Source organism: Nostoc sp. ChiVER01 (assembly GCF_034531155.1).
In the GTDB taxonomy this organism is placed as follows: Bacteria; Cyanobacteriota; Cyanobacteriia; order Cyanobacteriales; family Nostocaceae; genus Nostoc.
Genome location: NZ_JAVRBS010000002.1, coordinates 337,653 through 395,323, shown reverse-complemented (window position 1 = coordinate 395,323; position 57,671 = coordinate 337,653). Strand labels below are relative to the sequence as shown.

General features: G+C 41.7%; 51 protein-coding genes (1 of these 51 only partly in view). 43 read left to right on the top strand and 8 right to left on the bottom strand.

Going from position 1 to position 57,671, the window contains the following annotated elements; all coding sequences use genetic code 11:
• Window positions 1–153 carry the 3' end of a peptidoglycan recognition family protein gene (locus RMY00_RS04165; protein ID WP_322646337.1) on the top strand. 726 nt of this gene lie to the left of the window's left edge, so the window shows 153 of its 879 coding nt (coding positions 727–879); the start codon falls outside the window, past its left edge; its stop codon occupies window positions 151–153.
• Between the two features lie 60 nt (window positions 154–213).
• Here RMY00_RS04165 and ribBA read toward each other — a convergent pair whose 3' ends face one another.
• Entirely contained in the window at window positions 214–1,887 is a 1,674-nt protein-coding gene (gene ribBA / locus RMY00_RS04160; RefSeq protein WP_322646336.1) for a bifunctional 3,4-dihydroxy-2-butanone-4-phosphate synthase/GTP cyclohydrolase II, read from the bottom strand.
• 341 nt (window positions 1,888–2,228) lie between these two features.
• On the opposite strand from ribBA, the gene argC reads away from it, so the two are divergent.
• Window positions 2,229–3,287 (top strand): N-acetyl-gamma-glutamyl-phosphate reductase, encoded by a 1,059-nt coding sequence (argC, locus tag RMY00_RS04155; protein ID WP_322646335.1) that lies wholly within the window; start codon window positions 2,229–2,231, stop codon window positions 3,285–3,287.
• 88 nt (window positions 3,288–3,375) lie between these two features.
• Here the strand turns inward: argC and eno are convergent, their stop codons facing one another.
• A complete protein-coding gene (eno, locus tag RMY00_RS04150; RefSeq protein ID WP_322646334.1) occupies window positions 3,376–4,665 on the bottom strand; it encodes a phosphopyruvate hydratase in 1,290 nt (429 codons plus the stop codon).
• Window positions 4,666–4,923: 258 nt separating this feature from the next.
• Here eno and gloA point away from each other — a divergent pair, with 258 nt between their 5' ends.
• From gloA to RMY00_RS04050, 20 genes are all read left to right on the top strand, one after another.
• A complete protein-coding gene (gene gloA / locus RMY00_RS04145) occupies window positions 4,924–5,358 on the top strand; it encodes a lactoylglutathione lyase (protein ID WP_322646333.1) in 435 nt (144 codons plus the stop codon).
• Window positions 5,359–6,435: 1,077 nt separating this feature from the next.
• A complete protein-coding gene (gene clpB, locus RMY00_RS04140) occupies window positions 6,436–9,105 on the top strand; it encodes an ATP-dependent chaperone ClpB (protein ID WP_322646332.1) in 2,670 nt (889 codons plus the stop codon).
• 265 nt (window positions 9,106–9,370) lie between these two features.
• Window positions 9,371–10,765, top strand: coding sequence for a glycosyltransferase (locus tag RMY00_RS04135; RefSeq protein ID WP_322646331.1), 1,395 nt, complete (start codon window positions 9,371–9,373; stop codon window positions 10,763–10,765).
• A gap of 104 nt (window positions 10,766–10,869) precedes the next feature.
• The gene (locus RMY00_RS04130) at window positions 10,870–11,691 is read left to right on the top strand and encodes a PIG-L family deacetylase (RefSeq protein ID WP_322646330.1); all 822 of its coding nucleotides are present in this window, start codon (window positions 10,870–10,872) and stop codon (window positions 11,689–11,691) included.
• A gap of 586 nt (window positions 11,692–12,277) precedes the next feature.
• Window positions 12,278–16,870, top strand: coding sequence for a hormogonium polysaccharide biosynthesis protein HpsA (gene hpsA, locus RMY00_RS04125; protein WP_322646329.1), 4,593 nt, complete (start codon window positions 12,278–12,280; stop codon window positions 16,868–16,870).
• Between the two features lie 104 nt (window positions 16,871–16,974).
• The gene (hpsB, locus tag RMY00_RS04120) at window positions 16,975–17,691 is read left to right on the top strand and encodes a hormogonium polysaccharide secretion pseudopilin HpsB (protein ID WP_322646328.1); all 717 of its coding nucleotides are present in this window, start codon (window positions 16,975–16,977) and stop codon (window positions 17,689–17,691) included.
• 67 nt (window positions 17,692–17,758) lie between these two features.
• Entirely contained in the window at window positions 17,759–18,739 is a 981-nt protein-coding gene (hpsC, locus tag RMY00_RS04115) for a hormogonium polysaccharide secretion pseudopilin HpsC (protein WP_322646327.1), read from the top strand.
• A 35-nt stretch (window positions 18,740–18,774) separates the two neighbouring features.
• Window positions 18,775–19,488: a type II secretion system protein gene (locus RMY00_RS04110; RefSeq protein WP_322646326.1), complete on the top strand. Its 714-nt coding sequence runs from the start codon at window positions 18,775–18,777 to the stop codon at window positions 19,486–19,488.
• Between the two features lie 186 nt (window positions 19,489–19,674).
• A complete protein-coding gene (gene hpsE / locus RMY00_RS04105; protein WP_322646325.1) occupies window positions 19,675–20,634 on the top strand; it encodes a hormogonium polysaccharide biosynthesis glycosyltransferase HpsE in 960 nt (319 codons plus the stop codon).
• Between the two features lie 17 nt (window positions 20,635–20,651).
• Window positions 20,652–21,653, top strand: a complete 1,002-nt coding sequence (gene hpsE, locus RMY00_RS04100; RefSeq protein ID WP_322646324.1) for a hormogonium polysaccharide biosynthesis glycosyltransferase HpsE — start codon at window positions 20,652–20,654, stop codon at window positions 21,651–21,653.
• The gene (locus RMY00_RS04095) at window positions 21,646–22,728 is read left to right on the top strand and encodes a glycosyltransferase (protein WP_322646323.1); all 1,083 of its coding nucleotides are present in this window, start codon (window positions 21,646–21,648) and stop codon (window positions 22,726–22,728) included. The genes hpsE (RMY00_RS04100) and RMY00_RS04095 overlap by 8 nt, the downstream gene beginning before the upstream one ends.
• Window positions 22,694–23,260: a prepilin-type N-terminal cleavage/methylation domain-containing protein gene (locus tag RMY00_RS04090; protein ID WP_322646322.1), complete on the top strand. Its 567-nt coding sequence runs from the start codon at window positions 22,694–22,696 to the stop codon at window positions 23,258–23,260. The genes RMY00_RS04095 and RMY00_RS04090 overlap by 35 nt, the downstream gene beginning before the upstream one ends.
• Before the next feature lie 31 nt (window positions 23,261–23,291).
• Window positions 23,292–23,939 carry a TIGR04282 family arsenosugar biosynthesis glycosyltransferase gene (locus RMY00_RS04085; protein ID WP_322646321.1) on the top strand — a complete coding sequence of 216 codons (648 nt, stop codon included), beginning with the start codon at window positions 23,292–23,294 and terminating at the stop codon, window positions 23,937–23,939.
• 571 nt (window positions 23,940–24,510) lie between these two features.
• Window positions 24,511–25,353, top strand: a complete 843-nt coding sequence (locus tag RMY00_RS04080; protein WP_322646320.1) for an HpsJ family protein — start codon at window positions 24,511–24,513, stop codon at window positions 25,351–25,353.
• A 114-nt stretch (window positions 25,354–25,467) separates the two neighbouring features.
• The gene (locus tag RMY00_RS04075) at window positions 25,468–26,376 is read left to right on the top strand and encodes a glycosyltransferase family 2 protein (protein ID WP_322646319.1); all 909 of its coding nucleotides are present in this window, start codon (window positions 25,468–25,470) and stop codon (window positions 26,374–26,376) included.
• Window positions 26,377–26,871: 495 nt separating this feature from the next.
• The gene (locus tag RMY00_RS04070; RefSeq protein ID WP_322646318.1) at window positions 26,872–27,636 is read left to right on the top strand and encodes a DUF502 domain-containing protein; all 765 of its coding nucleotides are present in this window, start codon (window positions 26,872–26,874) and stop codon (window positions 27,634–27,636) included.
• A gap of 195 nt (window positions 27,637–27,831) precedes the next feature.
• Window positions 27,832–28,473, top strand: coding sequence for a transcription antitermination factor NusB (gene nusB / locus RMY00_RS04065; protein WP_322646317.1), 642 nt, complete (start codon window positions 27,832–27,834; stop codon window positions 28,471–28,473).
• Window positions 28,474–28,651: 178 nt separating this feature from the next.
• A complete protein-coding gene (gene ftsY, locus RMY00_RS04060) occupies window positions 28,652–30,316 on the top strand; it encodes a signal recognition particle-docking protein FtsY (protein WP_322646316.1) in 1,665 nt (554 codons plus the stop codon).
• 1,048 nt (window positions 30,317–31,364) lie between these two features.
• Window positions 31,365–32,756 carry a PP2C family protein-serine/threonine phosphatase gene (locus RMY00_RS04055; RefSeq protein WP_322646315.1) on the top strand — a complete coding sequence of 464 codons (1,392 nt, stop codon included), beginning with the start codon at window positions 31,365–31,367 and terminating at the stop codon, window positions 32,754–32,756.
• A 347-nt stretch (window positions 32,757–33,103) separates the two neighbouring features.
• Window positions 33,104–33,283 (top strand): hypothetical protein, encoded by a 180-nt coding sequence (locus RMY00_RS04050; protein WP_322646314.1) that lies wholly within the window; start codon window positions 33,104–33,106, stop codon window positions 33,281–33,283.
• Between the two features lie 8 nt (window positions 33,284–33,291).
• On the opposite strand, the gene RMY00_RS04045 is transcribed toward RMY00_RS04050, so the two are convergent.
• A complete protein-coding gene (locus RMY00_RS04045) occupies window positions 33,292–34,092 on the bottom strand; it encodes a PhzF family phenazine biosynthesis protein (protein WP_322646313.1) in 801 nt (266 codons plus the stop codon).
• A gap of 178 nt (window positions 34,093–34,270) precedes the next feature.
• On the opposite strand from RMY00_RS04045, the gene RMY00_RS04040 reads away from it, so the two are divergent.
• The 8 genes from RMY00_RS04040 (at window position 34,271) to RMY00_RS04005 (ending at window position 41,071) form a co-directional block, all read left to right on the top strand.
• Complete coding sequence (locus RMY00_RS04040) at window positions 34,271–34,504, top strand: hypothetical protein (protein ID WP_322646312.1); 234 nt, start codon at window positions 34,271–34,273, stop codon at window positions 34,502–34,504.
• A 47-nt stretch (window positions 34,505–34,551) separates the two neighbouring features.
• Window positions 34,552–35,934, top strand: coding sequence for an aminopeptidase P family protein (locus RMY00_RS04035; RefSeq protein WP_322646311.1), 1,383 nt, complete (start codon window positions 34,552–34,554; stop codon window positions 35,932–35,934).
• Between the two features lie 36 nt (window positions 35,935–35,970).
• Window positions 35,971–36,456 carry a hypothetical protein gene (locus tag RMY00_RS04030; protein ID WP_322646310.1) on the top strand — a complete coding sequence of 162 codons (486 nt, stop codon included), beginning with the start codon at window positions 35,971–35,973 and terminating at the stop codon, window positions 36,454–36,456.
• A 484-nt stretch (window positions 36,457–36,940) separates the two neighbouring features.
• A complete protein-coding gene (gene ffh, locus RMY00_RS04025; protein WP_322646309.1) occupies window positions 36,941–38,407 on the top strand; it encodes a signal recognition particle protein in 1,467 nt (488 codons plus the stop codon).
• A gap of 140 nt (window positions 38,408–38,547) precedes the next feature.
• The gene (gene rpsP / locus RMY00_RS04020) at window positions 38,548–38,814 is read left to right on the top strand and encodes a 30S ribosomal protein S16 (protein ID WP_322646308.1); all 267 of its coding nucleotides are present in this window, start codon (window positions 38,548–38,550) and stop codon (window positions 38,812–38,814) included.
• Entirely contained in the window at window positions 38,771–39,211 is a 441-nt protein-coding gene (locus RMY00_RS04015) for a KH domain-containing protein (RefSeq protein ID WP_322646307.1), read from the top strand. Before rpsP ends, RMY00_RS04015 begins: the two co-directional genes overlap by 44 nt.
• Before the next feature lie 459 nt (window positions 39,212–39,670).
• The gene (locus RMY00_RS04010; RefSeq protein ID WP_322646306.1) at window positions 39,671–40,624 is read left to right on the top strand and encodes a PhoH family protein; all 954 of its coding nucleotides are present in this window, start codon (window positions 39,671–39,673) and stop codon (window positions 40,622–40,624) included.
• A gap of 42 nt (window positions 40,625–40,666) precedes the next feature.
• Entirely contained in the window at window positions 40,667–41,071 is a 405-nt protein-coding gene (locus tag RMY00_RS04005; RefSeq protein WP_322646305.1) for a ChuX/HutX family heme-like substrate-binding protein, read from the top strand.
• Between the two features lie 2 nt (window positions 41,072–41,073).
• On the opposite strand, the gene RMY00_RS04000 is transcribed toward RMY00_RS04005, so the two are convergent.
• The gene (locus RMY00_RS04000; RefSeq protein WP_322646304.1) at window positions 41,074–41,412 is read right to left on the bottom strand and encodes a carbon dioxide-concentrating mechanism protein CcmK; all 339 of its coding nucleotides are present in this window, start codon (window positions 41,410–41,412) and stop codon (window positions 41,074–41,076) included.
• Window positions 41,413–41,530: 118 nt separating this feature from the next.
• Here RMY00_RS04000 and RMY00_RS03995 point away from each other — a divergent pair, with 118 nt between their 5' ends.
• Both RMY00_RS03995 and RMY00_RS03990 read left to right on the top strand, forming a co-directional pair.
• Entirely contained in the window at window positions 41,531–42,331 is an 801-nt protein-coding gene (locus RMY00_RS03995) for a DUF6816 family protein (protein WP_322646303.1), read from the top strand.
• Between the two features lie 88 nt (window positions 42,332–42,419).
• On the top strand, window positions 42,420–44,240 hold the full coding sequence (locus RMY00_RS03990) for an ABC transporter ATP-binding protein (protein ID WP_322646302.1): 1,821 nt from the start codon (window positions 42,420–42,422) through the stop codon (window positions 44,238–44,240).
• Between the two features lie 241 nt (window positions 44,241–44,481).
• Here the strand turns inward: RMY00_RS03990 and RMY00_RS03985 are convergent, their stop codons facing one another.
• Window positions 44,482–45,438, bottom strand: coding sequence for a hypothetical protein (locus RMY00_RS03985; RefSeq protein WP_322646301.1), 957 nt, complete (start codon window positions 45,436–45,438; stop codon window positions 44,482–44,484).
• Window positions 45,439–45,746: 308 nt separating this feature from the next.
• On the opposite strand from RMY00_RS03985, the gene RMY00_RS03980 reads away from it, so the two are divergent.
• The 3 genes from RMY00_RS03980 (at window position 45,747) to RMY00_RS03970 (ending at window position 49,703) form a co-directional block, all read left to right on the top strand.
• Window positions 45,747–45,926 (top strand): hypothetical protein, encoded by a 180-nt coding sequence (locus RMY00_RS03980; RefSeq protein ID WP_322646300.1) that lies wholly within the window; start codon window positions 45,747–45,749, stop codon window positions 45,924–45,926.
• 47 nt (window positions 45,927–45,973) lie between these two features.
• Window positions 45,974–48,085, top strand: coding sequence for a M3 family metallopeptidase (locus RMY00_RS03975; protein WP_322646299.1), 2,112 nt, complete (start codon window positions 45,974–45,976; stop codon window positions 48,083–48,085).
• A 355-nt stretch (window positions 48,086–48,440) separates the two neighbouring features.
• A complete protein-coding gene (locus tag RMY00_RS03970; protein ID WP_322646298.1) occupies window positions 48,441–49,703 on the top strand; it encodes a flavin monoamine oxidase family protein in 1,263 nt (420 codons plus the stop codon).
• Window positions 49,704–49,924: 221 nt separating this feature from the next.
• Here RMY00_RS03970 and RMY00_RS03965 read toward each other — a convergent pair whose 3' ends face one another.
• Window positions 49,925–50,197 (bottom strand): GlsB/YeaQ/YmgE family stress response membrane protein, encoded by a 273-nt coding sequence (locus tag RMY00_RS03965; protein ID WP_322646297.1) that lies wholly within the window; start codon window positions 50,195–50,197, stop codon window positions 49,925–49,927.
• Between the two features lie 593 nt (window positions 50,198–50,790).
• Here RMY00_RS03965 and RMY00_RS03960 point away from each other — a divergent pair.
• The gene (locus RMY00_RS03960) at window positions 50,791–50,970 is read left to right on the top strand and encodes a hypothetical protein (RefSeq protein ID WP_322646296.1); all 180 of its coding nucleotides are present in this window, start codon (window positions 50,791–50,793) and stop codon (window positions 50,968–50,970) included.
• Here RMY00_RS03960 and RMY00_RS03955 read toward each other — a convergent pair.
• Entirely contained in the window at window positions 50,967–51,284 is a 318-nt protein-coding gene (locus RMY00_RS03955; protein ID WP_322646295.1) for a hypothetical protein, read from the bottom strand. The genes RMY00_RS03960 and RMY00_RS03955 overlap by 4 nt on opposite strands.
• 220 nt (window positions 51,285–51,504) lie before the next feature.
• On the opposite strand from RMY00_RS03955, the gene RMY00_RS03950 reads away from it, so the two are divergent.
• The 7 genes from RMY00_RS03950 to RMY00_RS03920 all read left to right on the top strand — a co-directional run bounded on the left by RMY00_RS03950 (window position 51,505) and on the right by RMY00_RS03920 (window position 55,902).
• Window positions 51,505–52,137: a bifunctional 4-hydroxy-2-oxoglutarate aldolase/2-dehydro-3-deoxy-phosphogluconate aldolase gene (locus RMY00_RS03950; RefSeq protein ID WP_322646294.1), complete on the top strand. Its 633-nt coding sequence runs from the start codon at window positions 51,505–51,507 to the stop codon at window positions 52,135–52,137.
• Window positions 52,138–52,249: 112 nt separating this feature from the next.
• Complete coding sequence (locus RMY00_RS03945; RefSeq protein ID WP_322646293.1) at window positions 52,250–52,765, top strand: L,D-transpeptidase; 516 nt, start codon at window positions 52,250–52,252, stop codon at window positions 52,763–52,765.
• Window positions 52,766–53,263: 498 nt separating this feature from the next.
• Window positions 53,264–53,803, top strand: a complete 540-nt coding sequence (locus RMY00_RS03940) for a L,D-transpeptidase (protein WP_322646292.1) — start codon at window positions 53,264–53,266, stop codon at window positions 53,801–53,803.
• Between the two features lie 118 nt (window positions 53,804–53,921).
• Window positions 53,922–54,488, top strand: a complete 567-nt coding sequence (locus tag RMY00_RS03935; RefSeq protein ID WP_322646291.1) for a Uma2 family endonuclease — start codon at window positions 53,922–53,924, stop codon at window positions 54,486–54,488.
• 81 nt (window positions 54,489–54,569) lie between these two features.
• Entirely contained in the window at window positions 54,570–55,133 is a 564-nt protein-coding gene (locus tag RMY00_RS03930) for a Uma2 family endonuclease (RefSeq protein ID WP_322646290.1), read from the top strand.
• Between the two features lie 99 nt (window positions 55,134–55,232).
• The gene (locus RMY00_RS03925) at window positions 55,233–55,523 is read left to right on the top strand and encodes a type II toxin-antitoxin system prevent-host-death family antitoxin (protein ID WP_322646289.1); all 291 of its coding nucleotides are present in this window, start codon (window positions 55,233–55,235) and stop codon (window positions 55,521–55,523) included.
• Window positions 55,498–55,902: a type II toxin-antitoxin system VapC family toxin gene (locus RMY00_RS03920; protein ID WP_322646288.1), complete on the top strand. Its 405-nt coding sequence runs from the start codon at window positions 55,498–55,500 to the stop codon at window positions 55,900–55,902. The genes RMY00_RS03925 and RMY00_RS03920 overlap by 26 nt, the downstream gene beginning before the upstream one ends.
• Here RMY00_RS03920 and RMY00_RS03915 read toward each other — a convergent pair whose 3' ends face one another.
• The gene (locus tag RMY00_RS03915; RefSeq protein WP_322646287.1) at window positions 55,903–57,501 is read right to left on the bottom strand and encodes an Hsp70 family protein; all 1,599 of its coding nucleotides are present in this window, start codon (window positions 57,499–57,501) and stop codon (window positions 55,903–55,905) included. It lies immediately after the preceding gene.
• Window positions 57,502–57,671 lie beyond the last annotated feature (170 nt).

The following is a 57,671-nucleotide window of genomic DNA, read 5'->3' as shown; positions in this document are numbered from 1 at the left end:
CAAAGTCAAGTCCTAGACGATCGCATCACTACGCACCATCTAGTAGATCGTTCTGGTAAAAAAGTTGACCCGATAAATTTTGATGGTAATAAGTTTCTCAACTTACTTAATACTTATCGTCAGGTCAGACCAATATATAGAGTGAGTAGATAAAAAATGGTGCGTTACGCTTTTGCGATAACACACCCAACAAAATTTATTCAACCAAGCTATTTATTTGCTAAAGCTATAAATTTGCTGCGTCTCCAGGCGATCGCTAATCGATGAAGGCAGTGTACCATCTGAAAATGTCTGTCTATCTAGTTGGACTTGTAAATTACTCAAGGGATCGCAACCAGAAGATATCAAAAATTCTAGTTTTTGGATGTAAGGCAAGGTTGCTAAGTTGTCTAGAATTTGGAAGATAGCCTGTATATAAGGATGACCACTTTGTTGATACCAATCACAGCTAGCGACTTTTGGCTGATCAAAACCCAAGTGTACTGTCAAAGATGGCTCGTCAAATATAGCGATCGCTAAAGGACGCGCTTCTTCCTGCAACAATAAATCATTACTTTTCGCTAAGTGTCGCAGTTTTTCTAAGCGTTCATAACGTTCTGTCACAGCTTCCGGGTCATCTTGCCAATGAATTGCTACTGTTACCAAATAAGTCTGTAACAGCATGTGACCCAATTTTTTCGCCTTTGTCGCCAGGTAATAGGAATTGTAGTCATTGGCCTCAATTAACAATGGAACGCGATCAACTACTTCCATTCCATAGCCCTTAACTCCAGCAATTTTACGGGGATTATTTGTAATCAAACGTATCTTTTTGATGCCCAAATCCATGAGCATTTGTGCCCCCATGCCGTAATCTCGCAAGTCAGCCGGAAATCCTAAACGCTCATTTGCCTCGACTGTATCCAGTCCCATATCCTGTAATGAGTAGGCTTTCAGCTTATTAATCAAGCCGATTCCCCGTCCTTCTTGACGCAGGTATACAACTACACCTTGACCCGCAGACTCAATCATTTTTAGTGCAGCGTTTAACTGCATCCGGCAATCGCAGCGCAAAGAACCCAAAGCGTCACCAGTTAAGCATTCTGAGTGCATCCGCACCATTACTGGCTCATCCTTGAAGTTAGCTGGATCGCCCTTGACAATTGCAACGTGTTCTGTATTATCCAGGGTGTGGCGATAGGCGTAAATTTCAAACTGACCAAATTCACTAGGCAGTTTGGTAACAACCTCTCGATACACTAAGCGATCGTGCTGTAGGCGATAACTGATTAAATCAGCAATACTAATGATTTTTAAATTGTGGCGTTCTGCATATTCGACTAACTGCTGCAACCGCGCCATTGAACCATCGGAGTTTTGAATTTCACAAATTACTCCTGCTGGGTAAAGTCCTGCTAGTCGAGCTAAGTCCACAGCCGCTTCTGTATGTCCTGCGCGTTTGAGTACGCCTCCAGCTTTAGCCCGAATCGGGAAAATGTGACCAGGACGACGTAAATCGGTTGGTTTTGTCGCTGGGTTGAGAGTAACCTGGATAGTGCGGGCGCGGTCTTCTGCTGAAATGCCTGTGGTTACACCCAATTCTGGGCCAGCATCAATGCTAACAGTGAAGGCAGTTTGGTTAGTATCTGTAATGTTGCTTACCATCAAGGGTAAGTCTAGCTCGTCTAAGCGATCGCCTGTCATCGCTAAACAAATCAGCCCTCTAGCTTCCACCGCCATAAAATTAATCATGTCGGGTGTGGCAAATTGGGCGGCACAAATTAAGTCGCCTTCATTTTCTCTATTTTCATCATCTACCACTACAATGACGCGACCAGCTTTTAGGTCTGCTAAGGCGGCATCAATCGAATCAAATTTAAAAGCTTGGTTAGTATTAGGCTGTGACACAGAAAGATTTCCAGCTACCAACGTAAATTTTTTTAACAATTTCTTCTTTTAGATTGTAGCTCCTTTATAAGGCAGAGGAGTAGACTAGCAATGATTTGATAAGCTAGCAAAAATCTCTGCCCCTAAAATCGGGGTTTATAAAGCAACGACAATCAAGGATGAACATGACAAGGGAGACAAGAGAGACAAATACAATATTTGACAATTTTGCCGCGTTACTACTTCCCGGCATCTGAAAAAAGTAGAGGGGTTTGAGCTGTTTTGTACGCTGTGCATCTAGTCGCTGATATTGTTGATAGCTGATAACGAATTCACCATTCATGGGATAAGGATTTCAGATCATGGGCAAATTTAGACGCGTACCCGTTGGGATTGTTGGCGCGTCGGGCTATGGCGGAGTACAGTTAGTACGACTACTGATGGATCATCCAGAAGTCGAATTGGTTTATTTAGGCGATGAAAGCAGTATTGGGAAATCCTTTGGGGATCTCTACCCGCATCTGGCTCATGCAACTACGCTGCGAATAGAAGCAGTAGAACCAGAAATAATTGCTCATCGCTGTGAAGTAGTTTTCCTGTCTTTACCAAATGGTCTAGCTTACCAAATCGCGCCCAAATTGTTGGAAAAAGCATGTAAAGTACTAGATTTGAGTGCGGACTATCGGTTTAGAAATTTGACAACTTATACAAATTGGTATGGCATTGAGAGAAGCGATCGCACAATTGCAGCTACAGCAGTTTATGGATTACCAGAACTTTATCGCGATCGCATTGCCGAAGCTCAACTCATTGGCTGTCCTGGTTCCTATCCCACCGCTAGCCTCCTTGCACTTTCGCCACTTTTAAAGCAAGGTTTAATCGTGCCAGAAACAGCTATTATTGATGCCAAGTCTGGTACATCTAGCAGTGGACGGCAACCTCAAACCAATTTATTACTAGCTGAAGCAGACAACTCCATAGCAGCTTACAATATTGGCCGTCACCGTCATACCCCAGAAATTGAGCAAATTTGCAGTGACTTAGCTGGTCACGAACTGATGATCCAATTTACACCCCACCTTATCCCAATGGTGCGCGGTATTTTGGCAACGGTATATGCCACAATGCGCGATCCCGGTTTAGTGCGAGATGATTTAATTACAATTTTCTCAGCCTTCTACCGCAACTCTCCTTGGGTGAAAATCTGCGGTAGCGGCGTTTATCCCCAAACCAAATGGGCTAACGGCAGCAATCTTTGTTATATCGGTGTAGAAGTTGACCCGCGCACAGGTCGCGTTATTGTCATGTCAGCAATTGACAATCTAGTTAAAGGACAGGCGGGCCAAGCAATTCAGTGTTTAAACCTAATGATGGGCTGGGATGAAACTTTGGGGTTGCCCAAGTTGGGGTTTTATCCTTGATTGGGGATTGGGGATTGGGTATTGGGAAAAATTCTTGCCCCAGTCCCTAGTCCCCAGTCCCTAGTCCCTAGTCCCTAGTCCCTAGTCCTTACTTCGGCCCTAACCCCACAGCACCAGCATAAACGGCGCGATCGCCTAGTTCATCTTCAATTCGCAGCAAGCGATTATATTTTGCTACGCGTTCGCTGCGACATAAAGAACCTGTCTTAATTTGACCGGCACGGGTTGCTACGGCTAAATCAGCGATCGTTGTGTCTTCTGTTTCACCAGAACGATGGCTAATTACTGAACGGATACTGTTGCGAGTTGCCAAATCAATTGTTTCTAAGGTTTCGGTGAGAGAACCAATTTGATTGAGTTTAATCAAAATGGCATTAGCGGCTTTTTCCTGGATGCCTCTTTGCAAGCGAGTAGCGTTAGTTACAAACAAGTCATCCCCTACCAATTGCACCTGCGAACCTAACTTCTGGGTGAGCAATTGCCAACTTTGCCAATCTTCTTCATGCAAGCCATCCTCAATTGACACAATTGGGTATTGGTCAACGAGTTGTCCTAAATAATCAATAAACTCAGCCGGGGCGTGAGGTTTACCATCGTAAACATACTGACCATTCTTGTAAAACTCACTAGCCGCCACATCCAAAGCCAAAGCTACTTCTTCCCCTGGCTTATAACCAGCTTTCTTAATGGCAGCAACCAGCAATTCCAAAGCCACCTGATTAGACTCTAGGTTAGGGGCAAAACCGCCTTCATCACCTACACCAGTCAGCAACCCTTTCTCATCTAACACCTGACTAAGGGTGGCAAACACTTCTGCACCCCAGCGCAACGCTTCCCGAAAGGAAGTTGCGCCAATTGGGACAATCATAAACTCTTGGAAATCCACGTTATTTGATGCGTGTGCGCCACCGTTAATTACGTTCATTAACGGCACTGGTAGTAAATTCGCTAAAGGGCCACCCAAATAACGGTATAGAGGAATTTCTAAAGACTCAGCACTAGCTTTAGCTGCTGCTAGGGAAACCCCCAAAATCGCATTCGCCCCCAAATTGGATTTGTTAGCAGAACCATCTAAAGCGATCATTGTCCGATCTAGCAATTCTTGGTTGAGGGCATCCAAGCCTAATAATTTTGGCGCAAGTGCTTCTCTGACGTTTTTTACCGCCTTGAGTACGCCTTTGCCCCCATAACGGCTTTTATCGCCATCACGCAGTTCGTGAGCCTCAAAAGTGCCAGTAGAAGCGCCACTGGGAACTTGTGCCAGTCCGACAACACCGTTGGCTAAATGCACTTCGGCTTCAATTGTCGGTCTACCGCGTGAATCAAGAATTTCACGGGCTGCGATCGCAACAATTGCAGTATCTAGAAATTTACTCATCTGTACTTTATCCTTTATTCGAGTGTGTTACGCATACAGTCCAACTGCCTAACCCAATCGCTAGCTTATGCTGTTAAGAGACTTTATTGGCTGAGATTAAAGAAGATTTCCATTATATGGATAGGGATCAACGCCAAAAATGGGTAAGAGAATGTTTATCCTGTCTTTTTCTTTGCTTGCATTTCTACCTTCAGACTTTGAGCTAGGTAAAATATTGGCAGAGAATAACACTAAATCAATTACAGAGAAAAGGTCAATATGCGATTACTACATACCATGGTACGGGTGGGCAACCTTGAAGAATCCTTAAAGTTTTACTGTGAACTTCTAGGTATGAAATTACTACGCCGAAAAGATTATCCAGGCGGAGAATTTACCCTGGCTTTTGTTGGCTATGGTGACGAAAGCGACAACTCGGTGATAGAACTAACCTACAACTGGGGAGTAGAAAAGTACGAATTGGGTAATGCTTACGGTCACATCGCCCTTGGTGTTGATGATATTTACGCTACGTGTGAGGAAATCCGTAATCAGGGTGGTAAAGTCGTGCGCGAACCAGGGCCGATGAAACATGGTTCGACAGTAATTGCTTTTGTGGAAGATCCAGATGGGTATAAAATTGAACTGATTCAACTTACAAATCAAGGGTCAGCAGTCAAACAGGAATCCCAAGAGCAACTTGTGAGTCAATAATTCTTATAATTAAGAATATAAGCCAATACGCTTGAGTTCAGGCTTGATCCTCCTTAAAAAGGCTTGCTATTACCCACATTTTTGTAACAGTTAAGATGTCGCATTGACCGACATCGCGCCCGGAACTTGAGTTCTGCGGCTCATAGCTGAAGTCCACTTAAGTGGACTGAAATTTTCCGTGAAGAAGGCAGAGGACAGAGGGCAGAGGGTTTGCTCTTGTAGTGTAGGCTTCTCCCAAGGGGAGACGCTCCGCGAATAGACCTACACTGATTGCAAGACACCTGTGGCAGAGATTTTGGATTGTTGCTCTCAACCTTTACGGACTTCGGTCGTGGCAGAGGGCAGGAAGACGCTCGATGACTCGCTACCGCTACGCTATCAGAATTCCCTTCTGCCTTCTGCCTCCTGCCCTCTGCCTTTCTTGCTAACCCAAAGAGCTTAACCATCGACATCGCTTAAAATCTTATATTTAGTCCTCTTGAGAGGACTTTAGCTATTCGCCTGGGAACAAATTCCCAGGCGAGTTAATAACGAAGCGGAAGATTTCTTTGATGCTGGTAATGATAAGCCTTAAAAAGGAGCAAATTAAGCCACCCAGTAAAACCCTATCAAAGCCAATAAAGCTGTAGGAAAATCTACACCGATGTCTTAAAAAGTTGAGCTATATCTGGGGAGATTAATTCTTGTTACACACTGTCATTTTATGCAGGTAAAGCCAGAGGCGTAAGACTTTTGGCTTTTTGCCTCACTATTTTAGGCGGGTTGGGGTATCTTGTCTGCGTAAATCCTATTAGTATTACCCGCATACTGTCGTTAATGAGCAACACTAATAGCTATTGTTCCAATATTACCATTTGGTAAAGTCCGTTCAGAACAGTGTTTTCGTTTTAAATTAGAAATATGGGTAATCGATTATAACGATCGCCAATTACCAATCCAAAATTGCCACTGGAGATACACGCGGACATCCGCTAAGAATGTTTGGATAATTAGGGACTAGGGAAGAGTATTCTAATACCCAGTCCCAATCCCACTACCAATCCCTAAACTAAAAATCAAAATTCCGAAATTTTAAAGATGCAACCTACAGATCCAAATAAATTTACTGATAAAGCCTGGGAAGGAATTGTTAAATCTCAGGATATAGTTCGTGCTTATCAACAACAGCAACTAGATGTTGAACATTTAATTATCGCCCTGTTAGAAGAACCCACTAGTCTAGCCATACGTATCCTGGCTCGATCTGAGGTCGATCCAATCCGCTTGCAACAGCAGCTAGAAGCCTTTACCCAACGTCAGCCTAAAGTTGGTAAAAGCGATCAGCTTTACCTCAGCCGCAATTTAGATATTTTACTAGACCGAGCCGAGGAAGCTAGAGCCAGGATGAAAGATTCCTACATTTCCGTAGAACACATACTTTTGGCCTTTGCTGAAGACGATCGCGTTGGCAGAAAGATACTCAAAGGCTTTGGTGCAGATGCAGCTAAACTAGAGGCTGCTATCAAAACCATTCGCGGTAGCCAAAAGGTAACAGATCAAAGCCCAGAATCGCGTTATGAAGCCTTACAAAAATTTGGTCGAGATTTGACAGAACAGGCAAAATCTGGAAAACTCGACCCGGTGATTGGGCGCGATGACGAAATTCGGCGGGTAATTCAAGTATTATCTCGTCGTAGCAAAAATAACCCTGTATTGATTGGTGAACCTGGGGTAGGAAAAACTGCGATCGCCGAAGCTTTAGCGCAGCGAATGGTAAACGGTGACGTTCCCGAATCTTTAAAAAACCGCCAGCTCATCTCTTTAGATATGGGTAGTTTGATTGCTGGGGCAAAATACAGGGGTGAATTTGAAGACCGTCTAAAATCTGTTCTCCGGGAAGTTACGGAATCTAATGGTCAAATTGTCCTGTTTATTGACGAATTACATACCGTAGTCGGCACAGGTTCCAATCAACAAGGGGCAATGGATGCCGGAAATCTGCTCAAACCAATGCTGGCAAGGGGAGAACTGCGTTGTATTGGTGCTACTACCCTCGACGAATTCCGCAAACATATTGAGAAAGACGCTGCCCTAGAACGCCGCTTTCAGCAAGTATTTGTCGATCAGCCAAGTGTGGAAAATACTATTTCCATTCTGCGGGGATTGAAAGAACGCTATGAAGTACATCACAACGTCAAAATTTCTGATTCGGCGTTGGTAGCAGCAGCAACACTGTCAGCGCGTTATATTAGCGATCGCTTCCTACCAGATAAAGCCATTGATTTGGTGGATGAAGCAGCAGCACAGTTGAAAATGGAAATTACCTCCAAACCAGCAGAATTGGAAACCATTGATCGCCGCCTCATGCAGTTAGAAATGGAAAAGCTCTCATTAGCTGGCGAAGAAAAAGGTATTCCCCAAACTAAAGAACGTTTGCAGCGCATTGAGCAAGAAATTGCTGATTTAACCCAAAAGCAGCAAATATTTAATGAGCAATGGCAAGGTGAAAAGCAGATATTGGAGGCGATAAGCGCCTTAAAGAAAGAAGAAGATGCGCTGCGAGTGCAAATTGAACAGGCGGAACGCGCTTATGACCTAAATAAAGCTGCCCAACTGAAGTATGGCAAATTGGAGGGAGTGCAGCACGAGCGCGAAGCCAAAGAAGCTAGCCTTTTAGAAATTCAGAACCAAGGTTCCACCTTACTGCGAGAACAAGTCACCGAAGCCGATATTGCCGAAATCGTCGCCAAATGGACAGGAATTCCCGTAAATCGCCTATTGGAATCAGAACGGCAAAAGTTGCTCCAACTAGAAAGTCATTTACATCAACGAGTCATTGGGCAAGAAGAGGCTGTAGAAGCGGTAGCCGCCGCAATTCGCCGCGCTCGTGCAGGGATGAAAGATCCCTCTCGTCCCATTGGTTCATTTTTGTTCATGGGCCCTACAGGCGTTGGTAAAACTGAACTCGCCCGTGCTTTAGCTCAGTTTCTCTTCGATTCTGATGATGCTTTGGTACGCTTAGATATGTCTGAGTATATGGAAAAACACTCAGTTTCTCGGTTAGTGGGAGCGCCTCCAGGATACGTAGGCTATGAAGAAGGCGGCCAGCTTTCCGAAGCGGTTCGCCGCCGTCCTTACTCAGTGGTGCTATTGGATGAAGTCGAAAAGGCGCACCCCGATGTGTTCAATATTTTATTGCAAGTGTTAGATGATGGAAGAATTACTGACTCTCAGGGAAGAACGGTAGATTTTCGTAACAGCGTTATTGTCATGACCAGTAACATTGGTAGCGAACATATCTTGGATATATCTGGTGATGATTCCAAGTATGAAACGATGCGGAAGCGGGTAATGGATGCTTTGCGATCGCATTTCCGCCCTGAATTTCTCAACCGCGTCGATGACATTATTCTCTTCCATACCTTAAATCGCACGGAAATGCGGCAAATCATCCGTATTCAACTCAAACGGGTCGAAAATCTCCTGCGCGAGCAAAAAATCTTCTTTGAAATATCCCAAGCAGCCTGTGATTACCTTGTAGAAGCAGGCTACGACCCAGTTTATGGCGCTCGTCCACTCAAACGGGCAATTCAGCGAGAAGTAGAAAACCCCCTCGCTACCAAATTATTGGAGAATACTTTTATCTCTGGAGACACGATTATCATTGATAAAAACGAAAACGGTCTATCTTTTAGCAAAAAAGTGCTGGTAAAAATATCAGTGCCACAAACTACCGTCAAGCTGGTTGAGTCAGCACCAGAATCGTAAAACTTAATCCACCGTCAATAAGATTTAATTGAAGAAGGCAGCTATGCTGGAGGCAGTGTTTCGACTACGCTCAACAACCGGGCAGTATTCCTTCTGCCTTCTACCCTCTACCTTTCTTTGATAAAACTAGATCGTCCTATTTTTCTGATTCGTCAGGTAAGAATGGGCGATCTAGTTTGTATTGGAGTACAGATATTACTGGGTAATTTACAATACAGCGAATAAAATAGCAAAAGCAGATTTCCTGTCTTGGAGATTCCTCCCAATGAAAGTAATTCAAGCTCTTGCTCGCTATTTTCCAGATAAATGTGGTGGTATTCAAGTAAACCTCAACGATTTACTGCCAGAATTGCGTAGTTTACAGCCGCAGGCATCGCTCTTAGCACTGGCGGAACCTACACATGAAATTGACATCCAGATAGCAGCAGCTAGTAACGGTTCCCAAAAAGAAGAGACTTATAAATATAACGGCGTAGAAGTTTATCGATATCCTGTATTTCCTACGCCCAAAACAGAACCGAATCATGGACAATTCCCGCATGGGAAATTTGAATATTTCGCTAATTGGTTAACCAACCAAAAAGCAGACATATATCATCAGCACCATTGGGAAGTATCTTGTGGCTTACCTCATTTGCGATTAGCTAAAGAATTAGGCATGGCAACAGTGTTGACAGTACACTATGCTCTACCCGTTTGCCAGCGAATTACTTTGATGTTCAATGGACAGAAAGTTTGCGATGGCAAAATTGATGTGGTGCGCTGTTCTCAGTGTGCTGATACTTTGAGCAAAAAGTTACCTGCTGAAATGGTCAAGAGTTTGAGCCATTTGCCCCAAGCTATCCTCGGTCGCGTACCAATGCCTGTCAGTGCATATCTTCCAGCCTCAGTAGACGATGGCAATCTGGGAAGATTTGTACGTCCTTTTGTCGTGCCTAGCTATGTTGCTGCACGCCAAAAAAGTTTGCTCAAAATGGCAAAATATGCCGACCGCATTGTGACAGTGTGTGATTGGCTTTATAAAGCTCTACTCATCAACGGCATACCTGAAGAAAAACTCATTCTCTCTCGACATGGAATTTCTTATACTGAACAAAAAAAATTACCACAGACAAAACAGGAATCAGACCCTTTAAAAGTAATCTTTTTAGGACGCTGGGATATATATAAAGGTATCGAGATTTTAGTACAGGCAGTTAAAGATTTACCCCCTTTTATCAAGATTGAGTTGGCCATTTATGGAATAACACAGGATGAACGATATCGCCAAAAAATCTTTAATTTGATAGCAAACGATCCTCGGATTCGTGTGAATAAACAACTAACTAGAGTTGAACTCCCTCAAACTTTAGCTAACTATGACTTACTGGCTGTACCTTCCCAATGTCTAGAAACTGGGCCTTTGGTTGTATTAGAAGCCCACTCTCTATCTGTACCTGTCATCGGCTCTAACTTGGGGGGTATTGCTGAACTTGTTAGACATGGCATTGATGGTTGGTTAGTGACTGCTAACGATACTAAGGCTTGGACTCAAGCTTTCGAGCGATTAGCAACAGATACTAATTTACTTAATAAATTACGCCAAGGTATTAAACCTGTTCGTACAGTAAGTATGCAGGCGGCAGAAATAGCCGCCATATATAAAAATCTACAACGATAGTTTCCCTTTCTGGGTAGATAAATCCGAATAAAATATAACTCACCAGTCAAAATTGTAGAGATGATGAAACCGATATTCAGAGATGAGCTATAGGACTGAAAAAAATGCTGAACGTCAAACACTTTCTTCATCGAGTACAAAACAAAATTTGGCGACTATACAATTATAAATTGCCAGAATTTCTAAGTAGCGTGCAGTTTCTTTGGCTATTGCATATTGGTAGTAAGCCAATGAAAGTTAATCAGAAATCTGCGATGATAATTGCACCGCACCAGGATGATGAAGTTTTGGGGTGTGGTGGTTTAATTAGACTCAAGCGGGAACAGAATGTGCCAGTCCAGATTGTTTTTGTCACAGATGGAGCAGCAAGTCATGGCAAACATCCCAAGTTTCAATCTGGTGAAATAGTTCCAATTCGTAAGCAGGAAGCGCTTTGTGCTTTAAGCATCTTAGGCATAGACAAGAGCCAAATTTATTTTCTTGACAAACCAGATAGTCAGCTTCAATATCTAGATGCAAGCAAGCGCCAACAAACAATTGAACAACTTGCTCAACTCTTAAAATCCTTCCAGCCTGGGGAGGTTTATGTGACTCACCGCCAAGACCGTATTAAAGACCACGAAGTAACTTACGAATTACTGCTAGCGGCAATTCAATACTCTGAAATTGAGGTTGACGTTTTACAGTACCCTATTTGGATTCTCTGGAAATCTTTACTCTTCCGTGACTTAAAACTAGGTGAATTAGCATCTGCTCACCGTATATCTATCCATTCTGTTCAAAGTAAGAAGATAGAGGCGCTTGAAGCCTACCGCTCCCAGTGCCTACCTATTGATACTGAAACTTCTGCTGTACTAAAGCCTGGTTTCCTACGGCGATTTCTCGTACCGTATGAAATTTTTTTCAAGCCAAATTCTATGTTGTAAAATCAATATTCTAATAGATGATCTGTACAAACGACAGTGTAATTCAGCTATTGACTATTAAACTTAATTACTGCGTATTTGCTTGAGATTAAGAATATTTCTTCTGCCGTCTCCCCACTAGAGAGAGATTTTAAAATTTTTTATATTATTTTGCCTAGAACTGATGTTTTTACTTTAACAGGTGGGTACTATAACTTTAGTATGCTGGCAACATCTTCATAAAGCTAGCTTTGGATGAAATAGATTTCTACAAAGTTAGTTTAAATCATAATATTACTCTATTAAAGAGAGCTGAAGTAGTCTAGTAATGCAGGTCTTTCTGTTACATAAGTATTTTATATAAAGATAAATTAAAAGATTTTTAAAAATTCAGTATTTTTCGGTATTAACCAACAAATGAACCCATGATATAAATTTAATAAATCACATCTGTTAATTTACTACTGCATTTTTAACAATGTTTGAAAAGGCTAATTTTCATAAAAATCAAAAGTCTCACATTTAATTAAAATCTACAAAATAGGCTGATTCACCTATAAAATCAATATCTTCAAATCTGTAAAAAACATTTGACAGGGAAGCTTATATGTCTATAAGACGCAAACTTATCAAGGTAGGAATACTTTGTTTTAAAAAACTTATTAGCCAGTTTTTATCTACAATAAAAAAGCAAATAGTTTGGTTACTAAGAACCCTTTTTACCACAAATAGAAGACGTGGAGCGGGAAATGCTGGGTTTGTATTGCCAACGGTAGCGATGGTATCTTTAGTTGTTGTCCTATTAACAACTGCAATTTTATTTCGCTCTTTTGAGCGTTCCAAAAATGCTAGTAATGTTCGAGTAAATGAGGCTGCACTCAATGCTGCAACTCCGGCAATTGATCGAGCTAGAGCTAAAATAAATAAGCTATTTCAAGATGGACGTTTGCCACGAGCTACACCAACAGATAACGCCCTATACGATACTCTGGTAACCAATCTCAACGAATATACCTTTGGCGATGAAACTCAACTGAAGCTAACTAAAAATTCACAATATACAGGTGAACGAACCGAACTTAAAACTGCATGGTCGTACCCTGTCGATACCGACAATAATGGCAAGTTTGATAGCTATACTCTTTATGGAATTTACTTTACAAATCCTCCGACAAGTAGTGGTGCATATACTCATGCGAGAAATTCTCTAGAGGCAAGAACTCTACCAATGACTGCTGGTAATGTCAGTGGAGATTGTGGAGATACACTAGGCACAAGCGCTAGCTTAGTAGGTAATACTGGCTGGTTTAAGGTGGGTAATAAGTTGAAAAAAGCCTTTTTTGTCTATACAGCAACTGTTCCTATTACTACTACACCAGCTTCTAATACTAAGTACGAACTTTACAAAGGTAACAAAAGCTTTTCTGCTTTAGAGTATCAACAAGAGCGTGTCCAAATTCCTGTAGTTAATAATGCTGTTCTTTATGAAGATGATATAGATATTAGCCCAGGCCCCATCTTCAGATTAAATGGACGAATTTTTACCAATAGTAATTTGCTCACTGGTTCAGACGGAAATAATGTCAGGCTATATCAAGTTAGCAGTAAGGACTCGTGCTTCTATGATGATGACAATGCCAAAATAGTAATTGGTGGAAATTTGGGTGCTGGTGGCTCCACAGATACAAGTGACTCATCCAAGATCACCCAAGTGGATTTATTTAGAAAAGGAGAAGCTACTGATCCTGTTGTAGTCGATTTTGCAAAATCAACTACTCCAGTATCAAACGAAGCGAATTTGATGGCTTATAACAGTCTTGCCTACACACAGCGCATCACTCGCCTAGTTAGCGCCCAAATAGCTACCACAGATCCTGATCCTACAGAAGTTACCAAAGGTATTCAACAACAAAAGGATAAGCTTGGTTTAGCAAGTTATACCACAGCAGAAAACGACGCACTACGCAAACAACAACTACAGATATACTTTAAAAAGCGCACCCGTCGCGTACCTTACAAAGAAGTTGCTGCTGGAAGCAGTGAATTAGTTGCATTAGGCACATACGCCATAACTACTCCGCTTCAAGGCAGTGGCGATACCCTACGCCCTGTAAATGCTTGGATGTATCCTACCGATCCGACCGATGGTAAAACGGGTACTGGTTACACTAGTTTGACACTAAGTATAAGCAGTGGCAAACTGACCCCTGCTGCAACAGAACCTACTAAACTACAAAAAGACTATAACGGAACAGAACGATCCTTAGGTGACAGAGTTGTAATTGGTAACAATCTACCTCAAATGTGGTGGGACAGCAATCAAAGCCTATTTGTCGGCCCAAATCCCCAAGATACCCAAAATATTAGTGATATTAACTGGGATCTACCAACCACACCTTCCATACCTCGCACTCGCCGCTCTCGCGTACAAATACTAGCTGATTTAGGCTCTACAGACCGAGATAAAGATTGGGAACTAGCAGCAGCTCAAGTGCCGACTAGCATACAAGACCCTGTTGGTGGTTTACGAGTGGTAACTGGTGCTGGGATTTATTTGCCTAATGGTTACACAGCTGCAAGTACTACTTTCACTTCAGTTGCCAAAGAAATTTGGTCTGATCTGATGCCAGTGCCTCAGTCTCCAGCACCCACACAAAAGATTATTAAGCCATATTGGATGTATGATTACTCTGCTGTAGGCGCAACTAATTACTCTTCAATACAGTATAAATGGCCCGAAATTGCCGATCCAACTAAGACACCATATCTGCGGATGCGAGCTACGGCTGTTTATCACTACAAAGCTAGTAGTTACAACCAGCAAAGTCCACAGCCGATAGCTTGTGTAAGCAGCTTTTACGTCCCTACTAATAGCACTACTGCTAAAAATCAAACAGGACTTCCAGCTTGGGCTTCAGATGCTAATAGTTCAAATACTAATGGTCTATCTAACAACGGCATAGTTTATGGGCCTCCAACGAAGGCAGTCAGTGATTATCAGGCCTTACTGACTTATCAATCTCAATTAAAATATCCAAAAGGAGATTTAAAACTTCCAATAACTGATACAGCTAATGCAAATTATTTAGCTGGACGTTCTATAGATGATGGACTGCTGGCACAAGCTTTAGCAAAAACAGCAGCAAATCGTACTCTTTCGGAACAATCTACAATTCATGCTGCAATTTGCGCCCTACAAATTTTAGACGGCAGTATTTCTCCAGTAACTACTACACCTCCTATTCCTCACGGTGCAATTCGAGAAACTGCCTTTTTAGATGCAAGACAGGTTAAGGCAAATCAAACAACCACTATAAGTACTGATTACGATCTTCCAATAAAAGACAGACAACCTCTAGAAATTCGCGCCACAGTATTAGACATCAACTCGCTTCGCACTACTACGTATGGTGCAGCAACTCCAGCGCAAGAATACTTACTGCCAAATAGCGGCATTATCTATGCTACACGCGATGATGGACTGCTAGATTTGAGTTCAACAAAGACAGATTCAGAGGCGCGAAAACTTGAAAGCCCAGTGGATTATACGCTTGACCCAACGCGCCGTCCTAATGCCATTATGCTCATTAACGGTTCAAAAATCGGTCGCGGCACAAGTAATGACTATCGAGACGTAGAGAAAGGGTTGATTTTAGCTACCAATTTGCCTGTTTATGTTAAGGGGAACTTTAATCTTCACACCCAAGAAGAGTTCACAACGGCATTGGCAGATGATTGGAGCAATTTCTATACTCGTGCCAAAGCACAGCGCAATCCGAATTTCGCTTGTCGTCCAAATGATACAAGGCTACCAAACTGTACAACTGGGGATGAATGGCGTCCTGCATCTATGTTGGCAGATGCTGTTACTTTACTTTCTAATAACTTTAGATTGGGCTACCGCGATGAGGGAGATTATGACTGGAGTAATAGCTATAATGCTCCATTCCCAATACCATCTGGTTTCTCACAATACAATAGCTTTGTCCCCGTAGCTCAATGGCGTGACACCACTACGAAAATACCCAAAGACCTTGTTTTAGATGTTGCTAGTGACTCAACTACAACAGGGTTCCAAGGTACTTCCTACCTCAACAACTTTGTGACACCAATTGCGCTACAAATACCACCAGGAACGTATTTGACCGAAGTTTGTACTGCAACAGATCCAGCAGCCTGTAGTGATCCTACACAATGGATTGTTACAACATCGTGTGGAAACGGAGGTGGAAATAATACATGGGACGGTAACATTATTGGTAAAAATGGAAACCCTGACAATAGTCGATTAAAAACAGGATACATTTTTAACGATCCAAAGGATGGCGATCTGCCATGCTTTAGTGGAAATCCTCCTCGGAGAATTGCTTTTGTACGTGATACCATTACTCATCAATTAGTTACTCCTCTTAAAATCTTAGGGGTTGATACATCTCGTAATGTACAAGAATTTCCTCTAGGGTCAACAAATTCCAGTGCGGGGACAACACTATTATCGCCCTCATTGCTCTCGCCGCCACAAAAAGATGTGTTCATGCCCTGGCTGAAGCCAGTTATAGTTGGTAGTGTTGTTACTGGCTTTCAACCAGTTCTACAAATTAACCAACCCTTTGCTACCCCTCAAGACCCAGATAACAATAATAAGATTGTCTCTGGAACCCACAATAATTGGTTGCAAACAGCTACTGAAACTACCTTTAATTTAATTGCTGTGGCTGGAGATACCCCAGCGCGTCCTACAGAAGATAACGGTGGTTTACACAACTTTGTGCGCTTTTTAGAGAACTGGAACCCAACTGGTACACAAACAACCGATGCTATTAAAGCTAGGATTAGTGGCACTTTCGTCCAAACTAAACGAAGTGCTTATGCGACTGCATCATTCAGCACATCCATATCAACTCAATCTGATGATTTTAAATATAAGATTCAAGGTAATGACAGCAGAACTCCTTTCTATCTGGCTCCTACACGGCAATGGGGTTATGATGTAGCACTGCTATCTCAGTCGCCTGACTTATTAGCCCAAAAACTGGCAACCATACCAGATGATTTGCCAGATGAGTACTTCCGGGAAGTTGGTCGAGATGATGCATGGGTGCAAAGTTTGTTGTGTGCGAAAAAACCCGATACTAGTACTCCTCCTGTATATACTCCTGCAATAGATTCCGATCAACGTCCTAGTAACTGCCCATCTTAAAGTTTCATACTACTCTCCTAAACTGTAACTTTCACTTTAGGGGAGTAAGATTTTTCAATTACGTTTTTGAATGCAAATTGGTATCAGAAGCTGGTGATAAGTTAATGATTAAGCACAAATTACAGCAACAAATCATCCCTGCTGATGAGTCTGGTTTTACGATTATTGAGTCATTGGTAGCAATAGTTGTGGTTGCTATTTTATTAGCAGCGATCGCACCTGTGATCGTCATCTCAACAGCAACCCGCGTCCAGTCTCGGCGTGTGGAACTTGCAACTCAAGCAACAAAAGCATTCATTGATGGCATCAGAACTGGAGCTATTACTACAGTGCCAAGTACAGTAGTTACACTTGCAACTCCAACTGCGGCTGCACCCAGAAGAGTTTCAGATGTAGCAGGTACACCATCTATAACAGGTAGACCACAAGATTATTTAATTAACAATATTACAGATATGCCTGCTCCCACATCGGCAACTGGTCTATATTGTTTCAATAAGAATGGGACTATTAGTAATCCAGATTGTTCAAGTAATACAAACAATCTGTTTTACATTCAAGCTGGTCGAATTGTCCAAAGTACTGGGATAAACGATGGCTATCGTCTGGGAATTCGGATTTATCGGGTAGATGTTGACTTTAGCCAAACTCTTAAAGCCAGCACAGATACTACTAAGAATAGACAAAAAACTTTCACCGGTGGATTAGGCGATCGCCAAGCACCATTAATCGAAATGACAACTGATATTGGCAATAGTAACACGACTTTTCAGGCTTTGTGCCGACGACTGGGTACTGCAACAAATCAAACTTGCCAGTAAAAAACTAGGCAGTTTCACATTATTGCGATGCTCACTGTGCATTTATCACTAAAAAAAATACCACAATATGGTGAGTACACTAAAATTTTTACTCAAAAGCCAGCTAAAACGCTCTAGGCTAGTTCAGCAAGTTAACGGTTTTACCATGATTGAATTGTTGATTGCCATGATCATGGCATTCCTAATCATTACTCCGTTGCTAGGATTCATGGTTAACATTATGGACACCGACCGGAAGGAGCAAGCAAAGGCAAATTCTGAGCAAGAAATTCAAACTGCGCTAGATTATATTGCCCGTGATTTACAACAGGCAATTTATCTTTATGATGCTGACGGAATTGAAGCTATCAAAAATCAATTACCTAATTCGAGCGCAACAGATAGAGTCCCTGTTCTTGTCTTTTGGAAGCGAGAATTAGTTAACCAAGCGCTTACAATTACAGGAACCGAAAAAGATGATACGTTTGTATACTCATTGGTTGCTTACTATTTAATTAAAGACGCTACTTCTAGTTCTACTTGGTCTAATGCTGCTCGTATTGCGAGATGGCAAATTAAAGATGGTGTACCAGCTAGTACTGGTGTTGATTGTACTGGCTATACTGGCAAATATATTAGTGGTAATTGTCCCAGTCCAGGTTTTACTCTATTTAAACTTGATGGAGTAGGCACTCTCAAAGACAAGATGAATGCTTGGGTAAAAGCCACACCAGATTATACTGCCGATACTACAGTGCTTGTTGACTTTATTGATCAAACCAAAACTGATGATACAACACCAGCACCTGCGGCAACATGTCCTACTGATAACAACACATGGCAGAAAGTATCACCAGATACTGCTAGCTTTAATACACGTAATACAGGCAAAATGACTGGTTTCTATGCGTGTATCGATAGAGTTAACACAACAGCCCAGGTCTTTTTACGAGGCAATGCACTTGCACGTTTACAAAGCAATAACTTTAATTACATAGATACCAACAAAACTTATTTTCCAAGTGCAAGTATACGGGTGCAAGGACGCGGATACTTATTTACTAAATAAGTGCTGAAAATTTAAGGAATTAATGGCAGCAAATTATGGAAAAGTTAAGTTTGAAGTTATTTAATCTAAACAGTAGAAATGAAACCAGTAAACAGCGATTTTTAATTAATAGACTACGCTATGCTTCTAGAAACACCCAACAAGATGCTGGCTTTACCTTGCTGGAATTAATCGTGGTGATGGTAATAATAGGAATTTTATCTGCGATCGCAGCTCCTAGTTGGGTTGCCTTTGTAAATCGACAGAAGGTAAATAAGGCTAACAATGCCGTTTTAGCTGCACTTCAAGAAGCACAGCGCGAAGCTAAAAACAAAAAACTTAGCTACAGTGTAAGTTTTCAGAAAAATACTACAACCCAAAATATAGAGGTTGCTGTTTATAGTACAAGTGCTGGAAGCCCTACATGGAAACCTTTAGGGGCGGATGTAGGCGTTAGCTCTGATAAATTACTGCTAGGTGCAAATCTCAGTGGCGAAAACGCTGCCAATTCTACTACTAATTCTCCTGTATCCTACCCTCCTTCAAGTACACCAACAAAAATTACCTTTGACTATATGGGGGCTTTACCAACTTTACCAACTCCCAACTTTGGAACAGTAGCAGCAGGTACAGAGCCACCTGGGTTAAAAATAGTGGTAGCTGTACCAAGTTCTGCAAACTCTACATCGCCTAGTAGCGTAAAGCGATGCGTTATTGTAAAAACTCTCTTAGGCTCAATGCTCACAGCAAAAGATAATCAATGCAACTAAATAATTTATGTAGTAATTTTTTTTAAAAATACGTGATAATACTGTATATAAAACGGCACATTGATTGCAAAATTAAAACATCAGGTGCAGTTTTAATGTTTGATAGATTTATTTAAGAGTCGCTGATAAATTAGCTATTGGCTGAACACATAAAAAGCGTCCTAATCAAAATATTCCTTTTGTCAAATGACTGAAAACCTTGACTTTACTGTAGCTATCCCAACTTACAACGGTGAAAGTCGTTTGCCTGAACTACTAGAACGGCTAAAAAACCAACTTCACACCGAAAATTTATCTTGGGAAATTATAGTTGTAGACAACAACAGCACTGATAACACAGCTAAAGTTGTTCAAGCCTATCAACAAAATTGGCAGTGTCCTTATCCTTTGCAGTATTGCTTTGAAGCACTACAAGGAGCAGCTTATGCTCGAAAAAGGGCAGTTACAGAAGCTAAAGGTAAATTCATAGGTTTTCTAGATGATGACAATTACCCAGTATCAAATTGGGTATCCGCAGCTTATGCTTTTGGTGAAAAATATCCGAAGGCGGGAGCTTATGGGAGCCAGATTCATCCTGATTGGGAAATAGAACCACCAGAAAACTTTCAGCGCATTGCTCCATTCTTGGCAATTACAGAACGAGGTAATTTACCGCTATTATATGAAGCAAGTAAAAAATTATTACCCCCATCTGCCGGACTTGTTGTCCGTAAACAAGCTTGGGTTAAAAGTGTACCAGATAAGTCTATTTTAACTGGCAGAGTTAAAGGCAATATGCTTACCAGTGAAGACTTAGAAATGTTGTCTTATATCCAAAAAACAGGATGGGAGATTTGGTATAACCCGGAAATGGAAGTTTTTCATAAAATACCAAGCTTCCGGTTGCAAAAAGACTATTTAATTCCATTTTTTCGAGGTATTGGACTTAGCCGATATGTAACTAGAATGGTAAATATAAAACATGTATATAGACCAGTTGCTCTTTTAGTTTATATGATAAATGACTTGCGTAAAATCATTTTACATTTACTCAAATATCGATTTAAGCTAAAGCAAGATTTGGTAGTTGCTTGCGAAATGGAACTTTTTTTAAGTAGTTTTATTAGCCCTTTTTATCTTTGGAAAAATGGATATTTTAAAGAGTAAATTAAGTATTAAATATTATGAATGAATTAACAGTTGAAAGTTTAGACATTAGTGTAGCTATTCCTGCATATAATGGAGCAACTCGCTTACCTAAAATTTTAGATAAACTATTAAGCCAGACAGGAGTAGAACAACTTAACTGGGAAATTATTGTTGTAGATAACAATAGTTCTGATAACACATCTGAAATCATCCAGAATTACCAAAAAATATTTAATGGAAGCTGTAATTTAAGATATTTTTTAGAAACCGAACAGGGAGCGGCTTTTGCACGACTACGAGCAGTACGTGAAGCCAGAGGGAAGCTAATCGCATTTCTAGATGATGATAACTTACCTGCACCTGATTGGTTATCAGAAGCATATAGCTTTGGATTGGAACATCCTCAAGCAGGTGCTTGGAGTGGACAAATTCATGGTGATTTTGAAGTCAAGCCGCCAGAAAATTTTGAAAGAATTCGAGCTTTTTTAGCTATTAGAGAACATGGCTCAAATGCACATTTATTTGATGCAGACAATTTAAGGCTTCCTCCTGGTGCAGCGCTTGTTGTTAGAAAAAAAGTATGGCTTGAAAATGTACCACAACGACCTAATTTAAGTGGTAAGTTACCTGGTATTTTAGTCCAGGGTGATGACTATGAACCATTACTTTATATCCATTATGGAGGCTGGCAAATTTGGTATAACCCTACCATGCATACTTATCATCAAATACCACATTGGCGACTTGAAAGAGATTACCTTTTAAGTTTGGCACGCGGCTGTGGATTGTGTATTTTCCAGCTACGCTTAATAAATACTAAAAAGTGGCAAAAACCGATAGTCTTTGTTAAAACTGTTTTAGGGAATTTACGCCGAGTATTACAACATCTAATTCAGTATAAAGGGCAATTTAAAAATAATCTAATTCCAAGTTTTGAAATGGAATTTTATTTGTCTAGTATGATGAGTCCTTTTTATTACTTTAAATGTAATTTAGGCAGAGTATTAAAAAATAAATATCTTTATAAAAATGATTAAATCTACTAGCAGAAAATTGCCAAAAGTTTCTGTAATTATCCCTGCTTACAATTCTGAAAAGACTATTAAGTATACAATTCAATCAGTTTTAAATCAAACTTTTTCTGATCTAGAATTAATTATAATTAATGATGGTTCGCAAGACTCAACAATAGAAGTTATTGCAGAAATTGAAGATTCACGAATAAAAGTATTTTCTTACCCCAATGCTGGTGGAAACGTCAGCCGTAACCGAGGGCTAAACCTTGCAGTTGGGGAATTTGTTAGTTTTTTAGATGCAGATGATCTTTGGACACCTGATAAACTTTATTCTCAGGTAAAGGCTCTAGAAGAACACATTACCGCGAAAGTTGCTTACAGTTGGACTGATTATATTGATGAAAATGGTGAATTTATACTTTCAGGTAAGCGTGTTAATTTAAATGGAAATGTTTATGAAAGTTTATTATTAAATAACTTTCTAGAGAATGGTTCTAATCCTTTAATTTGTAGAAAATCTTTAATTCAATTAGGTAGCTTTGACGAATCTCTAAGCGCGGCTCAGGATTGGGATATGTGGCTCCGATTAGCTTCTCAGTTTGATTTTGTATGTGTGCCATCTGTACAAATCTTATATCGCATAAGTGCTAATTCAGTTTCTTCTAATCTTGTCAGACAGGAAAAAGCCTGCCTACAAGTGCTTGAAAGAGCGTACAAGGAAAGCTCCTATCTACGAAAAGCTTCTGCGGGTTCGACACTAAAGCATAATTGGAATACAAGCCTAGCAAATTTATACAAATACTTAACTTGTAAAGCGCTACAAAAGCCCTTTAACAAAAAAAAAGGTCTAGCAGCTGCTATGTTTTTGTGGAAGTATTTTCTTCATGACTCGTCAAGACTTCAGAATATAAATTTTACCTTAAAACTATTACTGAAAATATTCATAATCCTTATAATACCTAGCTTACTAAACAATATTACTAACCAGCGCGAAGTAAGAAGGCAAGAAGCTGAAACATTGCTCAAGGTCTGGGTAGTTGAAAAACGAGCAGAAGACAAAAATGGATATGCGGGTGCAGTTACTGTTTCTAGTTAATTCTAAAAAGTTCTTGAATAAGGACTCTAGTAGTGGTTTTACACTATTAGAAACTTTAGTAGTTGTTTTATTAATTGGTATATTAGCCACTATGGCAATACCCAACTGGCTAGGTTTTGTGCAGACTCGGTACCTCAATACTGCTCAAAGCGAGGTTTATTATGCTATGCGCCAAGCCCAAAGCCAAGCTAGTAAAGAAAAATTGACTTGGAAAGCCAGCTTTCGTGAACAAAACGGCATTATTCAATGGGCAATTCATCCTGCTACAGTAAACCCATCTAACGCTAACTGGAATAATCTAAATTCCAATGTGCGCTTAGATGCGGAAACAACTTTACAAGAGTCAAATGGTATTAGACAAATCCAATTTGATTACAGAGGTAATGTCAGTCAACCACCACTAGGACGGATAACACTATCAAGCAAGTATGGTGGTAAAGTTAAGCGTTGTGTTGTTGTTTCTACGATTTTAGGAGCAATGCGAATGGAAAAAGAACATACCACAGCCGAAAACGATAAGTATTGCTATTAAGATATTTTTAGTTTATTAAATAAGGTATTGTGTGCTGAACTTACCAGCAATCTCAAAACAGCACCTGATTATTTTCACTCGCTATCCAGAACCAGGGAAGACTAAAACCAGACTGATACCTGCTTTAGGAACTGTTGGTGCTGCCAATCTTCAACGGGAAATGACTGAACATACAATATTTCAGGTTCAAGAATTGCAAAAAGCCATTGCCATATCTGTAGAAGTGAGATTTGCAGGTGGGGATTCGCAACTTATGCAAGATTGGCTGGGGTTGGATTTGATTTACCAGTCTCAAGGTGAAGGGGATTTAGGTTCGCGGATGGCGCGATCGCTTTTCGAGGCTTTTGAATCTAATGCCACAAAAATAATTATCATCGGTACAGATTGCCCTGGAGTCAATGCTCAGATTTTAGAGACAGCCTTTGAGAAGTTACACACCTTTGACTTAGTACTTGGCCCTGCGATCGATGGTGGATATTACTTAATTGGGTTGCGCCAACCGACCCCGGAGTTATTCGTTAACATCGAGTGGGGAACTGCTCAAGTATTCCAGAAAACCGTGGAAATTGCTCAGAAACTTAATTTATCATACGTGAACTTGCCGCCTTTAGCTGATGTTGACCGACCGGAGGATCTGCCAATTTGGGAACAAGCCCTTGCAAGGGAGATGGAAAAATAAGGGAAATATTGCGATTTTTATATTGATGCAAAACTCACTAGGGGCGCACATTTGTCATTGGTATCAACTGAAGCTAGAAATAGCTTAACTGCTGGCTTCCTCACCCGCCTGGGAATAAATTCCAAGGCTAATAGCTAAAGTCTACTCAAGTAGACTAAAGATTTTTGGGTATATTTTAGTTATTAAGAGATGACTTTTGCTATTAGCAAAGAAGGTCGGTTCTATGCAGAATGTAATTTTTACGTTAAGTTGACAAAAATGCACATGTATATGTCCCTACAAAATACTTATATTATGACCGATTGAGAACTGTAATAAGGGAAATTGGGTAATTAATGAGTCTTTTCTTACAGCCCCGCATCATGTTCGTATCTTAAAACACTAAGATTTTCCTGAAGACACTGGACATAACAAATGTTACTCTGGCCTAGTTGAAAACCAAGAGGCAGATAGCCTTTACCAAATATTGAATCTGCTTTGTGTTTCTATACAATAGTCACGGTCATAGGCACAATATTCAAGTAGCTTGAAATATGAAAATCACTCGTATTCACCGCCAGTTCAAAAAACTATGGTTAACCGTTTTACTTCCGTGAGTACTGCCCTCACACTTAAGGTAGTTGGAATAATTTGCATTTTGTCTTTTTTTGTTGACTTTTTGATTCTGTTGTTACCCTTTCAACCGACTGATCGAGTATGGCAAATTAACTTGGCAACAGCGTTAGTTGATCGGGGAATTGTGCCTCTAGTTGGTTTGGGGCTGCTGTTTGCTGCCTATTGGATTGATAGTGCTGATGCAGCAAGCGATCGCCCTCAAGGTATCGATTTAAGATTTCCTGCTGTGATCCTTTCAAGTATTTTAGGGTTAATGTTCTTGCTGATTTTTCCCCTGCACCTCAATAACGTCAATCAAGCTAAAGCTCAAACACTTAACCGTATCGCCCAAGAAGGAGATCAGGCAGAAACTCAACTGAACAATCGGTTCTCGCAATTGCAAGCACAACTGAATACTGAGCAAGGAAAAGCTCAACTAGATCAACTGCGAACCCAAACCAAAGCTCAGTTTAGTGAAATCCTCAAAGATGACCAAAAATATAAGCAAGCGCTTGAAAGCCCTCAAATTCCTGCAAATATTAAAGAGTTACTAACGAAGGCTAAAACAAATCCCCAAATACTTGATAAAGCTATTGAACAACAAACAGATATTCAGACGTTGCGAACTCAACAATTAAGCCAAGTTCGCCAGCGCAGAGACGAAGCAGAGAAACAAGCTAAAGATACTGCTTGGAAGTCTGGACTACGGATTGGAATTAGCAGTTTGCTGTTGTCCATTGGTTACATTATCATCGGCTGGACAGGCTTAAAAGGTAGCGGTGCTTTACAAGGTGGTAAACCTAGAGCAGCTGCACGCTAATCTATTATCGGTATGGCAGTAGGACGTTTAACGGCTGATACTGCCATACGCCTAATATCTAATAACAATAAAAAGACAATTATCACTCAGTAAAATCGCTATAAAACTTGGGTAATGTTCTCAATTTACATACTGACATATAACGAAGAGTTAGATATTGCTGCTTGTATCGAATCGGCGATGCTATCGGATGACATTATTGTTGTGGATTCATGCAGTAGCGATCGCACTGTAGAAATCGCTAGTCGCTATCCCATCCGCGTCATTCAACACGCTTTTGAAAGCCACGGCCGCCAACGCACCTGGATGTTAGAGTCTATCCCTCCGAAGCACGAATGGGTTTACATTCTTGAAGCTGACGAGCGCATGACACCAGAACTATTCGCTGAATGCGAAAAGGCAAGTAAGAGTCTTGACTATATCGGTTACTACGTGGCTGAACGTGTCATGTTCATGAATCGTTGGATTCGCTACAGCACACAGTATCCCCGTTACCAAATGCGCCTCTTTTGCCACGGTAGGGTCTGGTTTACAGATTATGGTCATACTGAACGGGAAGTTTGTGAGGGTGCAACTAGCTTTTTAAAAGAGACATACCCACATTACACTTGTAGTAAAGGCTTGAGTCGCTGGATTGACAAGCATAACCGTTATTCTACAGACGAAGCTCAAGAAACGCTATATCAACTAGAACAGGGAAAGGTCAACTGGCAAGATTTATTCTTTGGCAAATCGGAAGTCGAAAAACGCCGCGCCTTGAAAGATTTATCTTTGCGTTTACCCGCTAGACCGTTGCTACGCTTTGTATATATGTATTTTATCTTAGGCGGCTGTTTAGATGGACGCGCCGGATTTGCTTGGTGTACATTGCAGGCATTCTACGAATATCTGATTTTGCTCAAAGTCTGGGAAATGAAGTATTTACCAAAACCTAATTTAGACTCAACAGCAATTCAGGTACAGGAGAATACACAACAGTTACAGTGCGTAGATTCTGAAACGACACAGGCTGATGTAGCGTAAAATTTGAAGCAGCGATCGCCAACGACGGACGGGTACGCGATCGCAATATTCAAAATTTCAAAAGCAGGTTAGCACAGCTGTGCTACCTACACCGTGTTATATCTAAATAAAAACTTCCATAATAAATTAATATTACCAATACATTTTCATAAAAGCGCTCTCCTGCTCAACTGACCAGATCAAATAATTCCTTTGTTTACCCGCTTGTACTTTCACAATCATGAGCAGCTTTTGATTGAGCGCGGTAGATTAGTAATACCTAAGGACTTGCAACAATCGTTTACAAGTCTTACAAAGAAAAGTAACATCCTTTTAAAATAACCAGTCGGCATCAGATTGGTTAATGTCTATGTGTATGCTTGTAGGAAAATAGCTGATTTCCAGCAACAAGTACATGTTTTTGCGTCAGCAGCCAAGCTGCTAGCGTTTTGGACAGTTACTTGCGGTAGAAAGTGCCTAAAGTTAAAGTCTTCGGAATTTGACAAATCTGCTGGTATGAATACCAATAACAAAAGTTCCTCTAGCTTAAAACAGGAGAATCGGGGCTTGGTAATCGATCGCCTAAAACAGGACTTAAAAAACGACCTGATCGCTGGTTTGTTGGTAGTAATTCCCCTAGCAACTACTATCTGGCTAACTATTACCATTGCTACTTGGGTAATTAACTTCCTCACCCAAATTCCCAAACAACTGAATCCTTTTGATGGATTAAACCCCATTTTAGTAAATTTACTGAATTTATTAGTAGGGTTGGCTGTACCACTACTAAGTATTCTATTAATGGGCTTAATGGCTCGCAATATTGCTGGCAGGTGGTTGTTAGATTTTGGCGAACGATTATTACAGGCAATTCCTTTAGCAGGACAGGTATACAAAACACTTAAGCAGCTTTTAGAAACAATATTAAAAGATTCTAATGGCAAGTTTCGCCGGGTAATTTTGGTAGAGTATCCCCGCCGAGGAATTTGGGCGATCGCCTTTGTGACTGGTGTAATCAGCAGTGATATCCAAGCCCAGATGCCTCGCCCTGTGCTAAGTGTTTTTATACCTACCACCCCCAATCCAACTACCGGATGGTACGCAGTAGTTCCTGAAGATGAGGTGGTAAACCTCTCCATGTCCATTGAAGACGCTTTTAAAATAGTTGTATCAGGTGGCATTGTCGCCCCCAATACGCCCTTGGTTTTCCCCAAAGAGTCCACGCTGGAAGTGAAACACGACGAAATCAAACAGCAGGTTATTCCCGTTGAAGAAAGTTAAATTGGGGATTAGGGACTGGGGAAGATGAGTATGTGGATTCATACCCTAAGCAAATCTTAAAATAATTTCTTTCCTAGTACCCAGTATTCAGTACCTTCTTAGCGTAATTTTGTTGTTTAACTGTACCAAAGTTGATATAATTGTGAGTTTGCCTCGTCTAGTTAATCAGTTCTTACTTAATCACCCCTCAGTTTTATGCAACCTCGTAAACCCCAGCAAATTGCTCGTGAATTGGCGCTTTTAAGCCTTAGCCAATTGCCAGTCAACCCAAAGAAATTAGAGAAATTAGAAGACGATCAACTAGTATCCAAGTTGGTGCTAGGAGCAGTACGTACTTTGACCTCAGAAGTGCAAGATACCCTTGATAATGCCGCAGGTGAACTGCAACGCAGTAATGATCGCCTTTTAAGTAGCCAAACTCGGGCCTCCGACCTCAATAGTGCTAGAACAATGCTTCAAGAAGCGATCGCCTGCACCCAGACAGCAATCAATCAGTTGGGTACGGCAGTTGATTTCCCAGTATTGATTCAGTTAGCTAATCAGGATAAGGGAGTCCGTAATTACGCTAAAGAGCTTGTAATTACCGTCAACGAAAATCGACAAATTATAGATGAACTCCTTTCTACTGCCTTAGTAGATTGGCAAGTAACTCGCCTCGCCCAAATTGACCGCGATATCTTGCAAATCGCTGTGGCTGAAATGAAATTCTTAGGAGTTCCAGACAGTATCGCCATCAACGAAGCTGTGGAGCTAGCCAAACGTTACAGTGGAGACGATGGTCATCGGTTTATTAACGGTGTTTTGCGCCGAGTCATTGAGCAGAAAAAGACAGCATAGCCTTTTTTATTCGCCAAAGTGAGGGAGCAGGGGAAGAAATCAATTAAAAATTAAAAATTAAAAATTAAAGAACTTTTGCGTCCTGCCTCCTGTTTCCCAATGCCCGATGCCCAATGCTCCAAGTTAAATTAAACTCATAACTTATAACTATTAAACTCATATAACCAATACTGCTGCAATGGTTTTTAATTGGTTCCGTCGTAAATATAACGATTCCTCTGACACTCCCTCTGATAAAAAACAGGAAGAAACTCCTCCTGCACAAGAACCTCAGCCAGAGCCAGCCGAAACATTAACACCAACTGCTGAAACTGCTCCAGACACAACAACAGACTTGTTAGCGTTTGCTAAAGCTGCTTACAAAAATATTCAGCAAAAACAACAAGTTGAGGTAGTAGAAACCCCGGCTGATTCAATAGAAGCCTCATCAGCATCAGCACAACCTGAAACCGCAGAAACGGCAATTGCGGAAATTACCGAACCAGAAGCAATTGAGGAACCTGTTAGTACAGCTGTAGAAACAGCACAGCCAGAAGTTAGCCAAGCTGCTACTGAAGAAGAAATTACAGAAAATTCCTCAGTAGCAGCAATTGACAAAGAGCCAGATGTCTCCAGCCCAGAACTGACGGCAAATGAGGCTGAACCAACGCCCACCGAACCAGTATCTACACAAGAGGCAACACAGCCAACGACACTATCTTTCTTAGAACGGGCGGCGGCAGAACGGCAAGCCAAGCTAGAACAACTAATGGCCACCGCTATCGAAGTTCCAGAACCAGAGTTAGTACAGCCAGTAGCTGCAACTTCAGAGACAGGAAAGGAAATTCCTGGGCTGGTATTTGATGATGGGTTTGTCTGGTCGGCAAAAGTTTTGGCAGCTCAAGGTAGAAGTCCAGAAGACGTTTCTATTGAAGAAATTACCTGGCTGAAAAAGCTCCGGCAAGGGTTAGATAAAACTCGTCGTAGCATTCTTAACCAACTCAAGGCGATCGTTGGTCAAGGGCCACTTAACCAAGCTGCTGTAACAGAAATTGAGGCATTGCTCCTGCAAGCTGATGTGGGTGTAGAAGCGACAGACTTTATTATCAATGCCCTACAGACAAAACTTCGAGAAGAAGTTACCGCACCTGAAGAAGCGATCGCTTACCTGAAAAAAATTCTCCGGGATATGCTGGATGCGCCAAGCATTGCATCCCACAAAACTATCTTTACTCCAGAAAAAGAAACCTTGAATATTTGGTTAATCACTGGGGTAAATGGTGCCGGTAAAACTACTACCATCGGTAAAATTGCCCATCTGGGACAAAAATCTGGTTATAAATGCTTAATTGGGGCAGCAGACACCTTCCGCGCCGCAGCCGTGGAACAGGTGAAGGTTTGGGGTAGTAGAAGCGGTGTAGAAGTAATTTCCAATCCGGGAAAGAATACAGATCCGGCAGCAGTTGTGTTTGATGCGATCGCAGCCGCCCAAGCACGTCAAACCGAATTACTTCTAGTTGATACAGCTGGGCGACTGCAAAACAAGAAAAATTTAATGGACGAACTTAGCAAAATTCGGCGAATTATCGACAAAAAAGCTCCAAATGCCAAAGTAGAATCTCTTTTAGTTCTAGATGCCACTTTAGGGCAAAATGGACTGCGGCAAGCTGAAGTTTTCTCCCAAGCTGCCCAATTAAGTGGCGTTGTCTTAACTAAGCTTGATGGCACTGCCAAAGGCGGCGTTGCCCTTGCTGTTGTGCAACAGCTAGGTTTGCCCATTCGCTTTATTGGTGCTGGCGAAGGAATTGAAGACTTGCGCCCCTTTTCTAGCTATGAGTTTGTCGAAGCTCTCTTGAGCGGCTAACTGAAAAATTAGGAGTTAAATATTTTTCTTGACAACTGATAAATTTAGGGATTACTGATCTGGTATTATCACTTGAACTCATTAGAAACAGATCAATTCTTGTAAATCATAAGTTTGTCGCAATAAATGGATAACTTTTGCTAAAATCTCAAGCTAGTGCCTTTTTTCACTCTCTGAATGGGCATTTAGACGCAACACACAAAACCTCGGAAGCTCCCATCTTGCAGCAATTTAAAGGGCAAGCAAGACGCTCACCCCTGCAAATACAACATTGCAAGATGGACAGCAGTCTGAGTAGTGAGCAGTGCGTTGGGGAGCCAGTCCAGATCAGTTCAGCACTGTAGAAGGGTTTGCCTTTCTAGGTAACTGGTATTGGCTATGGCGACTTGCATTCTTAGTATCGAAGGAACTGCCTTAACAAATTGGCAGAACTGCATACTACACGTAACTTACTTAAGAGTGGAGTAAGAGCGTCATCTGTTTGCCCAGCGCCAGTCAACATCAGGAAAACTACGGCTTCCGGCTATCAGAACTTCGCAAAACCGTCTACTATGGACTCAAAAAGCGAATTGCTGTAAGTAAGCTGATTCAACACTTCCAGGTGTATTCTCATCTCTTACTTGCGAAAGTATCTACAAATATTTTCTCTAGTAATCCGAGTTTTCACTCAAAAAAATTCTCCTTTCCTAGTTGCCTCTGCCCAAACAATTACTCTGAAAGCGTTATGAATTATTCTTTGAATAAAGTATTTTTATGACTTTAGAGATATGCTTTGGTAATTAAGTTATGAAAAAATGAAAAGCTTTCTTAACTCTCAATGAAACTAGTAATTTTTACGGATTGGTTTTTGGCTAAAAATACATGATTTGAAATCACAAATATTCCATCAGAAATACAATAAGCAAATAAAATACTGATAAAAGTTGCTTGTTACGTCTTTATACTCTTGCTAAAGTGACAAGTCTTATCTAAATATGGTTTAGCAATGCCAAAGCCAAAAGATTTATAAATAATCTAAAATCTGCCAATATAAAGTGCAATAGTACCTGTGCCTGTGTCTCAACTGCCCTCTCAACCCATTGACAACAATAGTAGTGCCGCGACAGATGTCACACCAGTCGTAGCACTAAAAGAACTCGTGGCAAGGTTGCACCGGGAACAGAACAAAATTCAAGATTTGCTCAGTTCTTTAGGATTTGCCCTAAGAAGTTTCAATAATTTAAATCAGTTTTTGGAACTGATCCCTCTGATGGCAACTAGAGTGACAGATGCAGACGGCAGCGCCCTGTTTCTCTACAAACCTAATGGTCAAGTAAGATTAGAGCAGTTACATTGGCAAGATAGTGGCCAGCGAAAAAATATCCGCAAAGCGCTAGAAATAGCCAGCAGTCAAATCACGCTTCTGCCCAATGCTGCGCCTTTAGCCAATGCCACGGGGATTTTAGATGATCAGATGCATCGCTATCTGGGGCCAGATGTGCAAATCTTTGGTACGGCGATTCTGGTAAAGCATACAGAACGGGGATGGCTCTATGTCTTGAGCCGCGACCCAGAATATAGTTGGACAGAAACCAGGCAAAAGTTAGTTAGGTTAGTAGCAGACCAAACAGCTGTTGCGATCGAAAACGATGAACTAGCTGTAGAACTAAGAAAAAAAGAACGCCTAGACCAAGAATTAGAAATTGGCGCAGAAATTCAACGGCGACTTTTGCCACGTCAATGTCCCACAATTCCTGGTGCAGTCCTGGCGGCACGTTGTAAACCTGCCAATCGCGTCGGCGGGGACTACTATGACTTTATTGCTACCAATCACAATAAAATTCAGCTCAAAACCAAAAGCAGCACAGAAAATAGTCGCTGGGGTTTGGTTATTGGAGATGTCATGGGCAAAGGTGTTCCGGCTGGGCTGATTATGACGATGATGCGGGGAATGTTACGAGGAGAAGTGCTACACGGTAACTCCCCAGCCGGAATTCTACAAAACTTAAATAGAGTTATGTATGCGGATTTGGAAAATTCCCACCGCTTTATAACGCTATTTTATTCAGAATATAATCCCCACAGCCGAATTTTGTCTTATAGCAATGCAGCACACAATCCTCCCTTGTGGTGGCACGCAGCCACGAAAACTGTCAGCCGTTTAGATACTCTAGGAATGTTAATCGGTTTGGATGCTAACAGCCAATATGAAGATGCCCAAGCACAGTTAGAGCCTGGGGATACAATTATTTACTATACAGATGGCTTGACCGATGCTGCTGGTGCTAGTGGCGATCGCTTCGATGAAGATAACTTCGTTGCTGGCTTCAATACGGCTTGTAAGTACTGCAATGGCCCAGAGGAGATTGTTGATTACCTATTTGACCAAGTTGAGCAATTCATTGGTGCTGATAAGCAAAACACTGATGATATGACACTAGTTGTTCTACAAATTTTATAGTTATTAGCCATTTTTGCTCGATCAAGTCATGATTAAAGCGATAGTGACTGGGGATTCACTAGAGTAATTCTACTAAATTTAATTTTTTATTTATTTTTTCTTGGAATTTTCGTCGCGATCGCCTAAATGGTCGCACATCAACCTTTTTTGGTGAATTGTTTGTATTTAGCCTTTAAGATAATACATCAAAAATGATCCTTAGAATACTTTTCTGTTGAAGTAAAAACTATATATTTTGCACATCTAGCACAGTAGGAAACGCCGAGGGAGAGACTAGGTAAAATGTACAAGGTAAAAAGTAAAAGGTAAATTTACTTCTTCATTTTTGCTTTCTTTCTATCCTTGTGATGCAAGCATTTGGCCTGCTCGCTCTTAGCGTTTTAATTTTTCCTTTCTCCGCCGTAGCAAGTTCACAACAGCTACGACGGAGTTTTGCTTTACTAATAAATACGTTTCCAGTGGAGTTTCCTTATTCGATTACCCTAATTCTTGATGCTGAGTTTTTACCAGATGCTATTGATTTGTAATATTAGGTTTATGCGGTAATTAACTCGCCTCGCATAACAGTTACCGCTTGTCCGCTTAAAAAGACGCGATCGCCTCCGTCATAATACACTTTTACCACGCCACCGCGACTTGATGCTTGATAAGCCAATAACTCATCTTTGTGCAAGCGATCGCGCCAGAAGGGAGCGAGACAACAATGAGCCGCCCCAGTTACAGGGTCTTCATCAATCCCTAAACCCGGCGCAAAGAAGCGAGAGACGAAATCATATTCAGAATCAGAGTCGGTAAGGCTGGTGACAATAATCTCAGAATTAGGCAATGTTTTCAGTATTTGGAAATTTGGCTGTATTTGCCGTACCAAATCTTCAGATTCTAATTCTACTAAATAGCCCAAAGAATTCAAGAAAACAGATTTGTATGGGACACCCAAAGCAGCCTTGAGTTCTTGCGGGGCAATTGTTTCTTGTGAATGATTCACAGGAAAATCTAACTCAATCCACTCACCTTGCAACTTCGCAATCAGCACTCCGCTTTTGGTGTAAAAACGCGCAACTTCATTAGGTGATAAATGCTCCTCTGACCAAAGTACATGGGCGCTAGCTAAAGTTGCATGACCACAAAGCGGCACTTCCACTGTGGGCGTAAACCAACGCAGATTGAAGCCATCATCCTGTCTAACTAAAAAAGCCGTCTCAGATAAATTCATCTCCTGCGCCACGTTTTGCATCCAACGTTCATTTTGGCGAGTGGGCAGAACACAGACAGCAGCAGGATTTCCCGCGAAAGGTCTATTGGTAAAAGCATCAACCTGAGTAATGGTTTGTCCCATTAGAGTCACCTTGAAAATTAGACAGCATTATATTTATTAGAAGTGCATTAGATATTTATGCCACTACTTACCATTATGAACTTCACTCATTTGTATGTAGTTTTAGATGCCTCAACCCCTGATAAATTAGGAATACAATCTCCAAAAAATGGGGTCAATGTCAAAGCAGAACGGAAACATGACCATAAAAATTCTCAGAAGCATCTTTGCTGCTGTCAACTTAGCGGTAATATCTGGAGGATTAGTTAGTTGTGTTGTTGAGGTACCGCAGCCATCTGCTCCAACTGAGCAACAAAAACCAGTCGTACAACCTAGCCAGGTAAAGCAGAACGACAAAGATGACGACAAAGATGACGATCGCAAGAATGATAAACACGATGACGATAAAAACGATAAAGATGATAACGACTAAATAAAGGCAAAGTTATAACCTTTATCCTTCTCTTTGAGTTTCTATTTATGCTAATCCAACAAACTTCTACTTTTCTCGTCGATACTTTACGCCACCGACGCCAACAATTAGCCAACCTCATTGATTTTCCAGCAATTCTGTGGTCAGGTAGCAACAGTCCGCGCAACTTTCCTGCAAATCTCTTTCCGTTTCGCGCTAGCAGTCATTTCCTCTATTTTGCTGGAGTGCCATTATCAAATGCAGCAATTCGTTTAGAAGGCGGCAAACTAGAACTATTTATAGACGATCCATCACCTAGCAGCGCTCTTTGGCATGGAGAAATGCCAACGCGTGAAGAAATAGCTCAAAAGATTGGGGCGGATGTGGCTAGACCAATGGCAGAATTAGAGTCTAGGCTAGAAGATGCTGCCACACTTGCTGTACAAGATGCAGCTACTTGGACGCAACAATCGCAGCTATTAAATAGATGGGTTTTACCACAAAGTCCTCCCCAAGGAATTGACTTGGAGTTAGCTAAAGCGATCGTTTCTCTCCGCCTCACTCACGATGAAGCTGCATTAACCCAGTTACGAAAAGCTGCTGCTGTTACTGTTGAGGCACACAAAGCTGGGATGGCAGCAACACCTAAAGCGAAGCTGGAAGCAGAAGTTCGGGCAGCGATGGAAGGGGTAATTATTGCCCATAATATGACAACTTCTTACAACAGTATTGTCACCGTTTACGGTGAAGTTTTGCATAACGAACAGTATTATCATCCCCTACAACCAGGTGACTTACTGCTTGCCGATGTCGGCGCTGAAACTGAAACGGGTTGGGCAGGTGATGTAACTCGCACATGGCCAGTTTCTGGTAAGTTTTCATCTACCCAGAGAGATATTTATAATGTTGTGCTGGCAGCCCATGATGCTTGCATTGCCAAAATCCACCCTGGTGTAGAGTATGGGGACATTCATTTGTTAGCTGCCACAGTTATAGCCGAAGGTTTAGTAGAGTTAGGCATTTTACAAGGAAACCCTGAAGATTTAGTCGAGATGGATGCCCACGCGCTGTTTTTTCCTCATGGTATCGGTCATCTGCTGGGTTTAGATGTTCATGATATGGAAGATTTGGGTGATTTAGCTGGGTATGAAGAGGGACGTTCTCGAAGCGATCGCTTTGGCTTAGGCTACCTCCGTTTAAATCGTCCTTTGCGTCCAGGAATGTTAGTTACAATTGAACCTGGTTTTTATCAAGTACCAGCAATTTTAAATGATACTAATGTTCGCTCAAAATATCAGAATGTAGTGAATTGGCAACGTTTATCTGAATTTGCTGATGTGCGCGGAATCCGCATCGAGGATGATGTTTTAGTTACCGCAGAAGGTAGCGAAGTTTTAACAGCCGCATTACCAAATGATGCCGATACGATAGAAAATTTAGTAGGTTTCTAATCTAATTGATAGTGTAAACACATAGAATGTTATCTTATGATCAAAAAACCCATAGGATTACTACTCAACGGAGTTATTGTCACCTCCGGACTATTGCCACTATTAGCTCAAGCACAGCAGCCGGTTTCTGATACCCAAGTTGCGGCGATGGTAGAGGCGTTGCAACAAGCTGCACCGCAGACAAAAAACCCCAACGATGGATATTACAGCGAATGGCAAGTTAAACCAGAAACCCTCAAAGGCTGGACAAGAACTTGTCTCAAACGAGAACTGACACCGACGCAGTTTGAAAATAACCCTGCGATCGCTCGCCAAGTTGTATCCTGTATCACGCGCCGTGAGTTAACTAATCAGTTTCGCGCCACCAACAATAATGAAATTGCATCTGTGCGTGGTGCAGCTTGTTGGTGGATGACTGGTAGCTATACAGGTTGTAATAAAGGTTTCACTGCTGAGTATGTGCAAAAAGTTGTCCGTTTTTATCAACAACAGCGTTCAAAACCAGGAGCAACTCAATCATAAAATGGCGATTACAACAGTTTTCAAATGAATAAGCTATGTGTAAAGCTCTCTTTTACAGGACTTACGTAAAAAAATCATGATAAAACGAACCGCAAAGGACGCAAAGGAATAAGAGTTTCAGAGAGTTATTGCATAATGTTTCATCTTCAGGGTCTTGTTTATCCTTGAAAAGTGACCACTGATGCCCAAAGTCACACATATATGCTCTATATTCTTTCATATATTTTCGCTCTCCTGCGCTTTCTCAACTATTCCCACTAAAATCCTTACTTCATCTATAGTGCTGGGATTTCTCTCTTTGAAAAAATCAAGATTCATCCCAAAGGACAGTTTGCCACTTCAATAAAGGTAAGTATCTGGTTGCTACAGTCGGGGTGAAAAATACTAAGCTGGTAGATAGCACGTTTAAACTTTAACGGAAATTCGGAATCGCATTCATCGGCGGTTCAAAATTCCCTATTGGCGAACTACCTGTAATTACATTATGTTTGATGCTCTATCTGACCGTTTAGAAGCCGCCTGGAAAAAACTGCGGGGACAGGACAAAATTTCTCAATCCAACATTCAAGATGCATTGCGCGAAGTGCGCCGCGCCTTGTTGGAAGCAGATGTTAATCTCCAGGTAGTCAAAGATTTTATTAGCGAAGTCGAAGCCAAGGCACAGGGAGCCGAGGTGATTACTGGCGTGCGACCTGACCAACAGTTCATCAAAATTGTTCACGATGAATTGGTGCAGGTGATGGGAGAAGAAAATGTTCCCATCGCAGAAGCTCAGGAACAGCCTACTATTATGTTAATAGCTGGGTTGCAAGGTACTGGTAAAACCACAGCGACCGCTAAGTTAGCATTACATTTAAGAAAATTAGATCGTAGCTGCTTGTTGGTGGCGACAGACGTATATCGCCCAGCAGCGATCGACCAGTTGGTGACGTTGGGTAAGCAAATTGACGTACCAGTATTTGAACTAGGAAGCGACGCCGATCCCGTAGAAATTGCAAGGCAAGGTGTAGAACGCGCTAGGGCAGAAGGTGTAAATACAGTAATTATTGATACTGCTGGACGCCTACAAATTGATGAAGACATGATGGCGGAATTAGCCCGCATCAAAGCAACTGTCCAACCCCATGAAACTCTGTTGGTGGTGGACGCGATGACTGGTCAAGAGGCAGCCAATCTTACCCGCACTTTCCATGAGCAGATCGGAATTACTGGGGCGATTCTCACCAAGATGGATGGTGATAGCCGTGGTGGTGCAGCGCTTTCGGTGCGAAAAATTTCGGGTGCGCCGATTAAATTTGTAGGCGTGGGTGAGAAAGTAGAGGCACTACAACCGTTTTATCCCGATCGCATGGCATCCCGAATTCTGGGAATGGGCGATGTGCTGACCCTGGTAGAAAAAGCCCAGGAAGAGTTTGACTTAGCAGACGCTGAGAAAATGCAGGAGAAAATTTTGTCAGCGAAGTTTGACTTTACTGACTTTCTCAAGCAGTTGCGGATGCTAAAGAACATGGGTTCTCTGGGAGGCTTCATCAAGATGATTCCAGGGATGAATAAGCTCTCAGACGATCAGCTTAAGCAGGGAGAAACCCAGCTCAAACGCTGTGAGGCGATGATTAACTCCATGACTCGCCAAGAACGCCATGACCCTGATTTATTAGCCAGTTCTCCTAGTCGGCGGCGGCGGATTGCTGCTGGCTCCGGCTATAGAGAGTCAGATGTGACTAAACTAGTAGGTGATTTCCAAAAAATGCGATCGCTCATGCAGCAAATGGGTCAAGGTGGCTTCCCTGGAATGCCTGGAATGTTCGGCGGTGGCGGCATGGGCAACGCCTTCGCAGGTGCAGGCAATCGTCCCCCAGCCCCCGGATGGCGAGGTTATGATGGCGGTGCCTCAGCCACGAAAAAGAAGAAACCTAAAGATAAAAAGAAAAAAGGCTTTGGTAATCTTTAGTTATTGGGCATTGGGCATGGGGCATGGAAAGAATAATTGACAAATGACTAATGACTAATGACAAATAGCACCAAATGCTAGACCAGTGCTAAAATTAGCATTTCGGCATACTTACCAATTAGGAGAATGATTCTTTAACCATGATCAAACTGCGCTTGAAGCGATACGGTAAAAAGCGGGAAGCAAGTTACCGCATTATCGCCATTAACAACCTCGCTCGCCGCGATGGTCGTCCCCTAGAAGAGTTGGGATTCTACAATCCTAGAACCGATGAAGTGCGACTAGACGTTCCCGGCATCGTCAAGCGACTACAACAAGGCGCTCAACCTACTGACACCGTCCGTCGCATTTTAGTAAAAGCCAATGTTTTTGAACAGGTCAGTGCCACACCTACAGCCGCATCATAATTCGGGAACAATATCCCCAACAGCTAGTCCCAACTATGTTGGGCTGGTTCGATTTTTAGTGCAGCCGTTTTTGGAATCTCCAGAGACTTTAAGCGTCGATTGTGAAATTTCTCAGGCCCTCAACCGGGCTTGGATTCGCATCGCCTTTGAAAGCACAGATAAAGGGAAAGTGTTTGGTCGAGGGGGACGCAATATTCAAGCGATTCGTACAGTAATTGCCGCTGCCGCCGCCGCAGCTGGGCAATCAGTATACCTGGATATCTACGGCAGCACCACGCCAGGCCGCGAAGGTATGTCTTTTGATGAAGAGACAGAAGAGCGATCGCCACCGCCTACTAGGAGAGAACCGCGTGGAAATGATGGGCCTAAACCCATTGTTAAGCCCCGCCTCCGCTAGTTTCAAACTAGAGAGCAAGTCTGAGCGGAGGTAATCACAGCCGCTCAGAATTTTTGTAAAGATTGAAAGTAGCAAAAAGATTTTTGGATATTTTTTTGAACTCTTCACCGAAGAGGCGGGGGAGCAGGGGAAAAGATACTAGAATTAACCTGTCACAAGGGTTAGAGAGTAACTAAATTTATTTATGCCCAAAAGTAAAAGTATTTATTTGATGTGTAACACGAGAAATAATACGTCCTTACTTTAGAGCTAATCCATTCATGTATGGGGATTCCCCCCTTGCTCCCTGCTCCCTGCCCCTTTTCCTCTTTTTAACTGGGCGTACAGCTTTATGCCCCTATGAAGATTCATTTGTTACAAAGATTTTTCCACAATATAAATAGTAAAAGCGTAATTTCGCTAAGGGCGAAAAAAGATTAACCTTTGTCAAACACAGATCCTCACCAATTAAGAAATACTATGGCAGGTGCTTTAACAATTCAGCTGCCCAATATTCCTAGTGCCATCGCTCTAGCCGGAGATGGAGAAGAAAATCTCAAAATGCTATCTCGGCAAACAGGAGCCACTTTAGTGCTACGCGGACAGGAATTATTGATTTCTGGTACCGAAGGGCAAATTGATCTGGCTTCTCGGTTAGTGCGATCGCTTGAAGACCTCTGGATTAAAGGCAATACTATTTCCAGTGCCGATATTTTAACAGCTCGTCAAGCCATAGATAGCGATCGGCAAGGGGAACTGCAAGATTTACAGCGAAATGTCCTCGCCAAAAGTCGCCGGGGCGAAGAAGTCCGTGCCAAAACCTTCCGCCAGCGTCAATATATCGATGCACTCCGTAGACGCGATCTCACCTTTGGTATTGGGCCTGCTGGTACTGGTAAGACTTATCTCGCTGTTGTTGTCGCTGTGCAAGCACTCCTTGCTAACCAGTTTGAAAAGCTAATTTTAACTCGCCCTGCCGTCGAAGCTGGTGAAAAACTTGGTTTTTTGCCTGGGGACTTACAACAGAAAGTTAATCCTTATCTTCGTCCACTTTATGATGCTATTTATGAATTTATCGACCCTGAAAAAGTACCCAGTTTAATGGAACGCGGCGTAATTGAAGTTGCACCACTCGCTTATATGCGGGGACGCACCCTTAATAATGCCTTTGTAATTGTGGATGAAGCGCAAAATACTACACCCGCTCAAATGAAAATGGTTTTGACTCGTTTGGGTTTCCGTTCTCGGATGGTAATTACAGGCGACATGACACAAACTGATTTACCACTTCATCAACAATCGGGTTTAGGAGTGGCTTTACAAATTTTAAAACATGTTGAAGGCATTGCTTTTTGCGAATTTTCTCAAAAAGATGTCGTGCGCCATCCTCTAGTTCAGCGCATTGTTGCTGCTTATGAACAATACGAAAAATAGTCATTAGTCATTGGTCAAAAAACTGAGAAAGGATAGCGATTTATGAGTACTACTTTGAAAGAATTTTTAGAAGCTTGTGAAACTCTAGGAACTTTGCGTTTAATTGTTACTAGCAGCGCTGCTGTATTGGAAGCGCGAGGCAAAATAGAAAAGTTATTTTATGCAGAATTGCCTAAAGGAAAGTACGCGAATATGCATACTGAAGGGTTTGAATTTCACTTGAATATGGACAAAATCACTCAGGTGAAATTTGAAACAGGTGAAGCAAAGAGGGGGAATTTTACAACCTATGCTATCCGGTTTTTAGATGATAAACAAGAGCCTGCTTTAAGCCTGTTTTTGCAATGGGGTAAACCTGGCGAATATGAACCCGGACAGGTGGAAGCTTGGCAGACTTTAAAAGAGAAGTATGGTGAACTTTGGCAGCCTTTACCAGCAGAAATTTAAAGCTAAACTGATAGGGGTGGAGGAAATCGGATATCTGCACCGAATTGCTCCACATTAACGCTGCGATGAATCGGTAAAACATATTCTAAATTTTCGTGAGGGCGAGGAATAATATGATAAGAAATCACCTCACCGCCGTTAACTCGCAGCACCGCCTTTAGTCCTGCTGTCACCGCTACATTTACCTCGCCCACAACCCCCCTAATTAACACGGTAATTTGTCCCAAATCAGTATTTTCATAACCAACAAGGGTTACACGGGCAGCTTTACACATAGCATCTCCCACTTCTACTGCTGTGGGAACGCCATAAACTTCAATCATGCCTAGTGCCAATGTCATGTTATAACCATAATTTGGGATTGTAAGGTCAAATATACTACTATAAAGTTTTAATTTTTTACACAAACCGACTTAATTTTTAATTGGTAAATAATAAACATTCAATATAAAACTACTAATGCTTACAATAAAGGCGATTTGGAATTTTTGCTTGCTGCTTTTATTCCTTTTTTGGAGTGGCGATGCTATTGCAGGAGAGTTATCTCAACGGTTAGTAAATTTTCCCCAATGGGAAAAATTAACTTCCGTACAACCTGCTTCGGGTGATTTGGTTTACCCTGAATGGATGGCTGGTACTTGGCAAGTTACAAGTACTTTAGTAGATTTAGCTGCACCTTTAGCACCAGAAATCGTAACCCCAGGATTTGAAGGTAATCGCCGACAATTAAATCAGCTTGTGAGTTTTGTAGTAAGATTTGTCAAAGAGCAACCATCTATTACTGGGTTAAAAATATTACCTCAGCTAAATAGAAAGTCCCCGATCTTAGTAGCAGATAGAGCGTTTAATAGCTTGAATTTGGCAAGAGCTTATTTAGGGGATGAAGCTGTGTTATTAGTCAAAGTAGATCCAGATTCACCTAATCGTCAGATTACGTTCTTACGTAGCAGTCGGCAACTAGTTTCTATTGTGACTGCACGGGCTACAGAAACTAGCCCTGATGACAAATTCATCACTACAGAAGTGTTTCAACAAATTTTCAAAGGCGGTTCACGCCCTTATTTAAACTCTGTAGAATCTACCACCGCTTATCATAAACTTCCAACAGCTAATCCGGCAATTGAGGCAGATCAAGTTACTGCTGTTTATCTTTCACCCCAAGATCCAGATTACTTTAAAGCTGGTTTTCGACCAGTTGCTCTCTATCGCTATCGCCTAGAATTTGTCCCCGCACAAATGCCCACTACTCCAAAGGAGTGATTTAAATCTATAGCACTTGACTAGCTTGTAATACAAATGTAGTATATAAATTCCAAGTTTACGATCGCGCTCTTGGACGGTGTGCATCATGGCCAAATTTCAAGATATTGTCAATTACTTTCACTCTTACTGGAAGCAGAGTGTTTTCAGTATTACAGCATCTAGCATTTACGAAGTTATTGATTTGGTTGTCCCTTACGCGATCGGGCAGATTTTAAACGTTTTGTCTAATCAACCTTTGGATAAACCACTTCAAAGTGCGATCGCAACTTTTTCGGATATCACCAATTACCCAGTTAATAAAACTCTATCTTTGGGTGTATTACTGAGTTTAATTTTCGTTGTCACTGTAGTGAGAGCGCCAACACAACCCTGGTTAACCAATTGGTTTCATTGGGATATAGCTTTAAGGGTGCGTCGAGAGAAAGCCCAAACAGCGATAGAAAAAATTCTGACTCTCCCACTCGAATTTTATGATGAAAATAACCCCGGACGTATTGCTGGAAGAATAGCAAGAGGTATTTCTAATCACACTTTTAGTTATCCTGAAATTGCCGGACAGTTGATTCCTAAACTAGCTCGTGTACTAGGAATTTTCTTGTTTATTTTGGTGATTGAATGGCGAATTGCAGTTCTATATCTAATCTCCTTTGTAGTTATCCTTGGCTTAACTTTAAAAGATTTACAGAGGTTGATTGGGCACGAAACTATTCTAGATAAATACGGTGAAGACACCGAAAGCCGTACTTCTGAATTGATTACTAATATCAAAACGGTGAAAGCATTTGCTAGAGAAGCTAGGGAACTGAAACGGCAAAAGCAACGTTTAGATCGTGAACTAACGGTGGTTGAGAGTCGCATCCACAAAGGTTATACGATACTGACTACTTGGCAAAGAACTGTAATTCAGTTTTGTGTATTTACAATTCTGGGTTTGACTTTAGCAGCAACATTAGATGGGAGAATTTCTCTTGGTCACTTTGTCATGACCTTAACTCTTTCTAGCATGGCTTATGCCGAATTAGAACCAATTAGTGCTTTGGCAGAAGTTTTTGCCCGTCGTTATTCTCCTATGCTGCGGTTTCACGAATTTCTCCAAGAGCCAACTCCATCTGATTCAGCTAGTCTTTTAGAAGAGAGTAACCAGACAGAATCTCCTTATAAATTTACTGGAAAAGTTGAGTTGTCGCACCTCACTTTTGGATATGATGCCAACCGTCAAGTTTTGCAAGATATTAACTTGTTGATTGAGCCATACCAAACAGTCGCATTAGTGGGGCGTTCCGGTTCTGGTAAGTCTACTTTAGTGAAATTGCTGTTGCGATATTTTGAGCCTCAAGAAGGTCAAATTCTGATTGATGGTCAAGATATTCGCACTTTGGATGTGGGTAAGTATAGACGAAGGTTAGCGATCGTTCACCAAGAAGTAGATGTTTTTAACGGTACTATATTGGATAACCTTACCTATGGCAGACCAAATGCTAGTTTGGAGCAGGTTCAAAAAGCCTGTAGAATTGCCAGAGTTGATGAAGTAGTGCAGCACTTACCCAAAGGTTATTACACCATCGTGGGAGAACGAGGTGTCAGACTATCTGGAGGACAAAGACAACGCTTGGGAATTGCTAGGGCGTTGTTAGTAGAACCAGATGTACTGATTTTTGACGAAGCCACCTCTAGTTTAGATTATGAATCTGAGCGTTCAATTCAGCTAGCTATGCGATCGATTCAAGGTACTTGCACCACCATCGTGATTGCTCACCGTCTAAGTACAGTGCGAGAAGCCGATAAAATTGTGGTTCTTGAGCAAGGAAAGATTGTAGAAGTGGGTAGCCACGATGAACTCTTGCGTCACGAGGGGATATATCGCCGCTTGCACTCCCTGCAAGAAACAGGAGAACTCCTGAGTTAGGGGACATACGGATTTTGGATTTTAGATTGATTCGTGAAGTCAATCTGCTTAATTAAATCGACTTTATTAAAAACACAATAAGGTCGATTTTTTTCCAATTGTCCCCAATAGTATTTGGTACAAAAATCGAAATTCTGAGCCACCAGTCATGATTATACAATATGTGATAATAGATTTTAAGTAAAAATCATTGTCTACTGAATTGTGCCTGCTCAGTAATCGAAGTTTTATAATAAAAAAACTAAGATTTACTCTTACCTGCTTCTTTCTGCGCCGCCTCACTATATTTTTTATAAAGTTGAGTACGAATCTTCGCTTCCTGATAACGGCTGTGTTTTTGTGGCACCTTACTCATTAAATCTGAAGCCCGTTGCCACTTAGCAGCTATCTCTAACCACTGAGTTGAGACTGTGGCTGTTTTACCAGATGCAGAAGCTTGGTTAGCAATTCGCACGGCTGTGGCAAATTGATCATCAGACGGGTCAGAAAGGCTATTCTTAACAGGACTAAGTAGTGTTTTAACTTTTCTATTGCTCGTATTTTCTGGAGTTATAGATTTAGAAGTTTGTAATTGCATTAGATTTATCAGATTATTACCTAACTGGGCATAAACAACCCAACTAAGCAACAACAGTGAGCATAAACCAGCCGCAGCTAATATCTTTGCTTTAGGCTTATTTTTGTATTTTTCTTTGTTAATAAGTACTAAAGGACGAGAGACTTGAGTTCTAGGAAAATTTGGCTTTCCTAGTTCAGCTTTAGCTTCTGTGAAATCTGCAATCAATTGCTTTACAAGATTAGGCTGAATTAAGGTAATTTCCTGTGACCAAAGCAATTGGTTGTCGCGATCGCTATCTATTTCTTTTAACCACAGTAATTGTTGTTCCCGAACAATCCGACTGTTGATATTGACTCGCCGAATGTGACGCGGCGCGATGGAATCAAGAATTTGCTGGATTTGTTCTACGAGGGGAGATTGGTCAAGTTGCTCTATGCTAGCCGCCTCGCACAAAAGTTGTAAGACACCATCAGAAAATATGGCTCTAGTTCTGACACCAGACTTGGCTAGCTTTTCGTTCAATAGTTGAATAATCGCAGCAACGCTACCTTGGTGAGCTTGCCAAACGATATCATTTATCCGGTCTACCACCTGAAATTTAGTGATAGCTCTTCCACCCTGACTGATTAACGTATTCATTAATTTAGGGACTATTTTCTACTTACCTTGATCTTGTTTTCGATTTTACGAGTAAAAAGATGAGTTGCCAAATAAAATCATAAATATACAGCCTACCTTTTCGGTTCGGCAAGGATGCTCGATCGCATTAAGTTAATTTGACACTCCCACGCCTTGAAAATGTGGGATTCTTGGGCTAAAACTGCGCTTTTGGGATAACGCCCATGCTGGCGGACGCGCTACCTGTTTGACATAGTACATTAATGATGTCTTTTAGGGTAGGCGTAGCCCGCCATAGGCATCGCCTTTGGTAAAGTTGAGGTAGATGAATGCACTCTGCGGGCGATCGCTTTAATATTTCTGGAACTGTTACGCCGTCAGATATTGTTCACAAACTAAACAAAATTGCTGTATCGGGATATTTTTGTGAGGAATTCTCGCTTTTTTCGCCTTTTTGTCATAATGGCCAGACTAACTCGCGCTGCGATCGCTACATTAGAAATATATAAATCAAAATCATTGTTGATTTTTATTCCCTCGCAGTTCACACAAAACCATGAGTGCAAGTACCATTATTTCCGACAATCCCCTACTTCAAGGCAGTGGTTTACCTCCCTTTGCAGAGATTAAACCAGAGCGAGTAGTACCAGCCTTCAATGAGTTGCTGGCAGAACTTGAGCAGCAGCTTGCCACCTTGGAGGCTAATGTAGAGCCTACTTGGAGTGGTTTAGTAGAACCCTTAGAAAAGCTGACAGAACGGCTTACTTGGAGTTGGGGCGTGGTGAATCATTTAATGGGTGTTAAAAATAGCCCAGAACTGCGCGAAGCTCATGAAATCGTACAGCCACTAGTTGTACAGTTTATCAACAAGCTTGGTCAAAGTAAACCTATCTATAATGCTTTTAAGGCACTCCGCACTAGTGAAAGTTGGGCAACCTTAGAATTAGCCCAACAGCGCATTGTAGAAGCCGCCATTCGAGATGCAGAACTTTCTGGTGTTGGCTTAGAAGGAGAGGCAAGAGAGCGTTTCAACGCCATACAAATGGAGTTAGCAGAACTTTCTACCAAATTCTCTAACCATGTACTTGATGCTACTAAAGCCTTCAGCTTAACCCTAACAACACAAGCTGAAATTGACGGTTTACCACCAAGCTTAGTAAGTTTAGCAGCTCAAGCGGCTCGTGCAGCTGGCGAAAGCAATGCCACACCAGAAAATGGCCCCTGGCGGATTACTTTGGACTTCCCCAGCTATGGCCCTTTCATGCAGCACAGTACCCGTAGAGATTTGCGTGAAAAACTCTACAAAGCTCATATCACCCGCGCTTCTAGTGGGGATTTGGATAACAACCCCTTAATTAAGCGCATTTTGAAGTTGCGCCAAGAACTCGCAGATATACTCGGCTTTAAAAGTTTTGCCCAATTGAGCCTAGCTAGTAAAATGGCTCCCAATGTTGAGGCAGTCAACGCCCTATTAGAAGAACTACGCCGCGCTAGTTATGATGCTGCTGTCAAAGACTTGGCAGAACTCAAAGCTTTTGCAGCATCACAGGGAGCAGCAGAGGCTGAGGATTTAAAACACTGGGATATCAGCTTTTGGGCAGAACGCCAACGAGAAGCAAAATTTGCCTTTACCTCTGAAGAATTGCGTCCCTACTTCCCTCTTCCCCAAGTGTTAGACGGCTTATTTGGACTAGTCAAGCGGCTGTTTGGCGTTACTGTCACCTCTGCCGATGGTCAAGCGCCAGTATGGCATGAAGATGTCCGTTATTTCCAAATTGCTGACGAAACTGGTTCTCCCATAGCCTACTTCTACTTAGACCCTTACAGCCGTCCAGCCGAGAAACGCGGTGGTGCTTGGATGGATGTATGCATCAATCGAGCCAAAATCACTGAAAATGGTGTTACTACCATCCGCTTACCTGTAGCTTATTTGGTGTGTAATCAAAGTCCTCCCGTAGATGGTAAACCTAGTTTAATGACTTTCTATGAAGTAGAGACTTTGTTCCACGAATTTGGTCATGGATTACACCACATGCTCACTAAAGTTGACTATACCGGAGCCGCAGGCATCAATAATGTGGAATGGGATGCAGTGGAACTACCTAGTCAGTTTATGGAAAACTGGTGTTATGAGCGACCCACTTTCTTTGGAATGGCGAAGCATTACGAAACTGGTGAAGCCTTACCAGAGCATTATTATCAAAAGCTGCTAGCGGCACGTAATTATATGAGTGGTACTGCCACGTTGCGGCAGATCCACCTGAGTAGTCTTGATTTAGAACTACACTATCGCTATCGCCCTGGTAGTAATGAAACTCCCTCCGATGTGCGTCATCGCATAGCCAAGACTACTACTGTTTTACCGCCACTTCCAGAAGATTCAATTTTATGTGCTTTTGGACACATTTTTGAAGGTGGTTACGCAGCAGGATATTACAGTTACAAGTGGGCTGAGGTACTGAGTGCTGATGCTTTTGCCGCTTTTGAAGAAGCGGGGTTAGAAGATGAAGAGGCTATAAAAGCTACAGGTCGGCGTTATCGAGATACGGTGCTGGCACTTGGTGGTAGTCAGCATCCAATGGAGGTGTTTAAAACTTTCCGGGGTCGTGAACCGAGTACGACCGCTTTACTCAGGCACAATGGTTTAGTTAGTGCTGCTGTAAACTAAACACACTTTTGTAGAGACGTTGCATTGCACCGTCTCTACTAGCATCAAATTTTTATAGAACAGAATTCAGGAGTCAGAAGTCAGAATTAAGAATGAATTTTGACCGAAAAAGCCAAAACCGACGTAGGAACGTCTGAATAATCGGCTGACATCATGTCCGCATAAATAGTTATGCTAACCACAGCCATTACACCCCTCCCCGCTCTTCGGGAGGAGGGACAAAGCGTAGCTTTGGCGGGGTGGGGTTCTTAGGGTTTAATAAGCAATCAAGCGGACATGATATGACTTCTGAATTCTTCAGCGATCGCCAGTGAAATACAAGTAGGTCAGCGTAAATAATTTTCAAGGACAACCTATGAGTAAACGAGTAATTATAGTTGGGGCTGGGTTGGCGGGACTAACGGCTGCTTATGAACTGGTTCGTGCTGGCTTTGATGTGCAAGTGTTTGAAGCCCGCGAACGAGTTGGAGGACGAGTCCAAACGGCATCTCTTGGAGCAGAACAGCATGGCGAATTGGGTGCAGAGTTTGTCGATGATAACCACACAGCATTGATATCTTATACTACCCAATTCAACCTCATGCTTGAGCCTGCTTTTAAGTTCCCAGATGACCTCTGCTATTACATTGATGGTAATTTATATACTCAAAAAACGCTGACTGCTCAACAGCAAGCTTCCTTAAATGATTTGTATCAGCAGTTAGATCAATTATTGAAACAGCAAGCCGATCCTGCCCAAACCTTAGCCGAGTGGCTCACCGCACACTCTACTGATCCCTTTGCCTGTAAAGTTATTCGTCAGCAATCCTACGGTCTAGATGCTGTCGAGCCGGAGGCGATTGGAGTTGGCTTTTTTGCTTACAGTGGAACTTCGGGCGATCGCAATTTGCGAATTCGAGGTGGCAGTACTCAACTTGCAACCGCATTTGCTAACTTTTTAGGCGATCGCGTCCATCTTAACACCCCAGTTCGGCGGATTCGCCAGCAAGAACAAACCGTTGCCGTGAGTTTAGAAACCCTTCAGGGACAGGTTGAAGTATTTGCTGACTGGATTGTTGTTACAATTCCCTGGAGTGTTTTGCGCCATTTGTCTATTGAAGTTCCGCTTACAGATGCACAACGAGAAGCGCTCGCCCACTTGTCTTATGGGGCATCCGTTAAGACTTTACTTCAATACTCCAACCGTTTCTGGCAGCAATCCAGTTTAGGATTATTCGTAGGAGAAACACCTTATCAAACGGTCTGGGAATCTACCTTAACTCAGGCAGGTGAAATGGGAATTCTTGCTTGTACAAGCAGTGGGCCACCTAGCCGAAATGTTGTTGGACATGCCGTTGAATTAGCACAACAAACTGTATCCGCCCTTAACCCAAATGCTCCTACAACGATCGCAACTGCAACTCATGACTGGAGTGCTGATCCCTGGTCACGAGGATCTTACTGCTATTTCGCTCCTAGAGAGTTAACAACCTGGCGCTCTAACTTACCGTACTCTGCTGGACGAGTCCTTTTTGCAGGAGAACATACCGCTCCTGTTGAATATTGTGGCTATATGGAAGGAGCCATTCGCAGTGGACAACGAGCATCAACGCAAATTTCAGCTTTCATGATTACATGAAGAACTCCACGCTACTTGCGGGATGGAGTTATTTTTTCGGCATAACCAAACGATATTAGATTATACAAGTGGTTTTATGATCGCAATATTCTTATTTTATTTATCAATAATGCAAAAAATAGCACCACCTTGATTACAGGCTGGCGCTATTTTCTGGATTTAATTGAGAATAGTTAAATAAATTTCCTAAATTCCCCTCATTCCTTCTACGTAACTTGCTTTTATACAGCACTGCTACGTGTAATTAAGTTCCACAGGAAAACTGCAACAATTGCACCAAGAACTGCTAGCGCAATACCAGGAATACTAAGAGTAGGTGCTGCTAAAGTTAACGTTCCTGTACTAAAGAATACGCCTAAGCTACCACCAACAAAAGCACCGATGATTCCTAGTAAGATTGTTCCCAGAATACCGCCACCTTGATGACCGGGGTAAATAGCCTTAGCGATCGCACCAGCAATTAGACCTAAAACAATCCAAGCAAGAATATTCATTGTTATTAATTCGGTAAACGTTTTTCACTCACAAATACATATTATTAATTTTAATCTCTTCTTCCATCTACCATCAGAATTAATCATTAATAACCGTAAGGAAGAGTTTAATCACAACTATTTTTATTACTATGTACCACCATTGAGCTAGATAATCAATTAAAACAATTCGCAATAGGCTACGCCCCGCTACGCTAACGCAATGGGCAACTCTTGGAGACGCTAAAAGCGAACGCCCCGCTACGAAGAGAGCAATTACGTTTTGAGTCGGGGTCTAAATCCACGTTCCAAAACGGGCTGACTGTCTTGCTGGGGACTTAAACTCCCAAAGTTCATTAAAAAAAAGCTCCTAGTAGGTCTTCAACTAGGGGCTTATCAAACTATTGCTTGGTAATTGCAGTATATGCATTTTTAATTAGCCTCTCCTCTACTAGAAGAATTAAGCTGAGTTTTTAAAGACTGTTTCTAAAGTAATGTAAAGGAAACAAAATTAGGCGATGTAGAGGACGAGCCTATTCAATGAGGAGGCAGGGGAAAGGGGGCAGGCGGAAATGACCCTTCCCCGTCCCTTGGAATGAAGGAGGAACATATTTTTGCGTCCCTCACTTCTGTTAAATGGTTCTCGAACAGGGAGAGGTCAAATCCCCATCGCAACCCAATACGGTTCGGATAAGCAGGGGAAGCAGGGGAGGCTCTTAAGGCAAGAGGGTATTGTTCAGCCATTCTTTTCTCCCCCTGCTCCTTCTGCCTGCCTCAACCAAGAAATTCCTTAACCGAACGGTATTGCATCGGAACCTTCTCCTCTGCTCCCTGCTCCCTGCTCCCTTGCCTCATTTTCAATGACTCGATGGCTGAAAAATGGGAAAAGTCTACGATAAGACCAATGCATACTTAGGAAAATCAGGCTCACTAAGGTTAGCAAAATAACCCCTAGTATCGTTCCGTATGCCTTAGTCCGCCACCAAAATCCGTTTATTTGTACTGCACCTAACCGGACAAGCTTCCACAAGCTGACTATTTCCATGCTTTTGGAATCATGAATGGTAATTGGTAAATATTCTGCTGGGTTTTGTCGTGCAATTGTCATTTTAATTACTCCTTTAGCCCCAAAAGCTGAGGTATTTATTTTAAACTACGGCAATTCGATAGACTTAATGATGTTTTTAATATCTCATAACTTGATACAAGAAGCAAGTTTGAGAGCCGATCGCGGTTACTATGTCACGCTTGTATTGGGGAATGGGAAAATTTGCTTGTATTAGCCCAATCCATAATCCTTAATCCCCCATTCCTAATTTCCAGTTAAAATGCCTAATCAAATTTGGTTATCACAATTGCAAAAACATCGGGCGATCGCAGTTATCCGCGCCCCTAAAATCGAAGTGGGACAGCAAATGGCAATAGCTGTGGCGTCTGGAGGAATGCAGTTAATTGAGATTACCTGGAATAGCTCACAGGCTGGGGAATTAATCACTCAACTACGTTCAGAATTACCAGCTTGTACTATTGGCACTGGTACGCTATTCAATGTGCAACAGCTAGAAGAAGCGATCGCATCTGGGGCGCAATTCCTCTTCACACCCCACGTTGACTCTGCAATGATTCAAGCAGCACAAGAAAAAAATGTGCCGATCATCCCAGGAGCTATGACTCCTACAGAAATTGTTACCGCTTGGAGTCAGGGCGCTAGTTGTGTAAAAGTATTTCCCGTACAAGCAGTGGGAGGGGTAGATTATATTAAAAGTTTGCAAGGGCCACTAGGTGAGATTCCCTTAATTCCTACTGGCGGCGTGACTTTAGAAAATGCCAAAGAATTTTTGCAAGCCGGAGCGATCGCTGTCGGTTTGAGCGGGGAATTATTTCCCAAAAAGCTTGTTACAGAGGGAAATTGGGAGGCGATCGCATCTGGGGCAAGAAAGTTGATACAACAGTTAAGTTAACTTAGAATCAAATACCAAAAATTCACGTCTATTAAAGTAATAGATAGGGAGACAAAAGTGAAAACTGATAAGTTTCTCAAGACCCCATAATTTGAGTGTGAGTGTATCTAAAATGAAAAAGCTAATTTATCCTGACTGGGTGCGTCACTTAAAAATACTGCTTACTGGTACAGCACTGTCTTTAAGTGTTTTTACTACTACTGGAACAAGTGAAGTTTGGGCGAATACCAAAGATCAAGTGATTGCCCAAACAATCCAGACATTACAACAATCAGATAAACGTTGGATTCAAATTGATCTTTCAAAGCAACGGTTAATAGCTTGGGAAGGTGACAGAGTAGTTTATGGAAGTGCTATTTCTTCTGGCAAAAAAGGTACTCCTACTCTTGTTGGTACTTTTAAAATTCAATCCAAGTTCAAAAAAACACGGATGCAGGGGGAAAACTACGATGTTCCCAACGTTCCTTATGCAATGTTTTACCAGGGTAATTACGGTATTCACGGAGCTTACTGGCATAAAAAGTTTGGCACTCCAGTCAGCCACGGCTGTGTAAATGTCGCACCTAAACATGCTAAATGGCTATTTGAGTGGGCATCCGTAGGCACACCAGTAGTTATCCAGAAATAGTAGGTGAAGCAATCAAAAGGCAATTTAGAGAAAATAATTAATAACAACAAATCAAGACAATTGAGTGATTCCCAGCAATATTTTATGCTGGGAATCTTCGGAGTCGAAATTACTGAATTTGGAATAAAATATATAAGAGGGCATTTAAGGATTTGCCCAAGGAAATAAGCGTAAATCCTGACAATTGTGGTGTGAAATTAAAAATGCAAATATAAATTGTGGGAAAGTTTGTATTTAGGCATTTGAATGACAGATTTTTTGTAAAGGAGTCCTTTGTAATTAGTCATTAGTCATTAATTAGAACTCATCATTTAATTAAGGACAAATGGTAAATGTGCAAATTGGATGTAGATTAGCTTAGGACTTGTTTTGAAAAAGCATTAGCGGATGAATTGCGTAAATCCTCAACAGGAAGCGAGTAGTTTATCTGGAAATTTGTAGTTTTCCAGAAAATTACTTCACTTCATAATTTTTGCGTAGTTTAGAAGGTGAGGCATAATGCAATCTTGGATTCGCAGTGATAGGATTCGTTCTTCAGGAACTTTTTGTACAGGCGTGGCGCTGATGGTGGCAACTCTATTTTCTTGGTCATCACCTTTAGCAGGTACACCCAACTTTACTACAGCAACAGCCGCGTCAGTAGATGAAAACAGCATCACTGTATCTAATATCAGGCAAACATCCCAACCTCGCTGGATTGAAATTGACTTGTCAGAGCAACGCTTACGTGCATGGGAAGGTAAAAGACTTGTTTATTCATATCGCATTTCTGGAGGCAAGCGATCGACCCCCACACCCATAGGTAGATTTCGGATTAATTCTAAGTATCGTACTCACCGGATGCGAGGCAGGGACTACAATATTCCTGATGTTCCTTACACAATGTATTTCTACAGAGGTTATGCTATTCACGGTGCTTACTGGCATAACCGATTTGGGACTCCAGTTAGCCACGGTTGCGTAAATTTACCTGTTAAGCAAGCTCGCAATCTTTACAGATGGGCTTCAACGGGAACTTTAGTAGTGGTGCGGAAATAATTTGTAATTAAGAGTTGCAATTCTGCCTTTAATGTATGGATGGGTGCGTTCACGGAGTTAAGCACCTGTCTATACATACTGCTAGACTAAAAACACATCTTCGAGGGATTTAGGAGCGATGAGCTACTCAACTACTCAACTACTTACCTTGGAGGAATTTCTAAAGTTCCCAGAAACAAAGCCTGCAAGTGAATATATTAATGGCGAGATTATTCCTAAGCCAATGCCAAAAGGGAAGCATAGTCGATTGCAGCTAAGACTCTGCAATACCATTAACGAAGTGGCAGAAAGCCAAAAAATTGCTTATGCATTCCCAGAGTTGCGCTGTAGCTTTGGTATCCGCTCAATTGTGCCTGATGTATCGGTTTTTAACTGGTCACGAATTCCATTTGATGCTGATGGGGAAGTTCCCAACGATTTTTTGCTGTGGCCAGATTGGACAATTGAAATCCTCTCCCCAGAACAGAGTTCAAACCGAGTAATTGGCAACATCCTTTACTGCTTACAGCATGGTTGCCGATTAGGATGGTTAATTGATCCAACGGATCGCTCAATTTTGGTTTTCCGTGCGGGTGAACAACCAAAGCTGTTACAAAAGAGCGATCGCTTAGAAGTTTTAGAAGAAATTAACCTAGAAATAACAGTAGAACAAGTTTTTAGTTGGCTAAAGATGGAAAATAGCTAGTAAAAGAATTAGTTTCGTCTGCGGCAATAAAAGCGATCGTTTTGCTAAAGTGACAGCACATTCCATTAGGATTTAGGAGCTATGAGCTACTCAACTACTCAATCTCTAACCCTGGAGGAATTTCTGAAGCTTCCAGAAACAAAGCCTGCGAGTGAATATATTAACGGTGAGATTATTCCTAAGCCAATGCCAAAAGGGAGACACAGCCGCTTGCAAGGCAAACTCAGTGCTGTTATTAATGAAGTCACGGAGAATCAGAAAATTGCCTATGCATTTCCCGAATTACGGTGTAGTTTTGGCGATCGCTCAATTGTACCTGATGTAGCTGTATTTCAATGGGGACGCATACCGTTCACCGTTGATAATGAAGTACCTGATAATTTTGAACTTCCACCAGACTGGACGATTGAGATTCTTTCGCCAGAACAAAAACCTAACAAAGTAATTGGCAACATTCTCTACTGTCTAAAGTATGGTAGCCGCCTTGGATGGTTTCTTGATCCTGATGATTTCAGTATTTTAGTATTTTTGCCAGAGCAGCAGCCAGTGTTACTCCAGGGAGAAGATTTTTTGCCTGTATTACCAGAAATTCAACTTGGATTAACCGTCAATCAAGTTTTTGGATGGTTAAAGATGAGTGGTTAGAAATAGCCCATCGTAGACATCACTACTCTGGCGAAAAATAAATTATAGATATAAATCATGTCTATAATAGACATGATTATGAATAAAAGAGGTAGGAGAATGAACTGGAGAATTGCAGAAGCGAAACAGAGGTTCTCCGAACTGATTCATGCTGTAACTAAAGAACCGCAACTCATCTACAACCGCAATCAACTGGTGGCTGTTGTTGTCGAAGCTGAGATGTTTAAAGAATTTTTGACGTGGCGCAATCAACGCGAAAAGATTTCTTTAGCTGATGCTTTCAAAGAATTACGCCAGATAGCGACTGAGGAAAATTATATCCTCGAAATACCCTGCCGCCAAGACCGTCCAAACCCTTTCGCTGATGCCATCGATGACTTTTCTCTGTGACACTAACATTATCAGCGAATTAATAAGACTGCAACCTAACTCTGGTGTACTGAAATGGGCAGAAAGAGTTTCTTCAATAGTTCTGAGTGCAATCACTGTTGAAGAAATATTTTACGGACTGACATCCAAGCCTAACCCTAGAATTCAAATATGGTTCGAGAACTTTTTGGAAAATAACTGTCAAGTATTGCCTATCACTATTGAAATTGCTAAGCGTTCCGGGGAATTACGAGGTCAACTAAGATTAAGTGGGAAAACACACACCCAAGCAGATATGATGATTGCTGCTACTGCTCAAATTCATCAATTGACTTTAGTAACGCGCAACATTCGGGATTTCGACGGTTGCGGTATCCCACTTTTAAATCCTTTTAATTAATTAACTCAACTGTGCCACAAGTTGATTTTCCAACAGCGTATCATTCGTTAACAAGTCTTCAACGGTAATTCGCAAAAAGCGTTGTTCATCAACTTGAAAGAGAATTTTTATGCGATCGCTTCCAGGATATCCGGCTGGTGTGAGTTGAGCAATTGTCCTCGCGCCTTCTTGATCGTTGAGAGGTTTGACACTGGTTTCACTATTGTCCATCCGGCGAGTAATCAAGCGATCGCCATCAAAATAAACTTCAGTACTACCCGTATCTGCTCCCAATTCTCCCATAATTAGTTCAATGCTGGGCTGATTTTCCACTGAAGCGCCTAAGACTAATTCCACTGGCTGGCTCATCGGGTATGCTTGTCCTGCTTTAATCAGAGAATGCCATTTGTGACGCTGATTGCGACGATCCCAGTAGCGGATACCATAACTATGATACAGAAAGTCTTTGATTTGTATCCCTTGTGCTAACTGTAATGCACCTTGAGCGATCGCTTCAAAGGGACGTTCGCAACGGATTTTTTCTGGCTCAAAATACTGTTTAATCCATGTCTGCACTGCTGGTAATTGGACTGTCCCACCAACTAACAAAACTGCATTAATATCTGGAAGTTCTATTCCTTGCCGTCTTGCTTGCTGCAACAGTGTTGTCATCGACTCATCTAGTAACTCAAAAAATGCATGTTCTTTGAGAATATCCTCAAAAGTATCGCGATTTAATTCCAGTTCATAACTTTCAAATGTCTCATCATCAAAATAAACTTCACTAGCTTGGTTTTGGGTTGATAGCTGAATTTTTACCCGTTCTGCTAATCTTGTTGTCAACGGACTTATGGCCAATTCTTGAGTTTTGGCAAAGTAATCTACCAACCAATTATCAATATCAGTACCGCCCAAATTTTGCCCAGCTTTCGCTAAGACACGGGCAGTTTTAACTTTTTGTTTTGAATCTTCAGCCAGGGACTTATTACCCCATTTGAGGAGAAATCCGAGCGGCTTTGTGGTTGCTTGCACGCTTTGATCTAACCGGACAAGGGATAAATCCAAAGTCCCCCCACCAAAGTCAATCACCAAGAGAATTTCTTGATCTGCCAAGCCATAACCCAAGGCGGCTGCTGTGGGTTCATCTAACATCCGCACTTGTTCAACAGGGAGGGCTTGACAAACTGTCCCTAACCAGTGACGATAAGCTTCAAAACTGTCTACAGGTACAGTTAATACTAGAGAATCTAACCCCCCTTCCAAGGGGGCTAGTTCTTCAATTACTTTGGTGAGGAACCATTGCCCTACTTGCTCAAAGGTGACAATTTGTCCATCTAGTTCGGGTAAGAAACCTTGGATATCTGCACCGATACCCCGCTTGAAGCTGCGGAAAAATCGAGTTTCGCCTTTGAGGTCAAGACCGCGATCGCGTACTTGTTGCCCTATTAAGACTTGATTTTTTGTTGCGTCTTCAACATAAACCAAGCTGGGAATCAGTGGCGGATTAAGACTTTGTTTAATTGATAAACCTGGTAAAGCCAGGGTTTCTGGCTGTTGGGTTACAGGGTTCCAACGAGCAATGACTGTGTTGCTAGTACCAAAATCGATTGCGATCGCCATATTTTATATTTATTCTCTCGCATGAAGAGGCCAGAGCTGCTTTATCTCTGATTATTCTCTATAAGCCATCAACAATGCAATTGATAATCCAATGGTCGTTTGGAAAAATCAAACCGCAACGCGAGAGTGATTAGTCATTACTCATTAGTCGCTCAGTACAAGTGACCAAT

Coding starts and splice junctions, on each gene's coding strand:
- argC (WP_322646335.1), top strand. CDS start 2,229: ATGGGCAAATTTAGACGCGTACCCGTTGGGATTGTTGGCGCGTCGGGC.
- eno (WP_322646334.1), bottom strand. CDS start 4,665: ATGAGTAAATTTCTAGATACTGCAATTGTTGCGATCGCAGCCCGTGAA.
- gloA (WP_322646333.1), top strand. CDS start 4,924: ATGCGATTACTACATACCATGGTACGGGTGGGCAACCTTGAAGAATCC.
- clpB (WP_322646332.1), top strand. CDS start 6,436: ATGCAACCTACAGATCCAAATAAATTTACTGATAAAGCCTGGGAAGGA.
- RMY00_RS04135 (WP_322646331.1), top strand. CDS start 9,371: ATGAAAGTAATTCAAGCTCTTGCTCGCTATTTTCCAGATAAATGTGGT.
- RMY00_RS04130 (WP_322646330.1), top strand. CDS start 10,870: ATGCTGAACGTCAAACACTTTCTTCATCGAGTACAAAACAAAATTTGG.
- hpsA (WP_322646329.1), top strand. CDS start 12,278: ATGTCTATAAGACGCAAACTTATCAAGGTAGGAATACTTTGTTTTAAA.
- hpsB (WP_322646328.1), top strand. CDS start 16,975: ATGATTAAGCACAAATTACAGCAACAAATCATCCCTGCTGATGAGTCT.
- hpsC (WP_322646327.1), top strand. CDS start 17,759: ATGGTGAGTACACTAAAATTTTTACTCAAAAGCCAGCTAAAACGCTCT.
- RMY00_RS04110 (WP_322646326.1), top strand. CDS start 18,775: ATGGAAAAGTTAAGTTTGAAGTTATTTAATCTAAACAGTAGAAATGAA.
- hpsE (WP_322646325.1), top strand. CDS start 19,675: ATGACTGAAAACCTTGACTTTACTGTAGCTATCCCAACTTACAACGGT.
- hpsE (WP_322646324.1), top strand. CDS start 20,652: ATGAATGAATTAACAGTTGAAAGTTTAGACATTAGTGTAGCTATTCCT.
- RMY00_RS04095 (WP_322646323.1), top strand. CDS start 21,646: ATGATTAAATCTACTAGCAGAAAATTGCCAAAAGTTTCTGTAATTATC.
- RMY00_RS04090 (WP_322646322.1), top strand. CDS start 22,694: ATGGATATGCGGGTGCAGTTACTGTTTCTAGTTAATTCTAAAAAGTTC.
- RMY00_RS04080 (WP_322646320.1), top strand. CDS start 24,511: ATGGTTAACCGTTTTACTTCCGTGAGTACTGCCCTCACACTTAAGGTA.
- RMY00_RS04075 (WP_322646319.1), top strand. CDS start 25,468: ATGTTCTCAATTTACATACTGACATATAACGAAGAGTTAGATATTGCT.
- RMY00_RS04070 (WP_322646318.1), top strand. CDS start 26,872: ATGAATACCAATAACAAAAGTTCCTCTAGCTTAAAACAGGAGAATCGG.
- nusB (WP_322646317.1), top strand. CDS start 27,832: ATGCAACCTCGTAAACCCCAGCAAATTGCTCGTGAATTGGCGCTTTTA.
- ftsY (WP_322646316.1), top strand. CDS start 28,652: ATGGTTTTTAATTGGTTCCGTCGTAAATATAACGATTCCTCTGACACT.
- RMY00_RS04050 (WP_322646314.1), top strand. CDS start 33,104: ATGCAAGCATTTGGCCTGCTCGCTCTTAGCGTTTTAATTTTTCCTTTC.
- RMY00_RS04045 (WP_322646313.1), bottom strand. CDS start 34,092: ATGGGACAAACCATTACTCAGGTTGATGCTTTTACCAATAGACCTTTC.
- RMY00_RS04040 (WP_322646312.1), top strand. CDS start 34,271: ATGACCATAAAAATTCTCAGAAGCATCTTTGCTGCTGTCAACTTAGCG.
- RMY00_RS04035 (WP_322646311.1), top strand. CDS start 34,552: ATGCTAATCCAACAAACTTCTACTTTTCTCGTCGATACTTTACGCCAC.
- RMY00_RS04030 (WP_322646310.1), top strand. CDS start 35,971: ATGATCAAAAAACCCATAGGATTACTACTCAACGGAGTTATTGTCACC.
- ffh (WP_322646309.1), top strand. CDS start 36,941: ATGTTTGATGCTCTATCTGACCGTTTAGAAGCCGCCTGGAAAAAACTG.
- rpsP (WP_322646308.1), top strand. CDS start 38,548: ATGATCAAACTGCGCTTGAAGCGATACGGTAAAAAGCGGGAAGCAAGT.
- RMY00_RS04015 (WP_322646307.1), top strand. CDS start 38,771: ATGTTTTTGAACAGGTCAGTGCCACACCTACAGCCGCATCATAATTCG.
- RMY00_RS04010 (WP_322646306.1), top strand. CDS start 39,671: ATGGCAGGTGCTTTAACAATTCAGCTGCCCAATATTCCTAGTGCCATC.
- RMY00_RS04005 (WP_322646305.1), top strand. CDS start 40,667: ATGAGTACTACTTTGAAAGAATTTTTAGAAGCTTGTGAAACTCTAGGA.
- RMY00_RS04000 (WP_322646304.1), bottom strand. CDS start 41,412: ATGACATTGGCACTAGGCATGATTGAAGTTTATGGCGTTCCCACAGCA.
- RMY00_RS03995 (WP_322646303.1), top strand. CDS start 41,531: ATGCTTACAATAAAGGCGATTTGGAATTTTTGCTTGCTGCTTTTATTC.
- RMY00_RS03990 (WP_322646302.1), top strand. CDS start 42,420: ATGGCCAAATTTCAAGATATTGTCAATTACTTTCACTCTTACTGGAAG.
- RMY00_RS03985 (WP_322646301.1), bottom strand. CDS start 45,438: ATGAATACGTTAATCAGTCAGGGTGGAAGAGCTATCACTAAATTTCAG.
- RMY00_RS03980 (WP_322646300.1), top strand. CDS start 45,747: ATGCACTCTGCGGGCGATCGCTTTAATATTTCTGGAACTGTTACGCCG.
- RMY00_RS03975 (WP_322646299.1), top strand. CDS start 45,974: ATGAGTGCAAGTACCATTATTTCCGACAATCCCCTACTTCAAGGCAGT.
- RMY00_RS03970 (WP_322646298.1), top strand. CDS start 48,441: ATGAGTAAACGAGTAATTATAGTTGGGGCTGGGTTGGCGGGACTAACG.
- RMY00_RS03965 (WP_322646297.1), bottom strand. CDS start 50,197: ATGAATATTCTTGCTTGGATTGTTTTAGGTCTAATTGCTGGTGCGATC.
- RMY00_RS03955 (WP_322646295.1), bottom strand. CDS start 51,284: ATGACAATTGCACGACAAAACCCAGCAGAATATTTACCAATTACCATT.
- RMY00_RS03950 (WP_322646294.1), top strand. CDS start 51,505: ATGCCTAATCAAATTTGGTTATCACAATTGCAAAAACATCGGGCGATC.
- RMY00_RS03945 (WP_322646293.1), top strand. CDS start 52,250: ATGAAAAAGCTAATTTATCCTGACTGGGTGCGTCACTTAAAAATACTG.
- RMY00_RS03940 (WP_322646292.1), top strand. CDS start 53,264: ATGCAATCTTGGATTCGCAGTGATAGGATTCGTTCTTCAGGAACTTTT.
- RMY00_RS03935 (WP_322646291.1), top strand. CDS start 53,922: ATGAGCTACTCAACTACTCAACTACTTACCTTGGAGGAATTTCTAAAG.
- RMY00_RS03930 (WP_322646290.1), top strand. CDS start 54,570: ATGAGCTACTCAACTACTCAATCTCTAACCCTGGAGGAATTTCTGAAG.
- RMY00_RS03925 (WP_322646289.1), top strand. CDS start 55,233: ATGAACTGGAGAATTGCAGAAGCGAAACAGAGGTTCTCCGAACTGATT.
- RMY00_RS03920 (WP_322646288.1), top strand. CDS start 55,498: ATGCCATCGATGACTTTTCTCTGTGACACTAACATTATCAGCGAATTA.
- RMY00_RS03915 (WP_322646287.1), bottom strand. CDS start 57,501: ATGGCGATCGCAATCGATTTTGGTACTAGCAACACAGTCATTGCTCGT.